This window comes from Candidatus Palauibacter scopulicola (assembly GCF_947581915.1).
Lineage (GTDB): Bacteria > Gemmatimonadota > Gemmatimonadetes > Palauibacterales > Palauibacteraceae > Palauibacter > Palauibacter scopulicola.
The window spans coordinates 1-57,671 of record NZ_CANPWG010000056.1; the positions used below are offsets into that span (position 1 = coordinate 1).

The following is a 57,671-nucleotide window of genomic DNA, read 5'->3' on the forward strand; positions in this document are numbered from 1 at the left end:
CACGTGCGGCTTCGTTCGCTCGAACTTTTCCTTCGCCATCGCCCCTCGTTCTCCTCTCGGACTACGGGTTCGGCGGAGTGACCCCCGCGCCGGGCGCTCCTCCTGTTCGCGCGCGGGCTACGCCCCTTGTTTCGTCAGTGGTCTCGTGAAGGTGGTGGGGGGAGGATTCGAACCTCCGAAGGCATAAGCCAGCAGATTTACAGTCTGCCCCGTTTGGCCGCTTCGGTACCCCACCGCCGGTGCCTGGCGCCCGATCGACGCCCGATCGATGAGTTCCAGGGTTCGCCGCTTCGGGGCGGCTGTTCGTCCGACTCGACCGAGCTGGCGGTGGGGCTCGAACCCACAACCTCCGGATTACAAATCCGACGCTCTACCGGTTGAGCTACGCCAGCGACCCTTCCGCACAATAGTCTTCTAACATAGGGGCATGCACGGCTGACCGTCAAGGTGTTTTTCGGGCGCTCGATTCGACCGCCATCCGCGGGCGCCAGCGCCTCATCCGGCCGTCCGAAGCGGACGCGGCATCTGGATCGTGCGCCCACCCACCCGAAGGCGGGTGAACTCCGCCAGATCCTCCACGATCACCCCACGGGCTTCGAGTTCGGCGCGAATCGCATCGGCGCGCGCGAAGTCCCGGCTCGCCCGGGCACGTTCGCGCTCGCCCACGCGGGCCGTCGCCCACGCGACGAGTTCGTCATCGCCCCCGGATGACTCGCGATCCCGCACGGCCAGCACCCCGAAGACACGATCGAACCCGTCGATCACGGCGAGGGCGGCCTCGGTGCCCGAGGGGGCCCGGGGATGGGTAGCGTCCAGCAGGTGATTCGCTTCCCGCACGAGCCCGAACACCGCCGAAAGCGCTTCGCTCACGTTCAGGTCGTCGTCCATCGCCGCTTCGAACGCAGCGCCCGCTCGCGCCGCGACCTTTCCGATGTCCGTCGACGCATCGATCTCCCCCCCGCCGGCCTCCCGCACGCGGTTCCTGAACTCGTGCAGCCGGGTCACGGCCTTGGCCGCCGCTTCCAAGCCGTCGAAGGTGAAGTTCAGCTGGGTCCGATGGTGTCCGCTGAGCAGCAGGTACCGGATCGCAGAGGGCGCGTGTCCGCGTTCGACCAGATCCGGGATCGTGAAGCAGTTTCCGAGCGACTTCGACATCTTCCGGCCTTCCACCAGAAGGTGCTCGGCATGGAGCCAGAACTGCGAGAACGTCTTCCCCGTCACCCCTTCCGACTGAGCGATCTCGTTGGTGTGGTGCGGGAAGAGGTTGTCGACTCCTCCGGTATGGATGTCCAGCGTCTCGCCCAGGTGGTGCATCGCCATCGCCGAGCACTCGAGATGCCAGCCGGGCCGGCCGGGACCCCACGGAGAATCCCACACGGCTACGGCATCATCCGCGCCGCGGTCGCCACCCTTCCAGAGGACGAAGTCCCTCGGATCATCCTTGTCGTACTCCTCGTCCCCCGCGGCCCTGCCGGTCGCCGTGAGGCTTCCGCAGTCGATCCCGGCCAGCCGCCCGTACCCGGGGGAACGCCCGATCGCGAAGTACACCGAACCCTCGCTTTCGTAGGTGAGTCCGCGCTCGGAGAGGGACTCGATCATCCGGATCATCCCCGCGACGAAGCGGGTCGCCCTCGGCCGATGCTCGGGTTCCTCGAGCCCCAGCGTGTCCCAGTCCTCGAGGAACATCTCGATCACGGGGTCGGTGACCTCGGCCAGCGGCACGCCCCGGGCGGAGGCCGCCGCGATCGTCCGGTCATCGACATCCGTCAGGTTCATGACCTGGCAGACTTCATATCCCTTGAACCGGAGGTAGCGACGAAGCAGGTCTTCCCATGCAAAGGCGCGGAAGTTCCCGATATGCGCGCGGTCGTACACGGTGGGCCCACAGGTGTACATGCGCACCCGGCCCGGCTCGAGGGGCTCGAACAGGCGCAGCCGGCGCGTAAGGGAGTCGTAGAGCCGGAGACTCATCGCCCGCCCGGGGGCAGATAGCGTTCCGTTCGCCAGACGCGGTACGCGGCGATGTCCTCCGCGCCACGTTCGCGCGACATCTGCAGACACCCGCCCAGCTGACGATCCGACCGGTCGAGGATGAGTCCCGGGAGGACACCGGCCTCGCGCGCCAACGCGAGTTCGTCGAGCGGCTCGTAGGCGGGCCCGCCGAAGAGGAGTCGCGCCGCGATCCACCCGTCAACGAATCCGTCGACCGCCTCGACCTCCCGTGAGACGAGCACCTCGCAGGCCACGTCGGGATCCTGACGCACGGCATGCATTCGCAGGACCGCGTAGCTCTCGTACGCCCGGCCGGCCTCCCTCAGGTTCCCCGGCATCACCAGCGCGGCGCTCGAATCCGTCACCACCTCGACCGCGTTCCATGGCCACGCGTCCCGCGCCTCGGACTCGTCAAGATCCCGCCCGAACGAAGGGAAGTAGAGAACGTGGGGATCCTCCACGAGATCGGTCATGAGAGAGTCGGAACGGTCCCGGAAGCGGAGGAGAACATCGGCCTCGAACTCGACGAAGCTGCCGGAAGGGGCCGTCAGACGATACTGGGCGTCCACCGGCTCCGCGCCGACGAGCCCGGCGAGCACGACCAGGGCCGCGACGATCCGCGATCCGCCGCTCCGGCTAGCCGGCCGCCGGGAGGACGAGTTGGGGGCGTTCCGCTTCGGAGTCCGACCGCCGGTCGAGGAGCCCCGCGAATTCGAGAACGTCATCACCCGCCCCGCCGAGCAGTTCCCGCTCGCGGGCGAGCAGATGGTTCGAGACCTCGAGCGCCGAGCGCTCGCCGGTCCAGTGCTCCTCCACCACATCCCAGCCAAGCTCCTCTCCGATCCGGTGCGTCACATACGCACAGCAGAAAACATCATCCAGAAAACCGTACGGCCCGACCTCATCCTCCGGAATCACGTCATCCGGACTCACGAGGTAGGCGATGGCCGCATCCACCAGAATCCGCTGCTGCCGGGTCAGGCGCGGATCCTTCATGAGGGTGAACATCAACAAACCGTAGACGGGCGCGAGGATGACGACGTCACGGAGCGTGCCCGCGTATCTCGCGACCTGATCCTTCATCCACTGGAGGTAGGCGCTTGGCATCCCCTTCCAATCCCGATCCCGCCGGACCACGCGACCGGGCGGCCAGCCCGATGGGTACGGCCCGGCGGCGGACGCGACGCCCAAAACATACAACCGGCCCTTTCCGCCTGTAACCCCTTCACTCTCCCCGGTGGCGGGGTCGCCAGCGTCCGTGGGGCTACTCGACCGTCACGGTCTTCGCGAGGTTCCGCGGACGATCCACGTCGCAGCCTCGCAGGACGGCGATATGGTAGGCGAGAAGCTGCAGCGGAACGACGTTGACGATCGGTTGCAGGAGCGGCCGCGTCGCGGGCACCTGGATCAGGTGATCCACCTTCCGGGCGAGATCGGTCTCCCGGCGGTTCACGAGCGCGATCACGCGGCCGCCGCGCGCTTTCACCTCCTCGATGTTCACGAGCACCTTCGAGTAGACGGCGCCGCGCGGAGCCATGAAGACGACAGGCATGTCTTCGTCGATGAGCGCGATCGGCCCGTGCTTCATCTCGGCCGCCGGGTATCCCTCGGCATGGATGTAGGAGATCTCCTTCAGCTTGAGCGCCCCCTCGAGGGCGATCGGAAAGTTCGGGCCCCGCCCCAGATAGAGGAAGTTGCGCGCGGGGGCGAACTCTTCCGCCACCCGCCGGATGTGGTCTTCCGTTGCCAGGACCTCCTCGATGAGGGCGGGAAGGCCTTCGAGGGCGCGCACGAAAACGCGGCCCTCCGGGCGGCTCATCCCGCGCCGCCTTGCGATCATGAGGCCGAGGAGTGCGAGAGAAACGACCTGCGCCAGGAAGGCCTTCGTGGAAGCGACGCCGATCTCCGGGCCGGCGTGCGTGTAGATTCCGGCGCGCGTCTCCCGTGCGATCGTCGAGCCCACCACGTTGACGACCCCGAATGTGGGGGCCCCGAGCCGGCCGGCTTCGCGCACGGCCGCGAGCGTGTCCGCGGTCTCCCCCGACTGGGAGATGCCGCCCACCAAGGTCCCCGGAGCGAGGATCGGGTTCCGGTATCGGAACTCGGAGGCGTACTCCACCTCGACCGGAAGGCGCGCGAGCGCCTCGATGAGGTATTCTCCGACGAGCGCCGCATGCCAACTCGTCCCGCACCCCGTGAGGACGATGCGCTCGGCCGCGTCGATCTCCCGGCGGAATTCGTCGAGCCCGCCGAGCCGGGCCGTGCCTTCCTCCGCCAGCAACCGGCCCCGCATCGCATCGCGTACGGTATTGGGTTGTTCGTGAATCTCGCGGAGCATGAAGTGGGGGTATCCCGCCTTCTCGATCTTCTTCAGATCCCAATCGACGCGGCGGATTTCCTTCGGGACGGGCTCCCATCCGATGCGGCCGTGGCCTCTCCCGAGATCGACGATCCGGTGCCCCGAGGCGGTGAGGACGGCCATCTCGTCGTCTTCCAGGTACACGATGTCGCGGGTGTGCTCGAGGACCGCCGCCACATCGGAAGCGACCCAGGTCGCTTTTTCGTCGGCCCCTCCGATCCCGAGCAGCAGGGGCGCGCCGCGGCGCGCCACGACGATCCGCGCCGGGTCGTGCACGCTCATGACGGCAAGCCCCAGCGTGCCCTCCACCTGGGTCAGCGAGGCGGCAACGGCGCGCTCGAGGTTCCCATCGAACGCTTCCTCGATCAGGTGGGCGACGACCTCGGTATCGGTCTCCGACGCGAAGCGGTGGCCGAGCTCCAGGAGCTTTGTTCGCAGGGCGTCGCAGTTCTCGATCACGCCGTTGTGCACCAGCGCCACCTCGCCCCGGTCTCCCGTCAGCGGGTGGGCATTGGCGCGGGTGGGCGCGCCGTGCGTCGCCCAGCGGGTGTGAGCGATCCCGGCCGTTCCCGGAAGCGGGGCCTCGGCGAGGCGGTTCGCCAGATCGTCGACACGGCCCGCGCACTTGCGGAGACCGAGCCCCGAACCGGTGTGCACGGCGAGGCCCGCCGAGTCGTATCCGCGGTACTCGAGGCGGCGTAGCCCGTTCAGCAGGAGGGGGGCCGCCTCCTCCGCCCCGACGTAGCCGACGATCCCGCACATCCGCCGCTCAGACCGCGCCCCGGACCAGCGCGTCGACCCAGTCCGCGCGCTCGTCCGCCAGTGCCTGGCCGGTCGCCTCCGCCATGATACGGAAGATCGGCTCGGTCCCCGATGGTCTGGCGTGGATCCACGATCCATCCGGCCAGTCGATCCGGATCCCGTCCTGCGGATCCACCACCGCCCCGGACGGGGCCGCGGCCGCGACCGCGGCGAGCGCCTCCTCGATGCCCAGACCTTCCCGGGAGATCGTCCGCTTCACGATCCGGTACGAAGGTCGCTCGTCGACCGCGGCACCGAGGGAGGAACCGCTCTCCGCGAGAAACTGCAGGATCAAGGCGGCAGCCAGCGGCGCGTCCCGCGTGAGGTGCAGTCCCCCGTAGATCACGCCGCCGTTCCCTTCTCCGCCGATCGAACTACCCGCCTCGATCATGCGGGCGACGACGTTCGCCTCCGCCACCGGCGTGCGGAGCAGCGGTACGCCGGCGCGATCCGCCGCGTCCTGAATCAGGCGGCTCGCGGAGAGGTTCGTCACGACGGGAGCGGGCTCGCGGGCCGCGACGAGTTCGACGGCGAGCGCGAGGGTCCAGTCCTCGCCCACGGGACGGCCGTTCTCGTCCACAAGAGCCAGGCGGTCGACATCGGGGTCCACGGCGAAACCGATGTCGGCGCGCACCTCCGTGACGCATTCGGAGAGCTTCCCGAGGTTCTCGACCAAGGGCTCGGGAGGACGGGGGAAACGGCCGTCGGGTTCGAGGTCGAGCCCGCTGACCCGACACCCGAGACACTCGAGCAGCGGGCGCATGATCGGCCCTCCGGCACCGCGCACGCAGTCGAGCGCGACGTGGAACGCGTTCGACGCGATGAGTTCGCGGTCGATGATCGGCAGCGACAGAATCCGCTCGATGTGGGCGCGGTCGGCGCCTTCCCGCGCGCCTCTGCGTCCGATGCGCGCGGAATCCACGTACTCGATCTCTCCTTCGAACGTTCGCTGGACATCCCGTCCGGCAGCCGGCGAGAGAAACCGCCCCTCGCGCGCCACCAGCTTGAGCCCGTTCCACGGCGCCGGGTTGTGCGAGGCGGTGACGAGGAGTCCGCCGATCGCGACCTCGTCCTCCTCCACGGCGAGGAGACCCGTGGGCGTCGCCACGATTCCAAGGTCGCACACGTCCAGCCCGGCCGCCCGTACCCCCGCCGACACGGCGTCGAGCAGCACCGGCCCGGAGACACGGCTGTCGCGGCCGATGAGGACATGCCCCCGGCCCGGAGCCGCGGCGGCGATGTGGGCGGCGAACGCGGCTCCGTAGCGCGCCGCGATGTCGGGCGTGAGCCCGCGCCCGACGATGCCGCGAATCCCCGAAGCAGAAACGATGAGTGACCTTGACACGCTGTTCTCCACCGACCGTGAGATGGACGCGGCATCTTAAGGGTTGGACGTCCGCGGGGCTTGCGGCGGCCTCTCCTGTCGCCCTCCCCGCACGGTGGGAATACCTTGCGCGCTCGACCCGCGATGCGTCGTGCCACGCGTCGTCTGCCTCCACCCGAGCCGGAGATGAAGACGTGGACCCAGCAGCCCAACGGTTCGGAACCCGGGCCATCCACGCCGGGCAGCGCCCCGATCCCGTGACCGGGGCGATCATGATGCCGATCTTCCAGACATCGACCTACGTGCAGGACGCCGTCGGCGCGCCACGCGAGGGTTACGACTACGCGCGGGTCAGGAACCCCACGCGCGAAGCCCTTCAGGCGAATCTGGCCGCTCTCGAGAACGGGCGGTACGGCGCGGCGTTCTCCTCGGGTCTCGCCGCGACGGAAGCGATCGTCAAGACGGTGCTCAACGCGGGCGACCACCTCATCTGCGGCGCGGACGTATACGGGGGCGTCGACCGCATGCTGCGCCACGTGTGGGAGCGGTTCGGCGTCGACTTCGATTTCGTGAACACGGGAGACCTCGATCAGGTGCGCGCCGCGATCCGACCGGAGACGCGCCTCATCCATGTCGAAACGCCGAGCAACCCGACGATGACGATCACGGACATCGCGGCCTGCGCCGCGATCGCCCGCGATGCGGGGGCCGTCCTGTCCGTCGACAACACGTTCGCGACGCCGTTTCTCCAGCGTCCGCTCGACGATGGCGCGGATGTCGTGATGCACTCGACGACGAAGTTCCTCAACGGTCACAGCGACATGATCGGTGGCGCCCTGCTCACGAACTCCGGTGAACTCGCCGAGGGGTTTCACTTCCAGCAGAAGACGAGCGGGGCCGTGCCGGGCCCCTTCGACTGCTGGCTCGTCCTCCGCGGCACGAAGACGCTGCACCTCCGGATGCCGGCCCACTGCCGGAACGCGCGGCGGGTCGTCGACGTCCTGCGGAGGCACGATGAAGTCGAATCCGTTCGCTATCCCGGCCTCGAGAACCATCCGCAACACGCACTGGCCGGACGGCAGATGCGCGACTTCGGCTCGATGGTGAGCTTCGACCTGGGCACCGAAGACCGGGCCAACCGCTTCGCCGGATCGACGCGGGTGTTCCAGCTGGCCGAGAGTCTCGGCGGGGTCGAGAGTCTCGTGTGCGTTCCCTTTACGATGACCCACGCCTCGGTGCCCGACGAAAAGAAGCGGGAGATCGGGCTGGGGCCGGGACTCGTCCGACTGTCGGTGGGCGTGGAGGACGGTGACGACCTCGCGGAGGACATCGAGCAGGCCCTGGCCCGTCTCTGAGCGGCGGGGCTGGGCCGGTCCCGACGGTTGAAACAGGTAATCCGGGCCGGACGTAAAGGCGGGAGCGCGGAATCCGGCCCCGCGAATCGGCCGGCTCATACGAGCGCGACTTGACGCGCAGGGGGTGATGGATGGCGGCAGGCGACGAACACCAGAGGCGGATCCTCACGCAGATCGCCGCGGTCTCATGGGAACACCCGGCGGACCGGGCGGCGCTGAATACGCTGCGCAAGATCCCCGGATTCGATCTCCTCCTGCGCAAACTTTTCGCGCTGTTCGGCGAGCGCGCGATCCGGCTCGCCTTCAAGGCCAACGCGGTGCGTACGTCCGAGCGGCAGTACCCGTGGGTTCACGCTCGCCTGGCGCGCGTGTGCGAGGTACTCGACGTGGAGAACCCGCCGGAGTGCTACATCTCGCAGACGCACCTGGTGAACGCGGGAGCGGTGGGCTTCGGCGAGCCCTTCATCGTCCTCAATTCCTCGATGCTCGAGATCCTGTCCGAGGATGAGGTCGAGGCCGTCCTCGGCCACGAAGTCGGACACATCATATCCGGGCATGTGCTCTACCGGACCATGCTGATCCTGGTGCTCAACCTGGTCGTTCTCCGCTATTCGTTCGCCGGCCTTGCGCTTCTGCCCATCTACATGGGCCTCATGGAGTGGTACCGGAAGAGCGAACTCTCATCGGACCGCGCCGGGCTCCTCGCCGTGCAGAATCCGGAGGTCGCGATGTCCGCGCTGATGCAGCTTGCGGGCGGCGGGCGCGGCGTCTCTCTGGACCTCGACGAGTTCATCGCGCAGTCCGACGAGTACCGGGCCGGCGGCGATCTCCTCGACGCCGTCTACAAGGTGCTCAACGTGCTCGGCCAGACGCATCCGTTCGCCGTCATCCGCGTGGCCGAACTGCGCGACTGGATCGAGAGCGGCGCGTACGACCGCATCCTGGCGGGGGAATACCAGCACCGGGACGAGCAGGACGACCGCCCGTATCGCGAGGATCTGCGGGAGGCGGCGAAGGGCTATCAGGACGGCGCGCGCGAACTCTTTGACGAGGTCGACGCCGCGGTGGATCGGTTGCGAGACCGGCTGACGGGCGCCTTCCGGGGACGCACGGAAGGCTAGTCGTGAACCTCCTCATCGTCGGAAGCGGCGGCCGGGAGCACGCCTTCGCGGACTGCGTGCGCCGCGACGCGCCGGACGCCACGATCTACGCGGCCCCCGGCAACCCGGGCATGCTCGGCACGGCGGAACTCGTCAACATCGGCGCCGCGGATATCGGAGGCCTGCTCGACTTCGCGGCGGCGCGGCGCATCGACCTCACGGTCGTCGGCCCCGAAGCGCCTCTCGCGGCGGGCGTCGCCGACCGTTTCGCCGAGGCCGGCCTGCCCGTTTTCGGGCCCGACCGGGCCGGAGCCCGCCTGGAGGCTTCCAAGGCGTTCGCGAAACGACTGATGCGCGACTGCGGCGTTCCGACGGCGGACCACGAGACGTTCGACGATGCCGCGGCGGCGCTGGACTACGTCGCGGGCCACGAGGAACCCCTCGTCGTCAAGGCCTCGGGCCTGGCGGCCGGCAAGGGCGCCATCGTCTGCGAGACGCGCGGCGAGGCCCGGAGAGCCATCGAGGAGATGATGGTCGACCGCAAGTTCGGGGACGCGGGCGGGCAGGTCGTCATCGAGGAGTTCATGCGCGGCGTGGAGCTGTCCGTGTTCTTCCTGGCGGACGGGGAACGCGCCGTCCCGCTGCTCACATCCCGGGACTACAAGCGGGTCGGGGAGGGAGACCGCGGCCTGAACACCGGCGGCATGGGGGCGTACTCGCCCGCGGCGCCGGCGGATCCGGACTTCATCGACGAAGTGCGGCGCGAGATCGCTCAACCCGTCCTCGACGCGATGGCCGAGTCCGGCGCCCCCTATCGCGGCTTCCTGTACGCGGGGCTCATGCTGACCGCCGCGGGGCCGCGCGTCGTCGAGTTCAACTGTCGGATGGGAGATCCGGAGACGCAGGTCGTACTCCCGCTCACGAGTTCGAACCTGCTCGAGCCGATGCTGCGGGTCGCGCACCGCGAATCGCTCGCCGGCTGGCACCCGGAGGCCGCTCCCGGGCACGCGCTCGTCACCGTCATGGCGAGCGCCGGATATCCCGAAAGCTCGGATGCCGGGCGGCCGATCGAGATCCCGGACTTCGACCCCGCCGAGGTGAGGGTGTTTCACGCCGGGACCGCGATGAAGGAGGGTCGACTGGTCACTGCCGGAGGACGGGTACTCGGCATCACCGGGTTCGGCGGGACGCTTGAAGAGGCCGCACGGCGCAGCCGCGAAGCCGCGGCCCGGGTCCGATTCGATGGCGCTCATTCCCGATCCGACATCGGCTGGCACGAACTGAATCCCGACCGCCTCGGGCCGGACGAATCCGCGCGAATCCATCCCTCCGGAAAGACGTCGGACGGCTAGTGTCGTGCCGGAACTTCCCGAGGTGGAGACGATGCGACGGGACCTCGCCCCGCTCCTCCGAGGCCGACGGATCCGCCGCACCCGGGTCCATCACGACGACCTGATCCTCGGAGGGCTCTCGGCGCGGTCGTTTTCCCGCGCCGTGTTCGGGCGCACCTTCGGGGACGCGGATCGCCGGGCCAAGTACCTGCTCTTCCCGCTCCACGCGGCGGACGGCCCCGACGGTCCCGTGGAGCGGTTGATGCGCGTGCAAGTCCGCATGACCGGCCGCTTCGCGCTCGCCCCGCAACGTCCGGACTCGGCGGAGTTCCGGCATCCGGGCCTCGACTTCGAACTCGACGACGGCCGAACGCTCTTCTATGACGATGTCCGTCGCCTCGGCGGCTTCGACCTGCTGACGCCCGAGGCGTGGAGAGCCCGGGAGGCCGCGCTCGGACCGGAGCCCCTCGGCCGAACGTTCACCGCCGCCCGCCTGACCCGCATCGTTGCGCCGCTGCGCGCGCCGATCAAGAACGCCCTGCTGGACCAGCGGCGCGTCGCGGGCATAGGGAACATCTACGCCAGCGAGGCGTTGTACCGCGCGAGGATCGACCCGCGCCGGCCGGCCGGCTCGCTCGACGCGGAGGAGGTGCGCCGACTGCATCGGGCGGTGCGGGCGGTCCTGCGCGAGGCGCTTGAGAGCGCGGGAACGACGCTGCGCGACTATCGCGCCGTCAACGGCCGCTCCGGCTCCTTTCAGACCCGGCTGGACGTCTACCAGCGCGAAGGCGTCGCCTGCCCGGCCTGCGCCCGACCGATCCGCCGGATCGTGCAGGCCGGACGGAGTTCGTTCTTCTGCGCCAGCTGCCAGAGCTAGTGCGGCGACACGACACCGGCTTCGTTCGCCCCGCGATGGGATCGGCGCATGCCGGCGACGGCCTCTGGCGCGCATATTGGTCGCGGAGCCGTGTAGGGTGGGCCGGAACCCGGCGTGTCGCGTCGTTCGCGGCGACCCGTCCGCCGCCGGCCCGTCGCCGCCACCCGGAGGGGCAGGATCGAGTGAACTACTCGGATCACAGCGAGCAGACGCTGGTGGAGATGTGCCTCCGCGGCGATGAACGAGCCGCACGCGAGATCGTGCTCCGGTTCGAACGTCCGGTCTTCTCTCTCATCTTCCGGATGGTGCGGGACCGTGAACTGGCGGAGGACCTGGCGCAGGAAACGTTCGTCCGCACGCTGAACAACCTCCGCCGGTACGACCCCTCCTACAAATTCTCCTCCTGGCTCTTCAAGATCGGCTACAACCTGACGATAGATCATCTGCGCAAGAAGGAACTCGACGTCGCTTCCATGCACGGGGCGCCGGACGCCGTGACCCCGGACCGGCAGGCCGCGACGGAAATCACGCTGGTCTCGGGTGACGAACGACCCGACGAACTCCTCGAGGCCCGCGAACTCGGATCCGAGATCGAAGCGGCCATCGGACGGCTGCGACCCGAATACCGAACCGCGATCCTCCTGCGGCACATCGAGGGGTACGCGTACGACGAGATCGCGCAGGTGATGGAGATCCCGCTCGGGACGGTGAAGACCTACATCCACCGGGCGAGAAACGAATTGAAGGCCGCTCTCGTACATCTGACGGAGCCTTAGAACAGGAGTGAACTTGCCGCATCTTACACCTGAGGAAATCGAGCGATTCGCCAGCCGGAGGTCGGCGTCGCCCGCGCACGGGACGACGGCCGACCACTTGGCCGCGTGCGCCCTGTGCCGGAAGGAAGTGGAGGCGCTGCGGGACATCATCTCGTTCCTCGAGGGGCTCGACCCGCATCGGCCGTCCGACGGATTTGCGGAGGGCGTCGCAGGGCGGATCGACCTCGCGGGCGTCGCGCTCGATCACCGGTTGGCGGAGTTGCCCGGGTGGCCCCCCGCGCCTTCCTTCGCGAGCGACGTCCTGGCGCACGTCGACCTGCCCCACCCGGCGCTCGACCGCGCGCTCTCGAGGCTCCGCACCTAGTCTCCCGCCCCGGCGTTCGCTTCGGCGGTGATGGCCCGCGTGCGGCTGCCGGTCCCATGGCCCGAACGCCTCCTGCGCTTCGCGCGGCGGCGGCGGGCGGCGCTGGCCACGGCGGGAGCGGCCATGCTGGCCGTGTCGGGCGGCGGGGCGGCCTGGCTGTTCGGCGCTCAGGGTCTGGCGCCCGGTCAGCTTCTCGCCGTGGTAGTCGGCGGTGCGCGAACCGTTCTTGTCGACGCCATGCTCGCGGCGGGCCGCTTGGCGTACCGTCTCGGACTCGTGGACGCGGGCGGGTCGATCGTCGACCGGATCAGCCCCACCGCCGCGCTCGGCAGCCTGGCGCTGGCGAGTCTTGTCGGATTCGCCTCGCTCTGGTTCATGGCCAGACTTTTCCGGCAGCCGCTCCCCCAACGCGTTCGCATCGAGAGGGCCGCATGACCCGGGCGCTGGCGTTCCTCGCCTGTCTCGCCGTCGCGCTTCCGGTTCACGCGCAGGAGGTCGGCATCGCCGACGCCGCGATCACGCTCTCCGCCGGCGGCCGGGCCGAGTTGTGGTTCGAACTGGAGGGCGGGACCGAGCATCGACTTCGCTTCGAGGGAGAAGCTGTCGAGGTGGACGGCATCGGCATCGGATCCTATGCGGAGCGCGGAGGCCTGGAGAGCGCCTGGCGTGAGTTCCTCCGCGAATACGCGGGAGACGATGCCACCTCGGTGCGCGGCGGTCTGGTGGAATTCCGACGGTTCCTGGAGGAGATGACACCGTCGGAGGAGGCCGCCGACGCGGATGCGGCCCGGGCCCTCGCCGGTCGGATCGACGCGATTCTCGGACTCGACGCGCCGTCGCCGGTCGGCGCGGAGCCCGCCCTTCCGGCGGGCGAGCCGGCACCGGAGACCTCCGGTCGGCCCGGACCCATGCAGATCGTCCCCGGCGGACTCGGCTTCGACGTCACCGGCGAACTGGAGCGCCTGCGCGACGCGCTCGGCCGGCTCGGCGACTCGGGCGAATTCACCGAGGATCGGCTGGCCATGATCGTCCACGGCGACTACGAGGTCCTCGCCGAGGCCACGATCCCGGGAGATGTCGCCATTCTCGACGGCACGCTGAGGCTCGCCGGGGGGGTCGAGGGCGACGTTCTCGTGCTGGACGGTGCGCTCGTGCTCGACGGCGCCGCGCGCGTACGAGGCGATGTGCTTCAGGTGGGGGGCGAGGTCGACTTCGGTGAAGGTGCGTCGGGCGTCGAAGGGGAGATCCTCTCCGACATCCGGCTGGCGCCTCCGGCATCCCCCGCGCGGGCGGCGACGGAAACTCCCGCCTTTCGGCGGGTCGAGTCGTTCGAAGCCCCGATGCGGATGCAGCCCGCACAGCCGGGCCTCGGGTCGCGTCTCGTGCGCAACTTCGGACGGGCCGCCGAAGGCGTGATCGCCGCCGGTTGCGCGTTCATGGTCCTCGCCGCCTTCGGCCTGCTGCTCGTGTATGTCGGGCGCCGCCGGCTGGAGACCGTCTCGGACACGGTCCGGCTGGAGTTCGCCCGCTCGTTCGCGATGGGCCTCGCCGGGGAGGTGCTGTTCCTTCCCGTGCTTCTCGTCCTCGCCGTGCTGGTCATCACGTGGCTGGTCATCCCCTTCTTCCTGCTCGCCGCAGGGCTCGCCGGGCTCTTCGGATATCTCGCGGCGGCGCACGCCGGCGGCGAGATCTTCGCCCGACGCCGCTTCCGCTCCGAATGGCTGGAGAGACTCCGCCGTTCGAACTCCTACTACTACGTCGTCAGCGGACTCGCGCTTCTGATGCTCCCCTTCGCGGCCGGCGCCGCCCTGTGGGTGTTCGGCGGCGCGGCGGATTTCGTGCGCGGACTGATCCTCTTCGTGGCCGGCGTCGGCACGTGGGTCGTCGTCACGGCCGGCTTCGGCGGTGTGCTGCTCACGCGGGCCGGCGGACGGAGCGTCGTCATCGACTGGTCCGCGGACACCGCCACCGGAGAGGGCGCGTCCCCGGGAGCCGGAACCGATCCGCCCTCCGCCCCCGTAGACGATGCCTGATGCCCGCATGGCCCAGGCCCCCCGAGCCGGGGGGCCTGCCGCGTGGACGCTGCCGGGCCTGCTCGTTTCGCTGGCGCTCAGCGGTGGGCTGACGCCGGCCCGGGCGCAGGAGTGGCGGGATTTTCGCGCGGCGCGACCGCTCGGCGACCTGGAAGCGCTGGAAGTCGAACTGATGTACGCGGGCGGACGGCTCGACGTATCCGCCTCGGAGACACAACTGCTCTACGACGTGCGGCTCCGTTACGACGCCGAACGTTCCCTGCCCCGGCGCGAATGGCGGCGTGCGGGGCGAACGGGGCACCTTCGGCTGACAACGTCTTCGACTCCGGAGGATGGGCGCGATTCCGACGATGCCACGCGGTTCGGCGACCTGGAGCTCGAACTCGAGGATCTTCCTCGCAATGCGGACGCGGCCGGGAGGCTGGATCTTTCCCTGAACTCCTCGGTGCCCACGGATCTGCGGCTGGGGATTGGCGCCGGGCGAGCGCGTCTCAACCTCGGCGGCGCCCACCTTACGGGACTTGAACTCATCACCGGTGCCGGCGACGTGGAGATCGGGTTCGCGCGCGAGAACCGCGCGGCGCTGGAGGTGCTGTCCATCAAGTCGGGCGCCGCAGCCTTCACGGCCGGGAATCTCGGCAACGCCCGTTTCCGGCGCCTGGAGTTCTACGGTTTCGTAGGCGATGTCGTTCTGGACTTTTCGGGATCGTGGCGATCGAGCGCCGAGGCCGAGATCAGGATGGGGCTGGGCGAACTCGTGATGCGGGTTCCGGCGCATATCGGCGTCCGCGTTCGGCGCAGCGGACTCGCCTCGTTGAGCGCGGCGAACTTCGAGAAGGTGGGGGACTACTGGTTGAGTCCCAACTGGGAGACGGCACGCGTGCGGTTGGAGGTCACGCTGGTCGCCGGACTCGGCTCCGTCACCGTGGAGCACGGCTAGCCGTCAGGCTCCTCGCGTGAGGCTTCCACCGCCTCGAGCCGGGTGACGGTTGCGGATGCGATGCGCGCGAAGGCCCGGGCTTCGGGTGCGGCCGGTCTTCCGATCGACGTCGGGACCCCTCGATCGCTCTCCTCGCGAACGGCCACGCCGAGCGGCACGGCACCCAGGAAGGGCAGGTCGATCGAGCCGGCGAGCCGCTCGCCGCCCCCGGCGCCGAAAATGTCGTGCGTCTCGCCGCACCCGGGACATGCGAAGCCACGCATGTTCTCGACGATGCCGAGGACCGGTACCTGGAGCTTCTCGAACATCCGGATCCCGCGCAGCACGCCCCCGACCGCCACATCCTGCGGCGTGGTCACCATGACCGCTCCGTCCACGCGCACGAGTTGGCACAGCGACAACTGCGCGTCGCCCGTCCCCGGCGGCAGATCGATCACCAGGTAGTCGAGTTCCCCCCATGCGACCTGCTGGAGAAACTGGCGGATGACCCCCATGATGATGGGCCCGCGCCAGATCGCCGGAGCGTCCTCCTCGATGAGGAAGCCGATGCTCATGAGCTTTACCCCGTGCGCCACCAGGGGCACGACCTCTTCGCGATCGATCCGGGGCTTCTCCTGGATGCCGAACATCGTCGGGATGTCCGGGCCGTAGATGTCGGCGTCGAGCAGTCCGACGCGATGACCCTCTCGGGTCCAGGTCGCGGCAAGATTCGTCGAGATGGTGGACTTTCCGACGCCGCCCTTACCCGAACTCACCGCGACGACGCGACCCACGCCCGGCATGGGCGGCGCCTGCGAGGGGTGGCGTCTCGCCGCTTCCCGGTCGTCCCCCCTGGGCGGCGGCCCGGGACGTTTGGGCGCGGGGTCCATGATCGGAAGCGGCCGGGGGCCGGGGGTCGGTGTGTCGGACACGGGTTGGCGCTCGACTACGCGACGGCCTCGACGGAATGGACCGCTGGGAGAGCGTGGCAGAGGTGCTGCTCGATCCCGGCGCGAAGCGTGGCGGTCGACATGGGACAGTCGTAGCAGGCGCCGACGAGCCGGACAGCGACGCGTCCGTTCTCCGGGTCGAACGAAACGAGCTGAATGTCCCCTCCATCCGAGCGCACCGCGGGACGGATGTCGTCGAGGACTCTCTCGATCTCGTCGAGTGTGCTCTCAACGGTGGCGGTGCTCAAATCGTCTGGATCCTGGCGCGGGTCGGGGAGCGCTTCCGTGCCCCGCGGACGCGTCAAAGTCGACATCCGTAGGGCTTGAGAAAGGTAGGATTCCACCGTCCGGCGGTCAACGAGCGCCGGGCACGAAATGGAGCTCGCTTTCCACCCTTGCGGGCGGACGGCCCGGGCGGAGTTCGATGAGCGGACTCCCGGTCCACACGGCACCCATGTCTCGATAGTGCGGATCAAGCGGGTTCCCGGCCTGACCCGTGGGGAGCAGGAAGTAGCCCGCCATGTCCGAGGGCGCGGCGCGAGCGACGAATCTCGAGCTGGGGCCCGCCTCGCTCACGACCGGCCACCTCCACGCGGTGGAGTCGAGACGCGATCTCAGCGATGGAGCGTCGGGGCGAACCGTATGGGGCCCGCCGCGCGACGGATAGGGTCCGACGTGGAAACCGAACAGGCGGTCGAGCCACGGCACCGTCCCGAGCGGGTGCGCCGACCGCTCGCGATGGACCTCTCCCCACGCGCTCCCGGATACGGCCACCGCGGTGCGGGCCGCCTCTTCCTCCAGCGTCTCGAGACGCTCGACCCCGGGCGTGCGCGCATCGTCGATCCAGGCGCTGTCCCGGGTATCGACGATCTCCATGAACGCGAGATCGGGGAACCACCCCTCGCCCCCGTCGTACTCGTCGGCGACGATGAGTTCGCGAAGGCGGTAGAGCCAGGTGAAGAAGGGTGCCGCGCCCCGGGACTCCGTTTCGGTTCGCAGATCCCAGCGCTCCAGCAGGTGCGCGAGTGAATCGAGGCCCGCGCGGCGCGCGGCTCGCACGGCGCGCGGCCGGTAGCGCTCGGCCCAGAGGCTGTGGCTGTCCAGTTGCGTCTCGCGCATATCCTCCACCGTCCAGCCGGACGCGCGAGACACGAGGTCATCGATGCGCCGGGCACGGAACGGCGGCGGATAGTAGACGCCCACGCGTCCGAACAGGGCTCTCGCCTGGAGATTGTTCGCGCTGACGAGGTATCCGCGTTCCGGATCTCGCAGCGCCGGCATCGCTTCCGGCGGCCAGAAGCCCGGCCAGCCCCCGGGCAGGCGCTCGAAGGAGATCGGAGAGGCGCCCTCTCCAGCCCCGCGCAGGGGCACGGACCCCGCCATGCGGTAGCCGATCTCTCCGCTCGACGCCGCATGGATCACGTTCTGGTGAGGCGAACGAAAGCGCGCCACCGCCTCCACGAACGCGTCCGCGTCGGCGGCCCGGTTCATCTCGAGAAGGGCCGCGAACGGGCCCCCGGGTTCGAGTCCCGTCCACAGCAGCGACAGCGTGAGTCCCCCGGCCGGTACGACGTCCGTGATCACCGGGCCGCGCACGGTCGATCGTACGACCCAGGTCTCCGGCTCGGCACGCCCCCGCACGAAGATCTCCTCCGTCCGGGCCTCGAAGGGCCGCCAGTCATCGGAGTCGCGATACATCGACCCGTCGAGGTTGATGCCCTCGACGACAAAGTCCGCGTCATCCACCTCCGCGTTCGTGAACGACCATGCGACATTCCGGTTGAGTCCGACGATGACGCCGGGGGTTCCCGGGATCGAGAGCCCCGCGACGGCGAGGTCCGAATCCTCGGCCGCGATGGAGTTCAGGTACCAGGTGGAGGGTGCCCTGAGGGCGAGGTGCATGTCGTTCGCGAGCAGTGGAGCGCCATCCGCGGTGCGCGATCCCGCCAGCGCCCACGAGTTCGAGGCGTGGAAGCCGAAACGGGAGAGATACGTCAGAGGGTCGGGGGACGAAGTCGCGGGTTTCGGACCCGCAGGAATCGGCGTCTCCGCGAATGCCATGCGAGGCGGTGGAGTATCGGACGGGAGCGTGTCCTGAAGGATGGTGGGCCCCCAGGCGGGGTATCCGGCCCCCAGCGCCCGCCGGTGATCCGCGTCGAGCGTGGCGAGCGCGGTCATCCGGTCCAGTTCCTCCCGCCAGTCGGAGAGGTCCAGCGACATGATGCGACCGATCGAGACGGACGCGCGCGGACTCCACGGCTGCGGCTCGATGCCGAGGATGAGGAATTCCGGGGGCCAGGGTCCCCGCCAGCTCGCGATGCGGGCGTTGACGCCCTCCGCGTATGCCTCGAGGAGAGCCCGCTCCGTCTCCGACACGTCGTCGAGCTCGCGGCCCGCCGCCGACCAGAGGTCCAGCGTACGCATGAGGCGGTCTGCGTCGAGGACGGCCGGGCCGAAGAGTTCGGCCAGGCGCCCCCGCGCGACGCGCTGGAAGAGCTCCATCTGCCACAACCGTTCGGAGGCGTGGATGAACCCCTGAACGCGCACAGCGTCGAGTTCGGTCCCGGCCGCGATGGAGGGGATCGCCCACTCATCGAACGTCACCGCTACGGGCGCCGTCAGGCCTGGGAGGACATGCCGGCCGGATCTCGGCTGCATGGATCGTTGCAGGTGGAACCAGGCAAGCGTCGTGAGCACGCCGACGATCGCAAGGCCCGCCGCCAGCACGACGCCCGCGCGGCGCCGAAGGCTCATGGGTCCGGACGGTCCGTGTGAGCGGGAGACAGAGGTCCCGCGTCGAGCAGGGCGTGGCGAAGCGAGACGTAGCGTTCGCCGTCTCGAATCACGAGGGCCCTGGCGACGAGATCGTCGAGCAGCCCGCATACCCGGTCGAGGGGAAGTTCGAGCCGGTCGGCGAGCGGAGACGCGCCCGTGCGGCCGAGACTCCAGACCTCGCGCCACACCGCGGTGGCGCCGGGATCCAGCGCGCCCATCAGCAACGGTTCCCCGTCGGCACTCTCGGCGGCGGCGGCAAGCCCACGGTGGCGGAGGACCGAGTCGATGGGTCCGAGGTGGTGCTCCGCGATCCCGCGAAAGAGGATGAAGGACCGGCGCGTGGAGGCGTCGGACGCGAGCAGGACGAGCTTCGCGACGATCTCGTCCGCGCACGAGAAATCGATCACGGGGACGTGGCGCAGGTCGAGGACCGCGAGGACCGTGCGGTCCGCGTCGGCGATCTGCCGTTCGACCGTCGCCCTCACCGTCCGCCCGGTGGGGCGCGTCACGAGGTAGCTGAACAGCGTCGTGTGAGCGACGGCCGGCCTCACGCGATCACGATCCTTCCCCCTCGACCCGCTCGGGCAGGACGATCAGCACCTGGGCGCCGGGAAAACGGGGCAGATCCGTGCTGAGGGGCTCGCCTTCGTCCCAGTCCGGCACCCGGGCGATGCTCGCATCGCCGCTTCGGATGCGGATGGCGCCGTTCCACCTGATGATCTGGCTTCGGATCGCCTGCAGGCCCTGGCCGCGACCGGGATCGGGGAAGCGCGATTCGCCGTGCAGGAAGGCCGCCTCCAGCGCCGCGGCCGCCGACCATCGCTCTCCGTACCGGCGCGCGTGCTCGGCGCCCAGGGAGCCCTCGAAGCCGACACCCACATCCATCACGGCGAGCACGACGACGTCGCGGCCGAGACGCCGCCGCCACCGATACCGCTGCGCACACACCCAGCCGATCGAATCGGCGTGTTCGAGGATGTTCTGGCACACCTCCGACAACATGACGGAGAAGTGGATCACGGCCGGCCGCGGGTAGCCGAGCCGGTCGTGCAGGATGCGCTGGGCGCGGTCCCGCACACCCTCCACGACCGAATGGACGTCCTCGTGGGAGCGGATCGTCGTGACTTCGATGAGTGCGTCGGAGATCTCGAGAGACGGCCTCGGCAGCCGCTTCAGGTCGAACACCTGGGCCGCGGCGGGCCAGAAGCGCATGCGGTTGATGTACGAGCGGACCTCGGTATCGCGGGGAGGCTCGATCAGCGGAGGCAGTCCCGTGCGCAGGCGGGCCTCCTGACCGACCGCCAGCAGGCCGATGAGCCCGTACGGGGAGACCCAGCCGACGGAGCGGGCATCGAGCAGGAGACGCGCCTTCGGATTGCCCTCCGAGCGGACGCGCCGGACCAGCGTCTCGAATGAGGACTCATCCAGACGTTCGGGGACGCGAACGACCCGGCTCACGCAGCACCCCGCGGCCGGCTTCCCGCCCCGCCGGTCAGGACGCCGGTCGCGGAGCGCAGGTATTCGCCGAGCCCGGATGCGCCGCGGAATCCGGCGTTCCGTTGCGCCGCCCGCGTCGCAGCCTTGACGGACGACTCAAGATTCTCGCCGGTCAGCATCGTCACGAAGCAGGTCGCCCCCCACACGTCGCCGCAGCCCGTCGGGTCGCCCCCCGATACCGGAGCCTCGGGCTCCACCTTTCCGCTCACGAGCGCTTCCGCGGGCGCTACGGCGCCGGGCGCCGGGCGCGGCTCCGTCGGCGCCTTCCAGAAGCTGCGGGTCGCGACCCAGGCAGCGCCGCGCTCGCCGAGCGTGACGAGGAGGCCGCGCGTGACCGGACCTACGACGTCGGCGGCAAGCGCCCAGGGATCTTCCCAGCCTGCCGCCAGCGTGCGGAGTTCCTCCTCGTTGAGTTGCACGACATCGAAACAGGAAAGCCAGGCGCGCCAGTCTTCAAGCGGACGCGGAGAGCGCACGCCGTCCAGCCCCACGCCGAGCATCAACGAGTGCAGGTCCGCGTAGACGGGCCCCCCCGCCGCCGTCCGGAGGGCCGCGGCGGCCGGGAGATCAACTTCCCAGCCCGCGATGAAGTTCACGTAGATCGCGTCGCACGAGCGTGCGAGAGGCAGGAGTTCCTCGCGGGTCCAGCCCGGCACCCCGCCGGTAAGCCTCTCGGAGCGCCGTGCATCGTCCAGGTAAACGAGTTCGACGCGGTTGTTCGGCTCCGTGACGGTCCACACGCCGTCGAAGGAATCGACGCGCTCGAGCCCCCCGAGGAAGAGATCCGCCGCCTCGCGCATGTCCTTCCCGACCTTGAGAATCGGAAACAGGGTCCAGCCTTCCCCGGCCGCCGCCACGGCGGCATCGGCCGCGGCCAGCGCGTAGGCGATCCCTCCCCATTCCTCGACCGGTCCGTCCCGACCGACGTCCCGTGCGCGGATCGTATCCCATACCATCGTCCCCACGACGCCGAGCCGCGGCATCGCGGCTCAGAGGGGTCCGAGCCGCGCAACGCGGAACACCGCAGCCGCGCCGATGACTCCCGCCAGGCCACCGAGTTCGGTGCGCACGATCCGGCACGCCTCGGCCGCCGGCTGCAGCGCCCGCTTCCGGACCTCGCGGCGCAGGGGATCGAAGAGGTGCTTGCCCGCGCGCGTCACACCCCCGGAAACCACGATCATCTCCGGGTTGAGAATATTGATGAGGTTCGCGAGGCCGGTCCCGAGATACCCGGCCGTCTCCCGCATCACGTCGGCGGCGTACTGGTCGCCCGCCACGATGGCATCCGATACGACTTCGGCCGTCACGGCCCGCAGGTCGCCGTCCACGAGATCCAGGAGCATGCTCTCGGCGCCCGCCTCCAATCCCTCCACGGCGCGGGCCGCGATCGCGGGCCCGGAGGCGTAGGCTTCGAGGCAACCGTAGCTGCCGCACGCACACTTCCGCCCCGTGGAGTCGATCGTCATGTGTCCGATCTCCGCAGCCGCATCCGAGGCCCCGTGGTAGAGTTCGCCGCCGAGTACGATGCCGCCGCCGATCCCCGTTCCAAGCGTGATGCCCACGAGGTTGTCGACCCCGCGTCCGGCGCCCCGCCACCACTCCCCGAGCGTGGCGGCGTTCGCGTCGTTGTCGAGTTCGGCCTCGAGTCCCGTCCCCTTCACGATCAGGTCGCGGAGCGGGAAGTTCCGCCACCCGAGATTCGGCGTCTCGATCACGGTCCCCGTCTCGCGGTCCAGCGGCCCGGGCGCCCCCATCCCGACCCCGACGATCGCGTCCTCCCCGAATCCGCCCTCGCGCGCGGCGTCGCGCATCACGTCGCGGATCATCGATACGATCCGGTCCACGACGAATTTGGCGCCGATGTGGGCGTCCGTCGGCAGCGTACGCATACCAAGCACGGTACCGCCGTCCACCGGGACGGCGCCGACGTTGATGGTGGTCCCCCCCAGATCGACACCGATGACGTGCTTTCTTCCGCTCACACCCTGCCCGCGTCTCGCTGGTGGGACTACCCGCCGCCGACCGCACTTCCGGGAATCATAACACTAGTCGCTTTCGACCTGCAGGACGGCGAGAAAGGCCTCCTGGGGGATCTCGACGCTGCCGACCTGCTTCATGCGCCGCTTCCCCTCCCTCTGCTTCTCGAGGAGCTTCCGCTTCCGCGTGATGTCGCCTCCGTAGCACTTGGCGGTCACGTTCTTGCGCAGCGCCTTCACCGTCGTCCTGGCGATCACGTCCCGTCCGATCGCGGCCTGGATCGCCACATCGAAGAGTTGCCGCGGGATGAGTTCCTTCAGCTTGCGGGCCATTTTCTGCCCGAAGTCGTAGGCCCGGCTCCGGTGCACGATGACGCTCAGCGCGTCCACAGGCGCCCCGTTGAGCAGGATATCCAGCTTCACCAGGTCCGAGCGCTCGTGGCCCGTCACTTCGTAGTCGAGCGAAGCGTAGCCGCGAGAGACGGACTTCAGCTTGTCGTAGAAGTCGAGCACGATCTCGCCGAGGGGCATCGAATACGAGATTTCGACCCGGGTGGGATCCAGGTACTGAAGGTCGACATACTTCCCGCGCCGGTCGTGGCAGATCTTCTGGATCGCGCCGATGTAGTCGGCCGGCGACACGACGCGAACCCGGACGAAGGGCTCCCGCACTTCGCTGATGTGGACGCGGTCCGGCATCTTCGACGGGTTTTCGAGCTGGATCTCGTCGTCGTTCGTGAGCGTCACCTGGTACTCCACGCTGGGCAGCGTCGTGATGAGGTCGACGCCGAACTCGCGGTCGAGTCTCTCCTGCACGATCTCCAGGTGGAGGAGGCCCAGAAAGCCGCAGCGGAACCCGAAGCCGAGCGCGCCCGAGGTCTCCGGCTCGTAGTGGAGGCTGGCGTCGTTCAACTGGAGCTTTTCGAGGGCCTCGCGGAGTTCCTCGAACTGGTCGGAGTCCGTCGGATAGAGGCCGGCGAAGACCATCGGCTTCGCTTCCCGGTAGCCGGGGAGAACCTCCGCGGCGCGGTCTCGGGCGTCCAGCACCGTGTCGCCGACGCGCGTATGGCCCACGTTCTTTATCTGGGCCGTAAGGTACCCGACCTCGCCGCAACGCAGGACGCCGGTACGCTCGAACCCGAGACGCATGAAGCCGACCTCGTCGACCTCATAGACCGCGTCGTGGCGTCCGAACCCGATGCGCATGCCCTCGCGCAGTTCGCCGTCCACGACGCGCAGCATGGGCATCGCACCGCGATAGCGGTCGTACTGCGAGTCGAAGATCAGCGCCCGCAGCGGAGCCTCGGGGTCCCCGCGCGGAGCCGGGACGCGCTCGACGATGGCGTCGAGAACCGCGTCGACCCCCGCCCCTTCCTTCGCGGAGGTATGGATCGTCGAGGCGGGATCCACGCCGAGCAGCTCCGATATCTCCGCCGCCACGCGTTCCGGGTCGGCGGCGGGGAGATCGATCTTGTTGATGACGGGGACGACCTCGAGGTCCGCCTCCAGCGCGAGGAAGAGGTTCGCGAGCGTCTGCGCCTCGATGCCCTGCGTGGCGTCGACGACGAGGAGGGCACCCTCGCACGCGGCGAGACTCCGGCTCACTTCGTAGGCGAAGTCGACGTGCCCCGGGGTGTCGATGAGGTTGAGCTGATACTCGACCCCGTCCCGGTAGCCGTAGGCCATGCGAATCGCGTTGAGCTTGATCGTGATCCCGCGTTCCCGCTCGAGTTCCATCGAGTCGAGGACCTGCTTCCGCATGCGGCGCGCATCCACGGCGCCGGTACGCTCGAGCAGCCGGTCGGCCAGCGTCGACTTCCCGTGGTCGATGTGCGCGATGATGGAGAAGTTCCGGATGCGTCCGGTGCCCGGGGGCGGGGTCACAGCTCCACCACCAATCCGTCGTACGCGGGCGCCACGCCGGCCGGGAGGCGCCGCTCGATCTCCTCGTGTGTCGTCCTGTGCGCGATGTGCGTGATGTAGGTGCGGGCCGCCCCGAGTCGACGTGCCGTCGCCACAGCCTCCTCCATCGAGAAGTGTCCGGGGTGCGGGTCGCCGAACCAGAGCGCGTTCGTGACGAGGACGTCCACGCCGGCGAACACCTCCATCGCGTCCTCGGGCACGGACTTCGCGTCGATCAGGACGCCGAGACCGCCGAGGCGGAACCCGTAGCTGCGGTACGCTCCGTGCGGGAGCGCAACGACCTGCAGCGCGAGTCCGCCGGGCTCGATGATGTCGCGGTCGTCGAAGAGCGTCAGATCGAGTCGGGGCACCGCGGATCCGGGCTGGGGACGGGCGTCGCCCCAGATGTAGGAGAAGCGCCTCCGGATCCCGGCATCGAACTCGCGCGCCACGTACAACGGGATGGGCCGGCGCTGCCGCAGCGAAAAGACCCGCAGATCGTCGATTCCGTGCGTATGGTCCGCGTGCTCATGCGACAGAAAGACGGCGTCCAGCCGCGCGATGCCTGCCTTCAGCAGCTGAAGCCGGAGTTCAGGTGGCGTGTCCACCAGGAGACGGGTCCCGCCCGTCTCGATGAGGAGTCCGTGGCGCGTGCGCCGGTCCCTGGGGTCCGGCGAGCGGCACGTCGCGCAGTCGCAGCCGATCACCGGAACCCCGAAGGAAGTGCCGGTGCCGAGAAAACGGACTCTCACGGGACGGGCGTCAGTGGCGGATCAGTGGCGGAAGCGCCGGATCACAACTCTTCGACGCGCATCATGTTGGTCGTGCCGGGGACGTGGAACGGGACTCCGGCCGTCACCACGAAACGCTGCCCCGCCTCGCCCATGCCCAGTTCGAGAGCCACATCCCGGGCCTTGTCGAGCATGCTCGAATAGCTGATGCCGCCGTGGAAGAGGATCGGCTGCACGCCCCACACGAGGGCCAGCTGGTTATACGTCCTCCACTGGTCCGTGATCGCCAGGATCGGGACCGAGGGACGCTGCGCCGACACGATGCGGGCCGTATAGCCGCTCTGCGTGAACGTCACGATGAACGGCGCGCCCACGCGCTCGACCGCGATGAGCGACGACGCCGCGATCGCTCCCGACGTGGTCTGCTGGATCTTCGAGAAGCCCTCCACCTGCTTGCCGGCCCGCCCGGTCCGTCCCAGCCGCTCGTGCTCGATACGACGGATGATCCGGTCCATCGTGAGGACGGCCTGCACCGGATACCCACCCGCGGCGGTCTCCGCCGAGAGCATCACCGCGTCGGTGCCGTCGAGCAATGCGTTCGCGACGTCCGACACCTCCGCCCGCGTCGGCTGCGGGCTCTCGATCATGGACTCCAGCATCTGGGTCGCCGTGATCACCGGCCGCGCCCGTTCCTGCGCCAGGCCAATGATCCGCTTCTGGATCATCGGCACTTCCTCGTACGGCAACTCCACGCCGAGGTCGCCCCGCGCGACCATGACGGCGTCGCTCAGCGGCAGGATCTCCCCCAGGTTCTCCAGCGCCTGTGACTTCTCGATCTTCGCGATGAGCAGGCACCCCCGGTCCATCTTCTGGCGGGTCGTTTCGAGGTCGGACGGCTGCCGTACGAAGCTCAGCGCCAGGTAGTCGATGACCTGTTCGACGGAAAACTCGATGTCCGCGATGTCCTTTTCGGTCAGGGCCGGCGCCCCGACGCGCACGCCCGGGAGGTTGATCCCCTTCTGCGACTTGAGGACACCGGCGCTGAACGCCACGGCCGAGACCCATGGCGGGTCGTCGGAGACTTCGCGGACCGCGAACTCGAAGTGGCCATCGTCGAGCAGGATCCGGTTGCCGGGCGCGACCTCCTCGGCCAGCTCCGGATAGGTGGTCGGAATCCGTCGGCCGGGGGAGCTGTCGGCGGGAGCGTCATCGCCTTCGGGAAAGAACCAGTATGTGCCTTCGGGCTCGATGTCGAGCTGGTCGCCGGGCAGGTCCCCCACCCGGATCTTCGGTCCCCCGAGATCTCCGATGATCGCCACCGGCCGGCCGACATCGCGGGCTACGTCGGAGATTCTGCGGACGAGGCTGGCGGCGCGATCCGTCGGCGTGTGAGTGAAGTTGATGCGGACTGCGTCGGTCCCGACTTCAATGAGGTCGTGGAGCACATCCGGATCCCAGGAGGCGGGTCCGATCGTGCTGACGATCTTCGCTCTGCGGAAACCTGCGCTCATCCGTGGCCCAAGCGGCGTGGGAGGCCACGGTTCCTATCCAGGCAGCCGGCCGGCCTCCGAGAGATCGGGTCGGTGGGCTACGATCCACTCGTGCATGTGCTGCAGCTGGCCGAGCGGGAGCCCCTCGAGGGATTTCACCTGCAAGCCCGGGATGATACAGGCGGCGGCACGGCGGAGAAAGTAAGCGCGCTGGCGGCGGCGCTGTTCCGGGTTGAGACTCGTTCCGCCCGGGATATCCGGTATCGGTTCCATGAGGCGGCGGTAACTGTAAACTTCGCGGGCGGAGAACTCGGCGGGAATCAGATATGCGTGGCCTTCGACTTCGAGGGTGCCGTCGGATGAGATGGCGACGGGACCTGCCATGTTCAGCCTCCTTACGTCTTACGTAGCAGCCAGAGACGCAAAAGACCGTGCCGCCGGAAGGTCGGACAATCTCCACGATTCCCCTTCATCCCAGCCGCACGGTCCTCGGGCTTCCAAGACCTACTATAGGCTGCAACGTGCCCTCGATGCAAACCTCCCGCCCCATCTCCGCGTCGGATGCGACCGCCGCGACACCGCCTGGGAGAGGATCGGGCCCCGACGGGGCGCGGGCGAGACAGGCGGAGTATTTGACGCGCCGCCACGACGGCGGCTAAACTTCGGCCCCGTTGTGTCTACGGGCCGTCAGAGGTGCCCTGTCAGGAGGCTTACACTTGCAGTACACGCTACGCGACAACGAAGAACTCGACCGCGCGCTGCGGAAGTTCCGCCGCAAGGTTCAGCGAGCCGGGATCTTCCGGGATATCAAGAAGCACCGGTTCTACGAGAAGCCGAGCGAGGCGCGTCGTCGCAAGATGAAGGCGGCGGAGCGCCGTCGGCGTCGGCGTCGGCGTCGCCAGAAGGCCCGCCGTTAGCCGGACGCCCGCCGCCAGCCGGCAGTTCTCCCCCAGTCAGGAAAAGCGGCGTTCGACGTATCCGTCGAGAATCCGCAGGAACTCCTCCACGATCCCATCGCCGCGCAGCGTCGAGTGGTGCTTGCCATCGACGTAGACGGGCGCGGTCGGCGCTTCGGCCACCCCCGGCAGCGAAATACCGAGGTCCGCATGCTTCGACTCGCCGGGCCCGTTCACCACGCACCCCATCACGGCCACGGAGAGATCCTCGACGCCGGGATAGCGCTCCCGCCAGGCCGCAAGACGGTCCGCAATATGGCTCTCGACATCGAGCGCCAACTGCTGGAAGAAGGTGCTCGTCGTCCTTCCGCAGCCCGGGCAGGCCGTCACCTGAGGCTTGAAACTCCTCAACTCGAGCGACTGCAGCAGCTGCTGCGCGATTCGAACCTCCTCGGTCCGGTCGGCGCCGGGTTCGGGCGTCAACGACACGCGGATCGTATCGCCGATCCCCTCGGAGAGCAGGATGGCGAGGGCGGCCGAAGACGCGACCGTGCCCTTCCGTCCCATCCCCGCTTCCGTGAGCCCGAGGTGCAGCGGGTAGTCGCAGCGGGACGCGAGTTCGCGGTACACGGTCACGAGATCCGGCACGCGCGACACCTTCGCGCTGAGTACGATCCGGTCGGACCCGAGACCGATGCTTTCCGCGGTTTCGGCCGAGGCCAGCGCACTTTCCACGATCGCGTCGAGCGTCACGCGGTGCGCATCCAGCGGTTCCGGGCGGCGCGCGTTCTCATCCATGAGCCGGGTCAGGAGCATCTGGTCCAGCGAGCCCCAGTTGACCCCGATGCGGACCGGCTTGTCGTGCTCGATCGCACAGCGGACGATCGTCGCGAACTGCTCATCGCGCCGCTTGCGGCCGACGTTGCCCGGGTTGATGCGAAACTTGGAGAGCGCGGCGGCGCAATCGGGATGGCCGGGCAGGAGAATGTGCCCGTTGAAGTGGAAGTCGCCGACAAGCGGGACGTCGATCCCCTGGCCGGAAAGATGCTCCGCGATCCGCGGCACCGCCCGGGCGGCACGTGGCGTATTCACCGTGATGCGGACGATTTCCGAGCCCGCCTCGTGGAGTGCCCGGACCTGGTCCGCCGTGGCCGCCACATCCGCCGTATCGGTGTTCGTCATCGACTGGACGACGATGGGATGGGCGCTGCCCACGCGGACGCCTCCGATATCGACGGATATCGTCGAGCGACGCGAAGAAGACGGAGCGTTCAAGGGCTTCCCCCGGCGGTTCGGTGAGCGGGCGGCCAAGCGCCGGTCCGCCCCCGAATCTACTGCCGCGGGCGAACCTGTGGCGTCAGCCGCACTCGCTGTAGCCGCAAGCGTAGCACTTCGCGCAGCCTTCCTCAAAAGCGAGACTGCTGCCGCACTCCGAGCACGCTCCGAGGAAGAGCCGGGCCGCCGACTCCTGGTAACGTTCGATCACGGGGCGTTGCGCCGACCGGGCGCCCCCATTCGTGTTCTTCCTCCGGGCGGTCTCGACATCCTCGATGGGAAGCGTCTGCTGAATCCCTTCCTTCTCCTCGAGATAGCGTTCGATGACCTGAGCGATCGCGTCGGGGCCCGAGAGCACCTTGCTGGCCCCGAGTCCGACGGCCCGGTCGGAAGAGATCCCGCGCAACTGCTTGTGCACATCTCGCAGCGAGACCCCCGAGCGCAGGGCGAGCGAACAGAGCCGTCCGATGGCTTCCGCATCGGCCATCGCCGCCCCGCCCGTCTTGCCGAGGGCGACGAAGACCTCGAACGGGCGCCCCTGGTCGTCCTCGTTGATCGTCACGTACATCGTACCCAGCGGCGATTCGATCTGCCGGGTGTGACCCCGCAGCACGGCAGGCCGCTGCCGCCTCTCGACGCGGCGCATTCTGGAACCTTCGAGTTCGGTGATCCGCCGCTCCTTCTGCTCGACGGCATTCTCGAGCTTCCGGTTATGCTCCTGCAGTTCGTCGTTCTGCGCCTCCGCGGCGGCGAGCCGGGTCAGCGTGTCCGCGAGATCTCCGGCGAACCCGGGCTCCACATCGACGGCTTCGAGCTGGACTCCGTCCGCCGCGATGGCCGAACCGCTCTCACTCGTCTGACGCTGGACATCCTTCGCCGTGCTGCCCGTCGACAGCACCTGCTCGTCACGCGACCCATCGCGGTAGACGGTGACCCCCTTGCACCGCAACTCGTACGCCATCTCGTAGATCTTGCGCACGTCCTCCTCCGTGGCGGTCGTCGCAAAGTTGCACGTCTTCGAGATGGCGGAGTCGCAGTGCGCCTGAAACGCCGCCTGCATGCGAATGTGCTGCTCGGGCGGAACATCGTGCGCCGTGACGAAGATCCCCTGGACATCCCCCGGCACTTCATCGAAGTGGATGTGGCCCTCGTCGGCGATGCGCTGCATCAGCTCCTCGGAATACCAACCCCCTTCCTTCGCACGGCGCACGAAGTCCGGATTCACATCCGGCATCAGCACGCCTGCCTGATTCCTCATGAACGCGACCGCGAACAGCGGTTCGATCCCGCTTGAACACCCCGCAATGATCGAAATGGTCCCCGTCGGTGCGACCGTTGTCAGGTTGCAGTTGCGGAGCCGGCGTTCGGGGCGGATCCGATTGCCGTCGGCGTCCCGGGCGCAGGTCTCGTCCGGACCCCAGATCGATCGCTCCCACTCGGGAAAGACGCCGCGCTCGGCGGCCAGCCGTTCGGACTCGACCTTGGATTCCTCGTCAACGAACGCCATCAACTCGCACGCGAGTTCGACCGCGCGCTCGGAACCGTAGGGTTCGCCGATTCTTACGAGCATGTCGGCCCATCCCATGATCCCGAGGCCGACACGGCGGATCCGCTGCGACAGATCTTCGATCTTCGGGAGCGGGTAGCGGTTGGCATCGATCACGTTGTCGAGGAAACGGGTCGATGCGTGGACGGCCTGGCCGAGCCCGTCCCAGTCGATCCGACCCCGATCGTCGACGAAATAGCCCACGTTGATCGAGCCGAGATTGCATACGTCGTAGGCGAGCAGCGGCTGTTCGCCGCAGGGGTTCGTGGCTTCGTAGTCGCCGAGGTGCGGGACCGGGTTGTAGCGGTTCGCCTCGTCGATGAAGAAGACTCCGGGCTCGCCGTTCCGCCACGCGCTGGAGATGATGCTCGAGAACACCTCGCCGGCGTTCAGCTGGTCCACGACATCGCCGGTCCGCGGGCTGATGAGATCGTAGTCCGAACCCGCCCGGACCGCCGCCATGAAGGCGTCGGTCACGCCGACCGAGATGTTGAAATTCGTGATCCGGGTCTTGTCCGCCTTGCACCCGATGAAATGGCGGATGTCCGGGTGATCGACGCGCAGGATGCCCATGTTCGCGCCCCGCCGCGTGCCGCCCTGCTTCACGGCCTCGGTCGAGGCATCGTAGACCTCCATGAAACTGACCGGGCCGCTCGCCACGCCCATCGTCGACTTGACGACATCACCGGACGGACGAAGGCGACTGAAACCGAACCCGGTGCCGCCACCGCTCTGATGGATGAGGGCCATGTCCCGCAGCGTCTCGTAGATGCCGTCGAGACTGTCCGGAACGGGAAGCACGAAGCACGCGGAGAGTTGCCCGAGAGGACGCCCGGCGTTCATGAGCGTAGGGCTGTTCGGCTCGAAGATGCCGTCGGCCATCAGGTGATAGAAGCGCTCCGTGCGTTCGAGGATCGCTTCGTCCGTCGCCCCGTAGCGGCCATCCTGCGACGCGACGACATCGGCCACGCGCCAGAAGAGGTCGCGCGGCCCCTCGATGGGCTCCCCACGGTCGTTCTTCTTCAGATACCGGCGCGCCAGCACGGTCCGCGCGTTCTCGGCAAGTCCGGGCTCGGCGAGGTCGGCCGGCCTGGCATTGGATCCCATCCGCATCTCACCCCGTACCGGGGCGCTCGTCGACGCGCCCTCCCGCACCGCCACATCCGGTGGATTCATTGCCGCCCCCCGCCTTCCTGTTCTCGACCGTCCACAAACCAGGTCAATCCGCGGAAAAAACCGGCTTCGGCCGGGACCCGACGACCGCGCGAGTCGAATGCCGGCCTAGGCCGGGAAGCCTGACGAGCGCGGAGATCGTCATTGGCCCCGCGCCCATCGTTCTGGTTCCTTCGTATGCGACCGCTGTGGATCGTCGGGCGGTTTTCCACGACTCCACAGCTTTTCCACACAAAATCCGTGTTTTTTCCACACGCACCGCTACATGTGGTGGCCTTCAAATGATAACTACACCATATGTTGTGGTCAAGCCGGAGAGCCGCGCCGGACGGGGGCCGGCACCCCATGGCAAAACCCGCGTCAGCGCCGGGCGCGCAGGATCCAGAGCCCGGCGCCGCCCAGAGCGGCCACACCGGCGGAAAGGGCGGCGGTTCGCGGTTCGAGCAGCAGCATGGCTCCGAGGGCGAACATCGCGCCGAACAGGAGCAGCGTGGCTCCCGCCGTCCGCAGGAGCCCTTCGTGGAGGGGGAAGTCGGGAGCGACACCCGCGCGCTCGCGGATCGACCGCCAGCCCGGCCCGGAGGGCCGCACCCGCCGATAGAACTTCAGCAGGGTCGCCTCGTCCTCCGGGCGGGTGAACCACATCACGGGAAGCCAGACCGCCGCCGAGCCGAAGGCGGTCAGCGCGAGCCGCGTCCCGAACTCCATCGCACCGAACGCGGGAAGATAGGAGCAGAGCGCGATGGCGAAGCCGGCGAGCATGGAGGCGAGTTCGGCCCACGCGTTCACCCGCCACCAGAACCAGCGCAGGATGAGCACCGCCCCGGGCCCCGTGCCGATGGCGATCATGAAGCGAAACAGGGCCCCGATGTCATCGGCGAAGAACGCCGCCGCCGTCGCGGCCGCAACGATGCAGGCCGAAGCGAGCCGGCCCAGCAGGACGAGTCGCGCGGACGGAGCGTCCGGGTCCACGAAGCGGGCGTAGAGGTCGTTCACGAGATAGCTCGCGCCCCAGTTGATCTGCGTGGAGACGGTCGACATGAAGGCGGCGAAGAACGACGCGACGACGAGTCCCAGGAGACCCGCGGGAAGGTAGCGCAGCATGAGCATCGGATACCCCAGATCGGGATCGGCCAGATCCGGGAAGACCACGACGGCCACGAGTCCGACGAGCACCCAGGGCCACGCACGGACCACGTAGTGAAGCCACACGAACCACCATGCGGCGCGCTCGGCGTCCGCTTCGGTGCGGCAGGCGAGGAGGCGCTGCACGAACTCGCCCCCGCCGTCGGAGCGGCGGAAGGCCCACCACTGGATGCCGAGGTAGGCGAGGAAGGTCCCGAACGGGAGGGCCTCGGACCCCGGCCGGGGGACCATCCCCAGTACATCGCTCCGCCCCGCCGCGGCCAGTTGAGCCTTGAGTTCCGCGATCCCCCCGATTTCCGCCAGGGCGAAGGCGGCCACGAGAATGGCCCCGAAGAGCGCGAGGAAGAACTGGAAGAAGTCCGTCGCGACGACACCCCACAGCCCGGCGATGCTCGCGTAGGCGAGCACGAAGATGGAGAGGGCCACGACCGCCCACAGGCGCTCGTCTCCCGGCATCCAGCCGGACAGGTCCGGGAGGAGCCCGAGAGCCTCGACGACCTTGCGCATGGCCAGCATCACGAAGCCGATCGAGATGCAGTTGATCGGCACCGCGAACAGGAAGGCGCGTGTGGCGCGCAGGACGGCGGCGGGGCGACCGCCATAGCGAAGTTCCGTCAGTTCCACATCGGTGACGATCCCGGCGCGGCGCCACAGACGCGCGAAGAGGTAGATGAGAAGGAGGTGGGAGAGGCCGAAGGACCACCATTCCCAGTTGCCGGCGATGCCCCGGCGCGCGATGAGGGCCGAGACATAGAGCGGCGTATCCACCGAGAAGGTGGTCGCGGCCATCGACGTGCCCGCGAGCCACCACGGCAGCGCGCGTCCCCCGACGAAGAAGTCGACGATGCTCCCGCGCGCCCGGCGCGAGAGCCACAGTCCGACGCCGAACGTGAGCGCGAGGTAGATCGCGACGATCCACCAGTCGGCCGGACTCAACGGTCCCCTCGGCCGGGCGGCGCCCCCGCCGCCGCGCCGGCCGCCAGGCGCAGCCAGTCCGCGGCGGCTCGTTCCATCACCGTTTCGGTGGACCACGCGCAGATGCCGGGGACGCCCAGCACATCGAGCCAGCGGCGGTGGCCGAGCAGGACGACGAGGCCGCGGCGGGCGGAGCGGACGAGGGCGCGCGTCCGCTCAACGACGTCGGCCGCGGGTGCGCCCCGGCCCTTCCAGCCGCGCGGCGTCGCGGCGAGCACGACGATGCACTGTCCGGCATCGGAACTGTCCGTGACCCGCCAGCCGGCCGCGCGCAGGTCTTCGGCGACGATCGTGCCCAACGCTCCGGCGCGGCCGGCCGGCGGGCCGACATCCGGGTCGTCCGACACCCCGACGACCCTCGTCGGCGCCCGCGGCCTCCAACTGCGCAGGACCTCCACATCCCCCGTGATCGTATCGCGGGCGAACGCGACCGGTTCGAACTCCGGCCGCGACGCGGGGGCGGAGGGCGGACAGTTGCGGGCCGAACGGGCCGAGGCCTCCTCCAGCCTGGCGGCGAAGAGCGGGTCGTCGCCGGCCCGCGCCAGCGACGTGACCGTCGCCTCGGCGTCGGTCGGATAGCAGATGAGATCGCACCCCGCGGCGACCGCCTCGACGGCGGCGCTCGCATCGTCGGAGCCGGCGCCGCCCATGATCATGGCATCCGTGCTCACGACGCCTTCGAAACCCAGCCGTCCGCGAAGGAGTCCCGAGACGATCTTCGGCTCCACCGTCGCCGCCCGTTCGCCGCCGAGCGCCGGATAGGCGACGTGCGCCACCATCACGCTGGCGACCCGGTCCGCTGCGGCCGCGAAGGGCGCCAGATCTTCATCGAGCAGTTCGGCGGAGACATCGATGGAGGGGAGTCCGATATGCGAGTCCTCGGTCGTCCTGCCGTGACCGGGAAAGTGCTTCGCGCAGGCTGCGGCGCCGGTGGATTGGCAGGCGTCGATCCAGCGGACACCCAGCTCTCCGACGCGCCGCGGGTCCGCACCGAAACTGCGCGTGGCAATGATCGGATTGTCAGGTTCGGCATCCAGATCGAGCACCGGCGCGATCACCCAGTTGATCCCGACGGACAGCGCTTCACAAGCCGTGACGCGCCCCGCCGCCGCGACGGCCGCGTCGGGACGCGGCCGGGACGCGAGTGCCGCGGGCGGCGGCAACTCGATCAGGCCCCGGATCTGCTGGCCCGCGCCCCGCTCCAGGTCCGCCCCGATCCAGAGCGGCCGCGCCGCGTCGTCGCGGATTCGCTCGACCAGGCGACCGACGCGATCCGCGTCGCCGCCGAACAGGATGAACCCGCCCACCCCAAGGGCAAGCGCCCGGTCCGCACGCCGCTCCACTTCATCCGGAGACCAGCGATCGAGCCGGAGCGCTTCGATGACGACCCGGGCCGGGTCCACGTCGGATCGGGTCACGCGGCGGTCCGCACTCCGAGCAGGCGGGGGCCGCGCGCACCCGTGGCCCACGGCGCGTTGGCCGGATACCCGAGCACGTGCTGCCTCGCCAGGAGCGCGAAGGCGACGGCCTCGCGGGCGTCCGGGTCGAGGCCGAGGGCGGACAGATCGTGGACGGGCACCGGATCCAGCAGCTCCTCCAGCCGCGATGCAAGCACCGGGTTCCGGGCTCCGCCGCCACTGAGATAGCACGCCGCAAACGGCTCCTCGATCCAGCGGTAGGCGTCCGCGACCGTGCGCGCCGTGAGTTCCGTCAGGGTGGCGATCGTGTCTTCGGGCGAGAGCGCGGCGTGTCGCCGCAGCCATTCCAGCAGCCGGTCCCGCGAGAAGCGCTCGCGTCCCGTCGACCGCGGCGGGGGCAGACTGAAGAAGGGATCGCTCAGCCAATCGGCGAGCGCGTCCTCCCTCGCGACGCCGCGCCGCGCCATCTCCCCATCGAGATCGAAGCGGGATCGCCCTTCCGTAAGGAACTCGACCGCCCCATCGATGAGCACGACCCCGGGACCGGTGTCGTAGGCCTGCGGCGTCGCCCCGCTGGATTCGGCGGGGAGCGCCGTCACGTTGCCAATACCGCCGATGTTCTGAATCGCGCGTGATTCCCGCGCGCGGAAGAGGAGCCAGTCGGTGTACGCCGTGAGCGGCGCGCCTTCCCCGCCCGCCGCCATGTCCCGCACGCGAAAGTCCGACACTACCGTGCACGAGGTGCGCTCGACGATGACCGCCGGCTGGCCGAGTTGCAGCGTCGACCCTCCCCGGGCGCCTTCGGGCGGCTCATGCCACACGGTCTGGCCGTGGCTGCCGATGGCTTCGATGTCGGCCGGCCGGAGCGAGGCGGAAGCCAACGCCCGGTTCACGGCCGCGCCGATCCGCTCGCCCAGCTCGAAGTCGAGCGCGCAGATCGCCGCGGCGCTCCCCGAAGTGATGGCCCCCGCGATCCGTGCGCGCGCGGCGCTGTCGTAGTGCTCCGTCTCGAAAGCAACGACGCGCCAGTCCGCCGGCCGCTCGCCGTCGCCTGCCGTCTCGACGACGGCAACGTCGATGCCGTCCAGCGAAGTCCCCGACATCACACCGACCCAGAGGGTCACCCGTCCGCCTCGGCCAGCAGCGCCGGGTGCACACGCTCCCGCAGCCTCGTTTCGTGCGCGGCGTCGTGCTGCGCCACGCCCCGCAGAAACTGATACAACGTCAACGTCTCGGAGCCGATGCGGGCGCGACGGGCGAGAGCCGCCCCGGCCGGCTCCGGACCATCGACCACGGCAGCCACCGTGGCGGCCCGCTCGGCGGAGAAGGCGGCGACGCCCGTCTCGAAGCCGCGTTCGGGCGGATCGGGGCTCGCCGTCCAGTCCTCGAATGTCGGGAGGGACCCTCCCGGATCGGCAGCAAGCCACCGTTGGACTCGCGGCCGCACGGCGCTCCGCTCGAAATCCGCCAGGTGCGCGGCGTGCTGGGCCGGCGTCCACGCGGTTCGAGGCGCGGGGATGCGCTGCCCGTTCGCTTCGGCCGCGGCGCCCGCGGCGCGGGCGGCGGCGAGACGGGCCGGCCCGGCGCCCAGTTGCGCGAGCAGCGCCGCGCCGTCTGGCCGGCCCGGCGCCGCCGGGTAGCCACCGTAACCGGGACGCTCCGGGCCGCCGAAGCGCTCGACCGCGACGCCCAGAAAGCCGTCCGCGCAGTCGAGGTATCGCTCGGCCGTGGCGCGGTCGACGCCCAGCGCATGCATCGCGAGCGCCGTCTTCACCGCGCCGCCCGTACGGATCAGCGCGCGGCGCGCTTCCTCGCGCGATGCCCCCGTGAGCGTGACGAAAATGCGGAGCCCGCGGTCGACGAGCTTCGCGGATCGCGCGCGGAGGTCGACCATGAGATTCTCGAACACGCGACCGCTGCGGATCATCGCCCCGGTGGTGATCGTGTTGAGCACGAGCTTCGTCGCCGTCCCCGCCTTCAGGCGGGTCGAACCGGCGATGACTTCCGGCCCGACGAGCGGCAGGATGAGGTGCTCCGCCAGTTCCGCGACCTCCGCGGGCGGAGCGGTGCATCCGAGAAATCCCGTCCCCGCCCCGCGCGACGCCGCCTCCGCCAGCGCCCCGAGGACGTACGGCGTGGTGCCCGACATCGCGATCCCGAGCACGAGATCCGCAGGCGAGACGCCGAATGCCCGGACCGCCTCGGCCCCTCCGCTCCGGGAATCCTCCGCCCCCTCGGCGCTCCGCACGAGCGCCCCGGAGCCTCCGGCAATGATGGCCTGCACGAGGCCCGGATCCACACCGAACGTAGGCGGACACTCCGCCGCGTCGAGCACGCCGAGGCGGCCGCTCGTCCCGGCACCGACGTAGACGAGCCGCCCGCCGCGACGGAAGCGCGCCACGACGTCATCGATGACGCGTGCGAGCGCATCCGCCTGCGAGGCGACGGCCTCCGGCACCGCGCGGTCCTCCGCCTGTATCATGCGGACGATCGTCGCGCTGTCCGCACGATCGATGGCGCGGGTACGCGGATTGCGACCCTCGGTCAGACGGGGATCCAAGCGTCAGGTCCTCACGAGCCCTGCGGCTCGTTGCTGGAGTTCGCGGCGTCCGGGTAAATTCGGCAGGCGCAAACGTAGAAGGTTCGCCCGGGGGGCGGGAGTCGCACCGCCGGAAAGGGAGAGACGCCACACGTGAGTCCCGGGACCGACCTCGTCCTCAAGCGCCTTTCCGGGCGCTTCGCCGTCCCCGACAAGCCTCGCCTCGCCCCTCTGGACGAGCTCGTCCTCACGATCCTCAGCCAGTCGACGACCGACGAGAACCGGGATCGCGCCTGGCGAACGCTCGCGGCGCGGTATCCGGCCGAGGATGTCGGGGAGGCGGCGGGCGAAGACTCTCCCACCGGGCCGATCTCGTGGGAATCCGTACTTCGAGCCGCGCCGGCCGAGCTCGAGGATGCCGTGCGCGTCGCCGGCCTCGCGAACCAGAAAGCGCCGGCCATCCGCGCCGCGCTCGAGCGACTCCGGGCCGAGGTGGGGCGGATCACGCTCGACCACCTCGAGGAGATGGGCGACGATGAGGCGATCGCCTACCTCACGACCTTCCGGGGCGTCGGGGTGAAGACCGCCGCGTGCGTACTCTGCTTCTCGCTCCGCCGGCCCGTACTCCCGGTCGACACGCACGTCCTCCGGATCGCGCGGCGTCTCGCGTGGGTCCCCCCGCGGGCTTCCGCCGACCTGACCTACGCCACCCTCTCGCGGACCGTCCCGCCCTCCGAGCGCTTCCGCATGCACATGCTGCTCATCACGTTCGGCCGCTCGCTTTGCCTCGCCCGGGCCCCGCGTTGCGGGGAATGTCCGCTCGAACCCGAGTGTCCCAGAATCGGTGTCTGACCGGACGCGCACGCCGGCGCCGCCTCCGGTCCTCAGCTGTTCGGAAGCCCGAACACCAGGGGTTCGTCGAGCCGCAACCTGAGGATCGTTCCGGCCGGGAGCGCCGGTCCCGCTCCGTCGGCCGCGAGCAGGACCGCGGAACCCCGTGCGGCTCCCGCCGCGGCGCCCGCGACCGCGCCTTGACGACCGCCGGCGAGGACGCGACCCAGATTCATGCCGGCCGCCCCTCCGGTCGCCGCTTCGCCTCCCGGCCCCGGCATGACCTCCACCACCGACGCCGACAGGGGCCAGGACGCTCCGTTGAAGAAGACATCGACGAAGTGGACCTTCACCATCACGCGTTCGCCCGCCCCACCGGCTTCATCGTCATCCCCGTCTTCGGCGGCGGCCCCGACCGCGGTGATCTCGCCATTGATCAGCGAGTTCAGCGGCACCAGGACGACGTGGTTCTCGATCAACGGCCGCGTCACCCCGAACTTCAGGGCGTCCCCGGGCCGGAGGTCGCCCGTGCGGATCGCATCGATGAGCTCGACCTCCAGTTCCGCGCCGGCCTGTACCGTCACCATCGTGTACGTCATCTCCGGCGCGCCGCCCGGCTCGGCCACCGCCCCCCCGGCCACAGGCGCAGCCGGCGGGCGACGCACGGGTGACGCGGGCGGCGCACTCACCGCGGACGCGTCGTTCGCATCCGCGCTCCCCTCCGCCCCGGGGCCGATCTCCGGCGCACAGCCCGCGACCATCGCGGTCATCGCGCCCAGCGCGGCGAGAACCGCTGACGTTGTCCGTTCCATCCTGTCCCTCTCATCGTGTCGTTGTACGGCCTGCAACCCGCACATACGTTCGAACGGCACCCCGCAGAGTAAACGCCCGGCGGCTCCACGCGGAGACCTCTTGAGATCGCTCACAGCGCTGCTACCCTACTTCCGTCCGTACCGCGTGGGAATCGCGGCCGGGCTTACGCTCGTGATCATGAGCAACCTGTTCACGGTCGCGGGCCCATGGGTGCTCAAGATGGCGGTCGACGCGCTGGAGAGGGAACTCCGCACCGACCTCATCCTGCGCTACGCCCTCGTGCTCACGGCGATTTCCGTCGTCGCCGGCGCGACGAGATTCTGGATGCGCAAGCTTCTCAACGGGCTGAGCCGCCGCATGGAGACAGATATCCGGGGCGCCCTCTTCGCGCACCTCCTCAGGCTCCCGCCGCAGTTCTTCGACGCCTGGCGGACGGGCGATCTCGTGAGTCGTGCGACGAACGACGTGCAGGCGGTCCGCATGGTCGCCGGACCCGCGATCATGTATGCGGTGAACACCGCCACCGTCGCGACGCTGGCGCTCGGGCTCATGATCTGGATCGACCCCATGCTCACGCTCTGGGCGATGATCCCGATGGTCGTCCTCCCCCCCATCGTGTTCGTCTTCGGCCGGCAGATTCACGAGCGCTTCGAGAGAATCCAGGCCCAGTTCTCGGAGATCTCCAACTTCGCCCAGGAGAACCTGGCGGGAACCCGCATCGTGAAGGCGTACGTGCGCGAGGAGGCCCAGGCCCGGCGTTTCGAGACCCTCAACCGGGACTACAAGTCGCGCAATCTCTCCCTCGCCCGCGTATGGGGGCTGTTCCACCCGTCGCTGATGTTCTTCGCCGGCCTCGGCGCCGTCGTCGTCCTGTGGTTCGGAGGCGGACAAGTCATCCGCGGCGCCATCACGCTCGGCGATTTCGTCGCCTTCTCCTTCTACCTCACGATGCTGATGTGGCCCATGATCGCGCTTGGCTGGGTCACGAACCTCTTTCAGCGTGGCGCCGCCTCGATGGGCCGCCTCAACGAACTGTTCGACATCGTTCCCGCGGTCCGCGACCCCGAGTCGCCGGTCTCGCTCGGGTCCGTGCGGGGCGCGATCGAGTTCGACGACGTTTCCTTCCGCTATCCGGGGACGGAGCGCGACGTGCTGCGGAACATCTCCTTCCGTATCGAACCGGGGCAGACCGTCGCCATCGTCGGCGCGACCGCGAGCGGCAAGTCCACGCTGGCCGCGCTCATCCCCCGTCTCTACGACGTGACGGAGGGGACGATTCGCCTGGATGGCGTGGATATCCGGGACCTCGAACTGGGCTCGCTGCGTGACTCGATGGCCTTCGTGCCGCAGGAGCCGTTCCTGTTCAGCATGCGACTGAGGACGAACATCGAACTCCTGCACGGCGAGAAGGGTGCGGGGGAGCCGGTCTCGGACGACCTCCGCAGCGCGCTCGCCGTATCGCAACTGGAGAAGACGCTGGCCATCCTTCCAGACGGGATCGACACGCGGCTGGGCGAACGCGGCATCAACCTCTCCGGCGGACAGAAACAGAGAGCCACGCTGGCCCGGGCGGTCCACCGGGACGCGCCGGTGCTCGTCCTGGACGATGCGCTGTCGGCCGTGGATTCGGAGACGGAAACCGCGATCCTGGAGGCTCTGCGGGAGTACATGTCCGGGCGCACCTCGATCATCGTGTCCCACCGCGTATCGGCGGTGCGCACGGCCGACATGATCCTGGTCCTCGGGGACGGACGCCTCGTGGAGCGCGGCAGGCACGAGGATCTGATCGCCGCCGACGGCGCCTACGCGCGCCTGCTGCGCCGGCAGCTCGTGGCCGAGGAACTCGAGCGCATCGAGCAGCGGCGCGTCGCAACCGCCTGACCGCCACGGCGGCCTGCAGGATTACCGGTACTCCGACCAGAACCCGATCATCTTGTAGGCAAGCTTCGCCGCCGTGAAGGCCGACGCCTCCTCGCCGCGCCGAGGGGCGAGTTCCACGATGTCCGCGCCCACGACGTTGCGCTCGCCGAAGACCCGGGAGAGCAGATCCAGCGCGTCCCACCAGCTTCCGCCCCCGGGCTCCGGCGTACCGGTGGCCGGCATCAGCGACGGATCGAAGAAGTCCACGTCGAACGTGATGTAGACGTTCTCCCCAAGCGCCTCCACCGCCCTCTCGATCCAGCCCTCCCGGCGCATCTCGTGCGCGAACACGACCTCGATGCGGTGTTCGCGAATGACGTCCCGTTCCTCCCGCGTGAGCGCGCGGATCCCGACCGCCACGATGTCCGCCGCCTTCCCCCGGTTCCCGCCGTCCGGCAGGTGCTCGAGTACGCGGCGCATGACGCAGGCGTGATTCCACGGAGAGTCGTGGTGACGATCCCTGAGGTCCGTGTGCGCGTCGAACTGGAGAATCGTGACGTCGCCGCCGAGCCGGTCCGCCCACGCGCCGGCGGGAGCGCTGGAAACCGAATGTTCTCCGCCCAATCCGATGATGAACCGGTCCCCGGCGGCTTCCAGCAGATCGTCGTAGAGGGCCCGCAGCCTCGCGATCGCGGGCTCCGGGCCGACCGTGCCGAGGTCGATGGACGGGAGCGTGCACACGCCGACTTCGTACGGCTCGCGATCCAGTTCCTCGTCATACCACTCGATGTAGCGGGACGCCTCGATGATCGCCGCCGGACCCTCGCGCGTGCCCGTCCCCCAGCTCGTCGTCGCTTCGTAGGGGATCGGGAGGATGACGGCGTCCGCCGCCGCCCAGCGGCACAGTTCAGGCGGGAGGTCGAGGAAGTTGTGGCGGTCCGTCCAGGCGTGCTCCGCGAGGCTGCGGGGCAGATCGGCCTCGTTCAGTGCAGGCAGTCGGGGCAGTAGCCCTCCAGCTCGAGCCGATAGCCGACGACGTTGAACGGCGTCATTTCGGCCAAACTCTCCATCCAGTCGCGCGGCCGCAGGCCCTCGACGTCCTGAACGCGGCCGCAGGAGAGGCAGCGGATATGCTCGTGATCGTCGGTTCGGCCATCGTAGCGCGCCGGACCCACGCCGAAAGAGAGCTTGCGCGCGACCCCGCAGGTCACGAACGCCTCGAGCGCCTTGTAGACCGTGGCGAGGCTGATGTCGGGAATCCGCTCGCGCACCGAGGTGAAGACGTCGTCCGCCGTCGGGTGAGAGGACGTGCCGGACAGCACGCGGTACACCGCCGCGCGCTGGATCGTAAACCGGTGCCCGCCGGCTTCCAGGGCGCGACGCAACTCTTCTCGGGACACGCCTCGGCGTGGAGTTTCGGGAGGGCTCACTTAAGCATTACACCGTCGGAAACGGGCCATCGCTCGGCCTTCGCGGCCGATCCTCGCGTCTGCCGAAGCTAACGACCCTGTCCGGCGCGATCAACGGAAGCATCCGCCTCCCGCGACTGCTCCAGGAGAGCCTCCCAGCGCGCGCCGTCACCTTCGATGGGTATGTGACGGACGGCCGCGGGCTGTCCAAGTCGCCGCTGCAGCCCGGCCACCAGACCGGGCACGCGGTTCGCCGGCGCCCGACCGTGCTCCACAACCACCTGGTGGGAGGGCGTGCCGTTGGCCGGCACCATGCGCGCGCTGTACAGCGCGCGCCCACCGTCCTCGAGGATGCTCGTGAAGAGGAAAAACTCGGAAGATTCCTCGACTTGGGGGAGCGGCGGAAAGAGCCACACGTCCGCGATGCGGGGGGGAGGGATGCGCCGACCGAGGTCGCCGAGCCGGGCCGCGCGAGAACCCGGATCGTCCATGATCCCGTTCCCTGCGTACGGCATGTCCTTCGTGACTTTCGCGTCCATCGCACCCTCCCCGCCGAATCCCCACCCCGAGCCCCGTTTCAGGCGGCCCCGAACGCACGGCACCCCCGGAACATACGCCGAACTCCCGCACGGGGCCAATCGGAAAGAGCCCGACCACGCGGCCGGTCGGTCCGCGCTACCGGTCCCGCTTCGAGGCGACGGCCGCTTCCACGAGCGGGCGCAACGCATCCAGCACGACTCGCACCGCCTCGTCCAGATCAAGTTCAACGAGGACGCCGGAAGCCTTCGCGTGTCCGCCGCCGCCGAGGAGTTGTGCGACGCCGGACACGTCCACCTCCCCGTTCGAACGCAGCGAGACCTTCGTCCGGTCGCGCGCGAGGCCGCGGAAGAGGAGTCCGACCTCCATTCCCGCGAGTCGGCGCGGGAACTCGACCAGACCTTCCATGTCCTCGCTGCGCGCACCCGTCCTGGAAAGGGCCCGACGGTCCAGCGCGATCCAGGCGATGGGGACGCGAGGATCGACCTCCAGGCGCTCGAGGGCCAACCGCATGAGGGCCAGCCGCCCCCGGCTGTACACGCCGTACAGCTCGCGGAACAGCGCGCCCGAATCCACCCCCGTCTCCAGCAGTTCGCTCGCGATCGCGTGCGCGCGGGGGGAGGTGTTCGAGAAGCGGAATGAGCCCGTATCCGTCGAAATCGCCGCGTAGAGGGCTTCCGCTTCCGCGCGCGTGAGCCCCTCGTCGTCAAGGGAGAGCAGGTCGTAGACCAGTTCGCCCGTCGCGCAGGCGGAGGGATCGCGGATCGCCGGTTGCACGAGCGGAGACCCCACGGGCGGGTGATGGTCGATCAGGACGCCCCCCGTCCGCTCCGCATGCTCGGGCAGGCTCCCCAGACGCTTCGGCTCGGCGGTGTCGAGGATGGCGATCGTGTCGGCCCCGTTCAGCGGGTCCGCGGCTGCCGGGTCCTCCTCGACGAGCGCCGGGATGTCCCTGAGGAGGAATCGCAGCGAGGGCGGCGGCCGGCTCGGAGTGACGATCGTGGCCTCGGCTCCGTGCCGCAGCAGCCGGGAGGCCAGTGCAACCATGCTGCCGATCCCGTCGCCATCGGGGTTCACATGGGTCGTGAGCACGACGGACGAGGCGCCGCGCAGACGGCTGCGGATCGCCTCGAGCGCCTCCGCGCGAACCGGTGACATCGGGGACGCGGTCAAGACCCGTCCCCGCCCGCCGCGTCGAGGATCTCCCGCCAGAGTCCGCGCGCGGCAACGTCCAGTTCTCCCGGATCGCCGCGGTTGTCGAGCACGCGGTCGGCCCGACGCCGCTTCTCCGCACCCGCAAGCTGTGCTGCATCGATGGCGGCGAATTCCTCCGCGGTCCAGCCACGGGACCCCCGCGCCCGCGCCTCGCGCACCTCTCGCGGCGCATCCACGACGACGATCATGTCGTAGTCGTCTTCCAGGCCGACCTCGAACAGGAGGGGGATTTCCTCGACGATCACGCGCACGCCCGCCGCCGCCGCTTCGGCGACTCGGCGGGCCCGGAGTTCACGGATTCCGGCGTGAGAGATCTCTTCGAGGCGTTCGCGGGCCTGTTCTTCGGCGAAGGCCGCGTCCCGGAGCGCGGATCTGTCGATGGCCCCGTCCGGGCCGATGACCCCGCTCCCGAACGTCTCGCGGATGCGGGCGTACGCGGGGGATCCCGGACGCACGACTTCGCGCGCGAGTTCGTCGGAGTCGATGACGGTGGCGCCATGTTCCGCCAGATCGCGGGCCACCGTGCTCTTGCCGGCGGCCACCGTCCCGGTCAGTCCGACGCGAAACGGCATCGTGCCGTTCACCCGCGCACCCCGGGCTTCCGCGCCGGGCCTCGGGGGCCGCGTTCTGCTAGACGGCGAAGGAGGTCCCGCAGCCGCAACTCCCGGTCGCGTTCGGGTTCTCGAACGTGAACCCCGTGCCCTGAAAGGAACTGTGGTATCCGATGGAAAGGCCGGCTAGGTACTGCGCGCTGAACGGATCGATGACGACCGGCACTCCCTCTGACTCGAAGGTGAAATCGTCCTCGCGCACCGACGTGTCCATGTCCAGCCCGTATTCGAAACCGGAGCACCCGCCCGGAATCACGCTCACCCTCAGAACCGTCTCGGCATCCGTTCCAGCTTGAAACTCCCGGACCTTGACGGCCGCCTCGGGTGTCAGCGTGACGATGGGTTCGGCCGACTGCGTGGCCTCTGCTATTTCGCTCATACCGCCCTTGCCTGCTTCGCTCACGTACTCAGCGCGCCGGGTCTCGGCGCTGTCCATCTCTTTCAAGATAACCGACTTCGTCGTTTCGCCCCAGCGCCGGCGGGCGGCAGCCGCTCAGGCAGGCTGCCGGTCGGCCTTCCGACTCGACCGGCGACCGATCTCTTCCAGCCACCGCAGGGGCACATGTGCCCACCCGGGTACGCCCCGCCGGCCCGCGTCGGGCCCGTGCCAGTCCGAACCTCCGCAGCGGAGCAGGCCGAGTTCGCCAGCCAGGGCGTTCATGCGGCTCTGCACGGCCGGGGGGTTCGCGGGGTGGACGACTTCGACGCCATCCAGGCCCTGGCTCGCCCAGCGTCGGACATCATCCTCGCCATGCGCCCTGCCCGGGTGGGCGAGACAGACGACGCCGCCCGCCGCGTGCACGCAATCGAATACGATCTTCGGCGGCGTCGGTTCCTTGCCGACGAAGGCGGGACGTCCACGCGACAGGTAACGCCGGAACGCCTCGTTGATATCCGCGACCGCGCCACAGGCCACGACCGCCCGGCCGACGTGGGCCCGCGTCGGGGCAGCGGCGCCCGCCTGGAGTTCGACGTCCTCCCAGGTCACGCGTGCGCCCGCGGCCTGCAGCCGCTCGACGATCTCGCGCGCCCGCCGCTGCCGGTCTTCGCGGTAACGGGAGAGGAAGGCCTGCAGACCGGGATCGGCCGCATCGAACCCGTAGGCCAGGAGGTGCACGGACCGGCCGGGTTCGTTGGCGGACAACTCCGCCCCCGGCAGGAAGCGGAGACCGAGTGCCCGCGCCGCGGCCTCGGCCTCGGCGAGTCCCTGGGTCGTGTCATGGTCCGTGAGCGAGAACCCGACGAGGCCGGCCTCCGCCACGGCCCGGGCCACGTCGGCCGGCGCGACCGTGCCATCGCTGGCGGTCGAGTGCATGTGCAGGTCGACGCACGGGCCTGTCCCGGACCCCGGGACCGTCCGGCCGGCGATGGCGACGTTCACCGACTGTAGGTCGGATAGTCGCGGGGGATTCCCATCGAACGCGAGGCCTCGAACAGGTCCCGGAGTTCCTCCTCCTGCACCTCCTCCGGAGGGTCGCTCGCGCTGTACCGGTCCGGGTCCAGGCGAACCACGCGATAGGGGCGCTGGTCCGTGCTCTGGCAGAAGAACACGACGACGCGCTCTCCATTCTCCTCGGCGAGTTCCGCCCGCCACACGTCTCCCTCGGCCTTGATTCTCATGCTCACGCGTTCATCGTCCGTTATCCGGTTCGTCGTCCTTCGGGGCGGCGCTGCGGGCTCGGGCGCGGCATGCGGGCCCAAGTCGAGGTCGGGGTCACAAGATCGGGAGACGATGGAACAGGGTCAATGGGGACAGGCCCGCCGACTGGTGCGGGAAGCCCGGCACGTGGTCGCGCTGACGGGGGCGGGGATTTCGGCCGAATCGGGAGTGCCGACGTTCCGTGACGCCCGCGGGCTGTGGAAGAGCTACCGCCCCGAGGAACTCGCCACGCCCGAAGCGCTCGCGCGCGACCCGCGGACGGTGCTCGAATGGTACGCGTGGCGGCGCTCGGCGCTCGCCGGCTGCCGGCCCAACGAGGGGCACCGGGCGCTGGCGCGCTTCTTCCTGCGGCGCGGGGAGGCCGGCCTCGTGACCCAGAACGTCGATGGTCTCCACACGCGGGCCGCGCTGGAAGAGGCGGGCGAGGATCCGGCGGAGGCGGCGCTGCCGCTCGAGCTTCACGGCGCCGTGGGGCGTGACCGCTGCGAGTCGTGCGAGGCGCGCTGGCCCGCCGAGCCGCTCGGCGAGACGCTTCCCCGGTGTTCCGGCTGCGGGGGGCTCCGGCGACCCAATGTCGTCCTCTTCGGCGAGACGCTCGACCCGCAGCTGCTGGACCGCGCGCGGCGGCTGGCGGAGGGGGCCGATCTCTGTCTCGTCATCGGGACGAGCGCCGTCGTCTACCCCGCCGCCGCCCTGCCGCTCGCGACGCGCGAGGCCGGCGGACTCATCGTGGAGATCAATGTGCGGCGGACCGCGCTCACGGAGGTCGCGGCGGCGGCGCTGCGCGGCGAGGCCGGCACGGTCCTCCCCGCCCTGCTGGACTAGTGTCGGAAATCTGCTAGGACTCGCGTTCGACGAATACGGCGCGGGCGAGGACGGGCTCGACATCGAAGGAACGGTCGTCCACTTCGAGGCGGGCTGCGCCGCCCGCCCGCTCGCCCAGGTACCTTATGCGCGTACCCGGAAAGAGCCCAAGCGCGGCGAGTTCCCGCAGCGTCCGCGGACTCCGGTCGGAGACCTCGCGCACGACGCCGCGCCCCCCCTTCAACTCCGCGAGGGGGATCCACTCCGTGCGAGCGAGTTCGCCGTCACGCGTCGGGATCGGGCTGCCGTGCGGGTCGATCGACGGCTCCCCGAGTGCCTGCGCCATCCGGTCGATGAGGGCTTCCGAGGCGGCGTGCTCGAGGCGCTCGGCCTCCGCGTGCACATCCTCCCAGGAGAAGCCGAGCCTCTCGATCAGATACAGTTCGATCACCCGGTGCCTGCGGATGATCCGCAGCGCCGCCGCCTTGCCCGCGGCCGTGAGGAGCACGCCCCGGTAGGGGGTATGCCGGAGGAGCCCCTGAGCCGCCAGGCTCTTGACCATGTTCGTAACGGACGCGGCGGAGCGGTCCAGTTCCTCGGCCAGCGCCGTCGTGGACACCGGCTCGTCCGCCTGCTGGAGCCTGTAGACGGCCTTCAGGTAGTCTTCGACCGCCCGGCTCGGGTCCGCGGGACCCGATTTCACGAACCCGGCCGGCGGAAGATGGAATCCGACAGCACCGGGTTCAGTTCGACGTCATCATGGCGGAGTTCGCGGGTCGGGTTCATCTGCGTGTCCCGATAGAGCCGCGAGATGACGTACGTGAAGTCGCCGACCGTCCGGTAGCCGTCCCAGTACATGCGCGCGCGGCTCTCTTCTCCCCTCCCCTGCGAGATGTAATGGACCTGTTCGGGCCAGGGATCGTCGTCGAGGAAGTAGTAGAAGTAGCGGTCGCCGGACTGAAGGCCGACGCCGTCGCCGAAGGTGATGCGCACCTCGTATCCTCCTTCGTCCCGGGGTCCGGCCCGCCGGTTCACGCCGGGGTCGTAGAGCTTGTACGGGAGCCCGAACCAGTAGACCACATCCCGGCCCACGTACTCGGACTCGTCCCAGGCCCGGATTCCCGGCTCCAGAAGCCGCTCGTTGAGCGTCGCCCACATTTCGGAGCCCGTGAAGGTCTGGACGTAGAGGCCCTCGGCCTCGGGGCGCTCGATCCGCGTCTGCTCGACGCCGTCCACCTTGCGGTATTCCACGCGGCGAGGGCGCATGCGGCGGATTTCGCCGACGGAATCGTACCACACGGTGGTGATCGTGTAGCGGGCCGACTCGATGCCGTGCCAGGCGTCCATGCCACCTGCGGCCTCGACCCAGGCGCCGATGAGCGAATCGGCGAGAACCTGGTCGGGTTCGAGCGCGGCGGTCGAGGCCGCGGGGGATGAACCGTCCCGCGCGCAGCCCGCGGCCGCGGCGAGGGCAAGGGCCAGGAGGGGGCCGAGGCGTCGCGGGAGTTGGGGGCGGTGGTTCATGGGGGCCTCCGGTGTCGGCTGCGAGTCGATTCGGTCGTCGCGCGGTAGCGGAATATGCACGTTGGGGGCAGGCCCGTCACGGCGTGTCCGGCGCGCCGCCAACGCCCTTCAACTGCACGACGATGACCTCGACGGGTTCGGACCCCTCGTTCACATCTCCGTGGAGTTCTCCCGGAGGATCGGCCTCCAGCCAATAGGCCCGGCCCGTCTCCCACGTCATGTCGTGCCGTTCGCCGGCGTCGCTGACGACGGTGAGCGTCCCCCCCTTGAGCGCGATGATGGCGCGGGGGTTGTCGTGGCGGTGCATCTCGAGCGGCTGGTTCGGGGCGATCACGCTCTTCCAGACCTGCACGTACTCGTTCTCGAACTGGGGCGTGCGCCCGGTGGTGGCGGCTCCGGCATTCGGTTCCGCCGGTTCACGGGCCTCGCCGCACCCCGAGACCGGCACGGTGGCCGCGAGGATGGCGACGACGGCCGGAACGAAGCCACGGGGGGCGGACGGAAAGATCCTGGCGTGCATCACGGGTCTACTCCTTGATTTCGATTTCGGCGCTGGACTCGACCGCCGCACCTGTCGGGGAAACGACCTGGAGCGTGAGGCGATACCGGCCCTCGTCGAGCATGGGGAGGCGGAGTTCGACGGTGCGGCCCTCGGCGGCGGGATTCGTCGCCGTCTCGAGCCAGCGGATGCCCGCCTGTTCCGTGCCGTCGCCGGCGAGGCCGCTCCATTCGAGTGCCCTGCGCCAGAACCCCTTCCCCTCCCGCGCCAGCGACAGCGTCACCTGGAGCGCGCCGGCGGTGGTCGGGGAGCCGTACCACTCCCAATAGACGGCCAGGGTCTCGCCCGCCCGGGCGGTGCGGTGGCCTCGCGCGCGGGCAAGCGCCTCCGAGAGCGTCGCGGGGGAAGCGCCGGCGGCGTCGAGCAACAGGATGTCGGACAGCTGCGGATGGCTGGCGGCGAGGGGCATCCGCGCGCGTGCGGCGCCGGGTCCCTTCGCGCAGCGCGCCTCGACGCCGACGAGGGTGGCCGGGACGAACCCGCGGGGCTCCGCGACCGCCAGCGGCCCGTCGCCGCGGCCGGTACGCGAGGCCGTCACGCCGTGGGCGTCGGCGAGGAAGAGACCCGTCTCGAGATCGCAGGGGGGCACGGAGTCCGGCCACCTGAACGCGGCCACCAAGCGTCGGCGCCCTTCGCGTCGAAAGCTGGCCACCTGGTGAGGAAGGTCGGCGATTTCGCCGAAAGCCGGTGCCCAGCTCGTGCGCCCCTCCGGCTCATCCAGGTCCCAGAGCGGCCCGTCGTCCGCGGACCCGAGCTGCAACACGGTGAACCTCTGCGCCCCCGGCAGGCGGTGCGACCAGATGATCTCGTCGGTGCGCGAGCCGACGAACCGGCGGCGCGCCCGCTCCCAGCCGGCGGGCCAGCCGAAGCGCAGCGTGATCTCGGTGAGGTCGTCGCCCCACCGCATCCCCCAGGGGCTCGCCGCGTCGGCCTGGAGCGCGGCGCGGACGCGGCGGGCGAGGTGTTCGGAGCGCCGCTCCATCCCCGGAACGAGCCACAGCGGGTCCGAGAGGTGCCAGAACGAGCGCTCCACGGCGCGCCGCGGCGGGCTGCCGCAGGCGAGGCGCTCGTAGCGGCCGCGCGTCCGGCGGTCGAGCACGGGCCCGAGTTCGGTCCAGCCGCAGCGTTCTTCCTCGGTCATCCGGCCGAGCGCGCGGTCGAAGGCCGCCTCCGCCTCCGCATAGCGGCCGCTCTCCTGGAGCACGAAACCGGTGAGCCCGGCGCACCACGCACTCTCCGCGCGGCAGGCGTCCAGCAGCGTGAGCGCCTCCTGCTCGCGACCGGCCTCCAGTCGGTAGGCGACGCGCTGCCCCGCGAGCCACTCGTCGCCGGGGACGATACGGGCGGCGCTGTCGAGAACCGCGATCAGGACGTGCCGCTCCTCCACGACCTCGGGCTCCTCCGGGACCGGCTTCCAATCGTCGTCGTCCCACCCCTCGACGAGGCAGAAACGCCCGATCCCCTCGCCGCATCTCGGGTTGACCAGCGGGCCGCGCGGGAAGTTGCGGCGCCGGACGTGCTCGAATGCGCGCTGAGCGTCGCGCGCCATCTTCAGCGCCGAGGCGGCATTGGGAGATGCGGGAGGCTCGCGGGATTGGGCCGGGGCCGTGGCGACCGCCGACGCCGAGAGCGCGATGAGCGCGAGCGCCGAGGCAGGCGCCGCGCGGGAGGCGTGGGTCCGGATGTTCCAGCCCGCACACATCTCAGTTCAGTACACGTCCAGGTCCCGGCCGTATGCGAGCGGTCCGTCGTAGCCGGCGGCGCGAATCTCCGCGACCATCTCCTCGGGTGTCGCTCCCCAAGCCAACTGGTGATGCAGGACGAGGATTCCCGGGCGCGCCCGCACGGCGAGTTCCGCCAGTTCGACGGTCGAGGTGTGGGCCTGGGCGTGATACACCTGCCATTCCGGCGGACGGTCACGGAATGTCGTGGCCGAGTATACCTCGTGCACGAGCACGTCGCAGCCCGCGCACATCTCGACGATCGCCTCGGTCGGAGCGGTGTCGCCGGAAAGGACCACCGAGCGCCCCGCAGCGTCGAACCGAAAGCCGTAGGCCTCCGGCCAGCCCGTATGCACCACCGCGAAGGCGGTCACGCGGACGCGGTCGTCCTCGTAGATGACCCCCGGGTCGATCTCGACCGTCTCCACGCGCCACCCGTCCGGCGTCGACGGCTGATGGCCGCCGAGCCGGTTCTCGATGTCCGCTTCCCATGCGGCCGTCAGGTGCTCGGCCATCGCCACCGTCCCGCCGGGGCCGAACAGTTTCAGCGGCGCCTCCCGCTCGGCCACCCAGGGCGTGTGGATCAGGTCCGGCAGCCCCAGGGTGTGGTCGCTGTGCAGGTGAGTGAGGAAAGCGATATCCAGCCGCGCCGCCGTGAGGCCCTCGGCGCCGTAGCGGTCGGCCGCCTCCGCCGCGCGGCGTACGAGGCCCACGCCGGCGTCCACGATGTAGGCCCGCCCATCCACCAGTATTGCGGTGGCGGGGCCCGATGCTTCCGGTTCGGGGTTGGGCGTCCCCGTCCCCAGCAGCACGACGTGCATCCCGGTCGAGAGATCGACGCCTCCAGCCGGGGCGGACGGCGCCGTCTCGCCGTCGCCGGCGGCTTCGGCGGCACCGGATCCGGCCTCTCCCGAGCCGCACGCCGAAAACGCCAGCGCGTGGCAGACGGCGAGCAGGCCGGAGGCGGCGTCGGGGCGCTTACGGCTTCGCTTCATGCGGAACATGCGGCAAGATCGTTCGATCGAGCCCGGCGTTCAACCGCTCGACCAGTCTTGACCGGATCCGGCGCAGCCGGCCTTTTGCGGCGATGGACGAACCACGCCGCGCCACGCCTTCCGACCGCCACCCCGTCGCCATCGCCGTCGCGGTCTTCTACGTGCTGCTCTTCGCGGCGCTCGTGTGGCCCGTCTATCCGCGGTTCGCCACCATCGAGCCTCGCGTGCTCGCGATGCCGTTCTCGCTCTTCTACGTCGTCGTCGGACTCCTCTTCTCCTTCTTCGTTCTCTTCGGGTACTACCTGTGGGAACGGAAGCGCGAGACCGCTGACGACGATCCGAACGGCACGGACGGCTGATGCCGGCCTGGCTGATCGTCTTCCTCGTCACGATCGGGTACCTGCTCGCCTCGCTCGCGATCGGGCTCGCCTCCGGCCGCCACGCCTCGGACAGCACGGAGGGCTACGTCGCGGGCGACCGCTCGCTGAACTTCCTCGTCCTCTACTTCATCATGGGGGCCTCGGTGTTCAGCGCGTTCGCCTTCCTGGGCGGGCCCGGCTGGGCCTATTCGCGCGGGGCGGCGGCCTTCTACATCCTCGCCTACGCCTCCGTCGGGCTCGTCCCGTGGTACTTCTTCGGCCCGCGCGTCGCCGCTCTCGGCCGGCGTTTCGGCTACGTCACACAGGCCGAACTCTTCGCGCACCGCTTCGACAGCCGCGCGATCCCGGCCATCCTCGCGGTCCTCTCCATCTTCGCCTTCGTCCCCTACCTGGTGATCCAGATGAAGGGGGCGGGATACGTCTTCAACGTGGTGACGGAGGGACGCGTCCCGCAGTGGGCCGGGTCCGCAATCGCGTACGGGGTCGTCCTCGTCTACGTCTTCCGGAGCGGCGTGCTGGGAGTCGGCTGGACGAACACGTTCCAGGGGATGTTCATGATGGTGCTCGCGTGGGGGCTCGGCCTCTACCTGCCGGCGAAGCTGCACGGCGGCGTGGGTCCCATGTTCGACGCGATCGCCGCCGGGCTCCCGGACATGCTGCGGGGGCCGGGACTCGGGGCGGACGGACAGCCGTGGAGCTGGGGCGCCTACTCGAGTTCGGTCGCCATCTCCGCCTTCGGGTTCAGCGTGTGGCCGCACTACTTCATGAAGATCTACACGGCCCGCGACGTCGACACCCTCAAGCGGACGGTCGTCTATTATCCGACCTTCGCGCTCTTCCTCGTCCCGATCCTCTTCATCGGGTTCTCGGGCGTGCTCGCCTTCCCCGGCGTCGAGCCCGCGGACGCCATCCTGCCCACGATCGTGACGTCGGCGCTGATCGGCTTGCCGCCGGTCATCGTGGGACTCTTCTGCGCGGGGGCGCTCGCGGCCTCGATGTCCACGGGCGACGCGCTCCTGCACGCGGCGGGATCCGTGGCCGTCCGCGACTTCTGGGGAAACCTGCGGCCCGGTGCGCTGGACGACGCGGCGCAGCGGCGCTGGATCCGCCTCATGGTGATCCTCGTGGGCGCCGCCAGCTACGGGCTCGCGCTGATCCCCGGACTCAGCCTCGTGGAGTTGCTGCTCCTCAGCTACGGGTTCATCGCACAGCTCTTCCCGCTGACGGTCGTGACCTTCCTGTGGCGGGGCGTCACGCGCGCGGGGGCGCTGTGGGGCCTCGTGACGGGCGGCGCCATCGCGTTCTTCCTCGATCTGGCGCTGCGGCTGGATCTCGTCTCAGCGGCCGCGACCGCCGGCGTTCACCCGGGGATCTACGGCATGGTCGGGAACGTCCTCGTCATGATCGCCGTCTCCCGCCATACCGGGCGCCTCGCCCCCGCGCACGTCGCCGAGTTCATCGACAACTAGCTCGCTCGGGCGTAGCGGGCCGGCCACAGGAACGCGAGGGCGGCGTTGCCGCGGATTCCCCTCGCCAGTTCGTCGATCACGATGTGCTCGTTCACGGTGTGGGCCAGGCGGTCGTCCCCGGGCCCGAAGCCGACCACGGTCATGCCCGCGAGCCCGAAGTGTCCGCCATCGGTCGCGAAGTCCCAGATGTCGACCGGCGGCTCGGCCCCGAGCGGACCGGCCAGGACCTCGACCGCCGTCCGGACCGCGTCGTGGTCGGCGGGCAGCGAGAGCGCCGGGTTGTCGGCCGGGTACGTCATCTCGTACCCCGCGTAGCTGGAGCGCTCATGCTGCGGGATCAGGATGTCGCTGCTTGACCCCTCGATCTCGCACGCCCGCAGCACCGGAAGGAGTTGCTCCCTGAGCGAGGCCGCGTCCTGCCCGGTCACGGTGCGGCAGTCGAGCGTGACTTCCGCCAGGCCCGGGATGACGTTGCCGCTGGTCTGGTCCGTCCCGATGAGCGTCGGGGCGATCGAGCAGGTGCCCAGGTCGGGATCGTGCGCGAGGTCGACGTCCTCCAGCGCGGCGAGGAACCGTCCGAGCACAGTCAGCGGATTGCGGCCGATGTCGGTCATCGAGGCGTGGGCCATCTTCCCCCGCACCTGGACGCGGAGTTCGATCCGGCCCCGGTGTCCGCGACGGACCTCGTTGCGGCTGGGCTCGCCGATCAGGACCAGGTCGGGCCGTAGCGTTTCGGCCATGTAGCGGGCACCGAGTCCCCCGACTTCCTCCTGTACCGTTCCGGTTACGTAGACGTCGCCGGGGGGCCGCCGTCCGGCGGCGATGAGCCGGGCGACGCCGTGCATCTGCGCCGCGAGCGGTCCCTTGATGTCGATCGCACCGCGCCCCCACAGCAGGCCGTCATGTATTTCGCCGCCGTAGGGGTCGTGGGGCCAGTCGGCCGGATCCCCGGCGTCCACATGGTCGAGGTGGGTGTTGAACATCACAGAGGGAGCGTCGCCGAGCCCCCGGAGGAGACCGATGACGTTGCCCGCCGCGTCGTACTCGACTTCGTCGTAGCCGAGCTCGCGCATCTCGTCGACGACGAGCATGGCGAGTTCGCCTTCTTCGCCGGGCATCGACTGCGTGCGGATGAGCCGCTGGAGGAACCGGACGCAGGCGTCGAGTCCCTCGCCGGACAACTCCGAAACGGTGCGGTCGTTTGACATGGTCATGATCGGCTCTCAGGGGGTTCGGGGTTTGGTCGGCGGCAGCCGCGAGCGTGGAATCTAGCGCGGAAGGTTCCTGCGGGAACGTCTCGCCGCCCGCTTCAGTCGTCAGTAACGGAGGGCGGGAGGCCGATGGGCCGAGCCGCCCCGATGGCCGCCGCCGCCGCGAGCGTCTGTCCCTCCCCGCGCGGGGGCCCGACGACCTGCAGCCCGACCGGCAGCCCCGCGGCATCCAGCCCCGCCGGGACGCAGGCCACGGGCAGGCCGGGCATCGAGAGGAGGAAGGTGGGGGCGATCCAGTCCACGTACGTATTCATCGGCCGCCCCCCGACCGTCTCCGGATAGTTCTGCTCCGCCGGGAAGGGCGGGATCGCCATGCACGGCGTCAGGAGCGCGTCGTAGCCTTCGAGGAGGACGAGAAGCGCCTCCCTCACCCGGCGGCGCGCGTTCTCCGCCGCGCCGATCTCGGCCGGGGTCAGCGCCAGGCCGGAGCGGAGGTTCGCCGACACGTTGGGGCCGAAGGCATCGACCCGGTGGAGTTCGGCCTCAAAGTGGGACACGAACCAGTGCCCGCGGAGGACGAGGAACGCGTCCCACGCCCAGGAGAGGTCGAGATCCACCTCGTCGACCTGCGCGCCCGCCGACCGAAGCGACGCCACGGAGTCGCGGCATGCCGCCTCTACGCCGCCGTCGATGCCGATGCGCGCGATGTCGCCGCACCAGGCCCAGCGGCATCCGGCGAGATCCGCGGCGCCGGGTGCCGGCCAGCGCGGCTCGGGGGCGCAGACCGGCGATGCCGGAGCGGGTCCCGAGATCGCGCGGAGCCCGAAGGCGACATCCTCCGGATCCCGCGCCATCAGGCCGGTCGACTGCAGATCGTCCCACAGGTAGGCGGCCGGCACCGTCGGGACGAGTCCCGGCGTGGGGCGAAGCCCGGCGATTCCGCAGAACGAGGCCGGGATCCGCAGCGAGCCGCCCAGGTCGGTGCCCTGCGCGAGCGAGATCATCCCGGTGGCGAGAGCGACGGCGCCGCCCCCCGTCGACCCTCCCGCGCTGAGGGCGGGATTCCACGGGTTCCGCGTCACTCCGAACACTTCGTTCCACGTGTTTCCGCCGGCGGCGAACTCCGGCGTATTCGTCTTCCCGAGGATCACCGCGCCGGCCTCGCGCAGGCGACGCACGACGAGCGCATCCTCCCCGGGCACGTGGTCCGCGAACAGCGGCGAGCCGTACGTCGTGCGGAGGCCCGCCGTCTCGGTCACGTCCTTGACGCCGACGACGAGCCCGGCGAGGGGTCCCGGATCCGCGCCGGCCGCGAGGGAGGCGTCGACCGCGGCCGCCTCCGCCTCCGCGGCGGGGTTGAGGGTGACGACCGCATTGAGCTCCGGGTTGTGCCGTTCGACGCGGACCAGGCAGGCGCGGAGCAGGTCGCCCGCGCTCAGCGCCCCCGCGCGGATGCGCCGGGCCTGCTCGCGCGCCGGGAGCAGCGCCGGATCGCGGGGTTCCGTCACGGCAGGCGAATCTCCCCGGCCCCGGCGCCTACGGCAGGAACATCTGGGCGATGGCCTCGCCGTACCTCGCCGAGTCGAACGGGAGCGCGTTCGTCTGGAGCGCGACGACCACGCCGTAGTCGTCGAAGTTCGCGAGGAAGGACCGCGTCCCCTTCACCGTGCCCGTATGGCTCGGATACCGGCGCCCCTTCGGATCCGTGCGGATGAACCACGCCAGCGCCTGCTCGTGCGCGATCGGATCGCCCAGCCCGTCCGGTGACGACGGATCGATCTGCCGGATCCCGGGCTCGAGCTGCGGCCGGTGCATCTCGGCCACCGTCTCCGGCGCGAGCAGGCGCCCGTCGTTGATCGCGATCGCGAAGCGGACGAGGTCCTCCACGTTCGAGATGATGCCGCCGCCCGCGTACTTGTAGCTCGGATCCTCCGGCGGGGCGTTGATGAAGCGGCCGGACTCGCCCCGGACATAGCCGCGGCCGCGGTTCTGCACGACCCGCGACGGGACATCGAACTGCGTCGCGAACATCCCCGCCGGCTCCCACACGTTGCGCTTGAGGTATTCCTCGTAGTCCATCCCCGACGCCGCCTCGACGATCCCGTGCTGGAGGTTGTGCGCGTGCGAGGAGTACATCCACCCGGAGTCCGTGTCGTAGGCGAGGGGGTCGTCGCGCCACAGCTCCGTCGCCTCCTCGAAGGTGTCGTAGTGCCGCAGCGCCAGCAGGCCGTGGGGTCCGAATTCGACGCCGTTGTAGTGCCGGATCCCCGAGGTGTGCGTGAGGATGTGGCGCACCGTGATCGGGAACTCCCGCTCGGGATACCAGGGCATGTACGTCTGGAGCGTCGCGTCGAGGTCCACCTTCCCCTGCTCGACGAGCTGCATGAGCCCGACCACGGCCAGCACCTTCGACACCGATCCCACGTTGTGGACCGTCCGCCCGCTGGCGGGGGTGCGGTTGTCCAGTTCGGCGACGCCCACCCCCTCGGAGAAAACGATCTCCCCGTCCACCGCTACCGCGACGGACAGCCCGGGAAGGTCGTTGTCATTAC

The 57,671-nt window shown here is 69.7% G+C and carries 54 protein-coding genes and 2 tRNA genes (1 of these 56 running past the window's edge); 16 read left to right on the plus strand and 40 right to left on the minus strand.

Annotated features, from left to right (window positions below; genetic code table 11):
• Positions 1–152: 152 nt before the first annotated feature.
• The 7 genes from RN743_RS10770 to RN743_RS10800 form a co-directional block, all read right to left on the minus strand.
• Positions 153–235: transfer RNA gene (locus RN743_RS10770), tRNA-Tyr, on the minus strand.
• A gap of 84 nt (positions 236–319) precedes the next feature.
• Positions 320–392 (minus strand) — tRNA-Thr (locus RN743_RS10775).
• Positions 393–495: 103 nt separating this feature from the next.
• Positions 496–1,971, minus strand: coding sequence for a cysteine--tRNA ligase (cysS, locus tag RN743_RS10780; protein WP_310779763.1), 1,476 nt, complete (start codon positions 1,969–1,971; stop codon positions 496–498).
• Positions 1,968–2,591 (minus strand): hypothetical protein, encoded by a 624-nt coding sequence (locus RN743_RS10785; RefSeq protein ID WP_310779766.1) that lies wholly within the window; start codon positions 2,589–2,591, stop codon positions 1,968–1,970. Before RN743_RS10785 ends, cysS begins: the two co-directional genes overlap by 4 nt.
• A 37-nt stretch (positions 2,592–2,628) precedes the next feature.
• Positions 2,629–3,099, minus strand: coding sequence for a DUF1232 domain-containing protein (locus RN743_RS10790; RefSeq protein ID WP_310779768.1), 471 nt, complete (start codon positions 3,097–3,099; stop codon positions 2,629–2,631).
• Positions 3,100–3,256: 157 nt separating this feature from the next.
• On the minus strand, positions 3,257–5,113 hold the full coding sequence (gene glmS, locus RN743_RS10795; RefSeq protein ID WP_310779770.1) for a glutamine--fructose-6-phosphate transaminase (isomerizing): 1,857 nt from the start codon (positions 5,111–5,113) through the stop codon (positions 3,257–3,259).
• 7 nt (positions 5,114–5,120) lie between these two features.
• Complete coding sequence (locus RN743_RS10800) at positions 5,121–6,497, minus strand: hypothetical protein (protein WP_310779772.1); 1,377 nt, start codon at positions 6,495–6,497, stop codon at positions 5,121–5,123.
• A 173-nt stretch (positions 6,498–6,670) separates the two neighbouring features.
• On the opposite strand from RN743_RS10800, the gene RN743_RS10805 reads away from it, so the two are divergent.
• The 9 genes from RN743_RS10805 to RN743_RS10845 all read left to right on the plus strand — a co-directional run bounded on the left by RN743_RS10805 (position 6,671) and on the right by RN743_RS10845 (position 15,252).
• Entirely contained in the window at positions 6,671–7,831 is a 1,161-nt protein-coding gene (locus RN743_RS10805; protein WP_310779774.1) for a cystathionine gamma-synthase, read from the plus strand.
• Between the two features lie 131 nt (positions 7,832–7,962).
• A complete protein-coding gene (locus RN743_RS10810; protein ID WP_310779776.1) occupies positions 7,963–8,952 on the plus strand; it encodes a M48 family metallopeptidase in 990 nt (329 codons plus the stop codon).
• 2 nt (positions 8,953–8,954) lie between these two features.
• Positions 8,955–10,283, plus strand: a complete 1,329-nt coding sequence (purD, locus tag RN743_RS10815) for a phosphoribosylamine--glycine ligase (RefSeq protein WP_310779778.1) — start codon at positions 8,955–8,957, stop codon at positions 10,281–10,283.
• Between the two features lie 4 nt (positions 10,284–10,287).
• Positions 10,288–11,139 (plus strand): bifunctional DNA-formamidopyrimidine glycosylase/DNA-(apurinic or apyrimidinic site) lyase, encoded by an 852-nt coding sequence (gene mutM, locus RN743_RS10820; RefSeq protein WP_310779781.1) that lies wholly within the window; start codon positions 10,288–10,290, stop codon positions 11,137–11,139.
• A 182-nt stretch (positions 11,140–11,321) separates the two neighbouring features.
• Positions 11,322–11,915, plus strand: a complete 594-nt coding sequence (locus RN743_RS10825) for a sigma-70 family RNA polymerase sigma factor (protein WP_310779783.1) — start codon at positions 11,322–11,324, stop codon at positions 11,913–11,915.
• 7 nt (positions 11,916–11,922) lie between these two features.
• Positions 11,923–12,279 (plus strand): hypothetical protein, encoded by a 357-nt coding sequence (locus RN743_RS10830; protein ID WP_310779785.1) that lies wholly within the window; start codon positions 11,923–11,925, stop codon positions 12,277–12,279.
• 39 nt (positions 12,280–12,318) lie between these two features.
• A complete protein-coding gene (locus RN743_RS10835) occupies positions 12,319–12,714 on the plus strand; it encodes a hypothetical protein (RefSeq protein WP_310779787.1) in 396 nt (131 codons plus the stop codon).
• Positions 12,711–14,312, plus strand: a complete 1,602-nt coding sequence (locus tag RN743_RS10840; protein WP_310779789.1) for a hypothetical protein — start codon at positions 12,711–12,713, stop codon at positions 14,310–14,312. Before RN743_RS10835 ends, RN743_RS10840 begins: the two co-directional genes overlap by 4 nt.
• A complete protein-coding gene (locus tag RN743_RS10845) occupies positions 14,305–15,252 on the plus strand; it encodes a hypothetical protein (RefSeq protein ID WP_310779791.1) in 948 nt (315 codons plus the stop codon). The genes RN743_RS10840 and RN743_RS10845 overlap by 8 nt, the downstream gene beginning before the upstream one ends.
• On the opposite strand, the gene RN743_RS10850 is transcribed toward RN743_RS10845, so the two are convergent.
• The 10 genes from RN743_RS10850 to pyk all read right to left on the minus strand — a co-directional run bounded on the left by RN743_RS10850 (position 15,249) and on the right by pyk (position 26,573).
• Positions 15,249–16,163, minus strand: a complete 915-nt coding sequence (locus RN743_RS10850) for an Mrp/NBP35 family ATP-binding protein (RefSeq protein WP_310779793.1) — start codon at positions 16,161–16,163, stop codon at positions 15,249–15,251. The genes RN743_RS10845 and RN743_RS10850 overlap by 4 nt on opposite strands.
• Positions 16,164–16,177: 14 nt before the next feature.
• Entirely contained in the window at positions 16,178–16,429 is a 252-nt protein-coding gene (locus tag RN743_RS10855; protein ID WP_310779795.1) for a NifU family protein, read from the minus strand.
• Between the two features lie 106 nt (positions 16,430–16,535).
• Complete coding sequence (locus tag RN743_RS10860; RefSeq protein ID WP_310779797.1) at positions 16,536–18,935, minus strand: penicillin acylase family protein; 2,400 nt, start codon at positions 18,933–18,935, stop codon at positions 16,536–16,538.
• Positions 18,932–19,507 carry a hypothetical protein gene (locus RN743_RS10865; RefSeq protein ID WP_310779798.1) on the minus strand — a complete coding sequence of 192 codons (576 nt, stop codon included), beginning with the start codon at positions 19,505–19,507 and terminating at the stop codon, positions 18,932–18,934. Before RN743_RS10865 ends, RN743_RS10860 begins: the two co-directional genes overlap by 4 nt.
• Before the next feature lie 4 nt (positions 19,508–19,511).
• A complete protein-coding gene (locus RN743_RS10870; RefSeq protein ID WP_310779801.1) occupies positions 19,512–20,414 on the minus strand; it encodes a hypothetical protein in 903 nt (300 codons plus the stop codon).
• Positions 20,411–21,436 (minus strand): carbohydrate kinase family protein, encoded by a 1,026-nt coding sequence (locus RN743_RS10875; RefSeq protein ID WP_310779802.1) that lies wholly within the window; start codon positions 21,434–21,436, stop codon positions 20,411–20,413. Before RN743_RS10875 ends, RN743_RS10870 begins: the two co-directional genes overlap by 4 nt.
• A 6-nt stretch (positions 21,437–21,442) precedes the next feature.
• Entirely contained in the window at positions 21,443–22,435 is a 993-nt protein-coding gene (locus RN743_RS10880) for an ROK family protein (RefSeq protein WP_310779804.1), read from the minus strand.
• 63 nt (positions 22,436–22,498) lie between these two features.
• A complete protein-coding gene (gene lepA, locus RN743_RS10885; RefSeq protein ID WP_310779806.1) occupies positions 22,499–24,313 on the minus strand; it encodes a translation elongation factor 4 in 1,815 nt (604 codons plus the stop codon).
• On the minus strand, positions 24,310–25,083 hold the full coding sequence (locus RN743_RS10890) for an MBL fold metallo-hydrolase (RefSeq protein ID WP_310779808.1): 774 nt from the start codon (positions 25,081–25,083) through the stop codon (positions 24,310–24,312). Before RN743_RS10890 ends, lepA begins: the two co-directional genes overlap by 4 nt.
• 41 nt (positions 25,084–25,124) lie before the next feature.
• The gene (gene pyk / locus RN743_RS10895; protein ID WP_310779810.1) at positions 25,125–26,573 is read right to left on the minus strand and encodes a pyruvate kinase; all 1,449 of its coding nucleotides are present in this window, start codon (positions 26,571–26,573) and stop codon (positions 25,125–25,127) included.
• A 72-nt stretch (positions 26,574–26,645) separates the two neighbouring features.
• Between pyk and RN743_RS10900 the strand changes: the two genes are divergently transcribed.
• Both RN743_RS10900 and rpsU read left to right on the plus strand, forming a co-directional pair.
• Positions 26,646–26,915, plus strand: a complete 270-nt coding sequence (locus RN743_RS10900) for a hypothetical protein (RefSeq protein ID WP_310779812.1) — start codon at positions 26,646–26,648, stop codon at positions 26,913–26,915.
• A 353-nt stretch (positions 26,916–27,268) separates the two neighbouring features.
• Positions 27,269–27,469 carry a 30S ribosomal protein S21 gene (gene rpsU, locus RN743_RS10905; RefSeq protein ID WP_310756486.1) on the plus strand — a complete coding sequence of 67 codons (201 nt, stop codon included), beginning with the start codon at positions 27,269–27,271 and terminating at the stop codon, positions 27,467–27,469.
• A 36-nt stretch (positions 27,470–27,505) separates the two neighbouring features.
• Here the strand turns inward: rpsU and ispG are convergent, their stop codons facing one another.
• From ispG to murQ, 6 genes are all read right to left on the minus strand, one after another.
• Positions 27,506–28,663, minus strand: a complete 1,158-nt coding sequence (ispG, locus tag RN743_RS10910; RefSeq protein WP_343219023.1) for a flavodoxin-dependent (E)-4-hydroxy-3-methylbut-2-enyl-diphosphate synthase — start codon at positions 28,661–28,663, stop codon at positions 27,506–27,508.
• A 142-nt stretch (positions 28,664–28,805) separates the two neighbouring features.
• On the minus strand, positions 28,806–31,445 hold the full coding sequence (locus RN743_RS10915) for a vitamin B12-dependent ribonucleotide reductase (RefSeq protein ID WP_310779816.1): 2,640 nt from the start codon (positions 31,443–31,445) through the stop codon (positions 28,806–28,808).
• Between the two features lie 357 nt (positions 31,446–31,802).
• Positions 31,803–33,524, minus strand: a complete 1,722-nt coding sequence (locus RN743_RS10920; protein WP_310779818.1) for a sodium:solute symporter family protein — start codon at positions 33,522–33,524, stop codon at positions 31,803–31,805.
• Positions 33,521–34,981, minus strand: coding sequence for a glycoside hydrolase family 3 N-terminal domain-containing protein (locus RN743_RS10925; RefSeq protein ID WP_310779820.1), 1,461 nt, complete (start codon positions 34,979–34,981; stop codon positions 33,521–33,523). The genes RN743_RS10920 and RN743_RS10925 overlap by 4 nt, the downstream gene beginning before the upstream one ends.
• A complete protein-coding gene (locus RN743_RS10930) occupies positions 34,978–36,105 on the minus strand; it encodes an anhydro-N-acetylmuramic acid kinase (protein WP_310779822.1) in 1,128 nt (375 codons plus the stop codon). Before RN743_RS10930 ends, RN743_RS10925 begins: the two co-directional genes overlap by 4 nt.
• Positions 36,102–37,541: an N-acetylmuramic acid 6-phosphate etherase gene (gene murQ, locus RN743_RS10935; RefSeq protein WP_310779824.1), complete on the minus strand. Its 1,440-nt coding sequence runs from the start codon at positions 37,539–37,541 to the stop codon at positions 36,102–36,104. The genes RN743_RS10930 and murQ overlap by 4 nt, the downstream gene beginning before the upstream one ends.
• Positions 37,542–37,673: 132 nt before the next feature.
• On the opposite strand from murQ, the gene RN743_RS10940 reads away from it, so the two are divergent.
• On the plus strand, positions 37,674–38,372 hold the full coding sequence (locus RN743_RS10940; protein WP_310779826.1) for a hypothetical protein: 699 nt from the start codon (positions 37,674–37,676) through the stop codon (positions 38,370–38,372).
• Positions 38,373–38,404: 32 nt separating this feature from the next.
• Here RN743_RS10940 and RN743_RS10945 read toward each other — a convergent pair whose 3' ends face one another.
• Positions 38,405–39,163: a hypothetical protein gene (locus RN743_RS10945; RefSeq protein ID WP_310779828.1), complete on the minus strand. Its 759-nt coding sequence runs from the start codon at positions 39,161–39,163 to the stop codon at positions 38,405–38,407.
• Positions 39,164–39,263: 100 nt separating this feature from the next.
• On the opposite strand from RN743_RS10945, the gene RN743_RS10950 reads away from it, so the two are divergent.
• The gene (locus RN743_RS10950) at positions 39,264–41,045 is read left to right on the plus strand and encodes an ABC transporter ATP-binding protein (RefSeq protein ID WP_310779830.1); all 1,782 of its coding nucleotides are present in this window, start codon (positions 39,264–39,266) and stop codon (positions 41,043–41,045) included.
• Between the two features lie 21 nt (positions 41,046–41,066).
• Here RN743_RS10950 and speB read toward each other — a convergent pair whose 3' ends face one another.
• From speB to RN743_RS10990, 8 genes are all read right to left on the minus strand, one after another.
• Positions 41,067–42,098 (minus strand): agmatinase, encoded by a 1,032-nt coding sequence (gene speB / locus RN743_RS10955; protein WP_310779890.1) that lies wholly within the window; start codon positions 42,096–42,098, stop codon positions 41,067–41,069.
• Entirely contained in the window at positions 42,008–42,409 is a 402-nt protein-coding gene (locus tag RN743_RS10960; RefSeq protein ID WP_310779833.1) for a transcriptional repressor, read from the minus strand. The genes speB and RN743_RS10960 overlap by 91 nt, the downstream gene beginning before the upstream one ends.
• Positions 42,410–42,522: 113 nt before the next feature.
• Positions 42,523–42,972: a hypothetical protein gene (locus RN743_RS10965; protein ID WP_310779835.1), complete on the minus strand. Its 450-nt coding sequence runs from the start codon at positions 42,970–42,972 to the stop codon at positions 42,523–42,525.
• 136 nt (positions 42,973–43,108) lie between these two features.
• The gene (locus RN743_RS10970) at positions 43,109–44,128 is read right to left on the minus strand and encodes a bifunctional oligoribonuclease/PAP phosphatase NrnA (RefSeq protein WP_310779837.1); all 1,020 of its coding nucleotides are present in this window, start codon (positions 44,126–44,128) and stop codon (positions 43,109–43,111) included.
• A gap of 11 nt (positions 44,129–44,139) precedes the next feature.
• Positions 44,140–44,757, minus strand: coding sequence for a dephospho-CoA kinase (coaE, locus tag RN743_RS10975; RefSeq protein ID WP_310779839.1), 618 nt, complete (start codon positions 44,755–44,757; stop codon positions 44,140–44,142).
• A 58-nt stretch (positions 44,758–44,815) separates the two neighbouring features.
• Entirely contained in the window at positions 44,816–45,175 is a 360-nt protein-coding gene (locus tag RN743_RS10980) for an iron-sulfur cluster assembly accessory protein (protein WP_310779841.1), read from the minus strand.
• Positions 45,176–45,289: 114 nt separating this feature from the next.
• Positions 45,290–46,177, minus strand: a complete 888-nt coding sequence (locus RN743_RS10985) for a PHP domain-containing protein (protein ID WP_310779843.1) — start codon at positions 46,175–46,177, stop codon at positions 45,290–45,292.
• Complete coding sequence (locus tag RN743_RS10990; protein WP_310779845.1) at positions 46,174–46,422, minus strand: hypothetical protein; 249 nt, start codon at positions 46,420–46,422, stop codon at positions 46,174–46,176. The genes RN743_RS10985 and RN743_RS10990 overlap by 4 nt, the downstream gene beginning before the upstream one ends.
• A 106-nt stretch (positions 46,423–46,528) precedes the next feature.
• Between RN743_RS10990 and RN743_RS10995 the strand changes: the two genes are divergently transcribed.
• Positions 46,529–47,281: an NAD-dependent deacylase gene (locus RN743_RS10995; RefSeq protein ID WP_310779847.1), complete on the plus strand. Its 753-nt coding sequence runs from the start codon at positions 46,529–46,531 to the stop codon at positions 47,279–47,281.
• Positions 47,282–47,294: 13 nt separating this feature from the next.
• On the opposite strand, the gene RN743_RS11000 is transcribed toward RN743_RS10995, so the two are convergent.
• From RN743_RS11000 to RN743_RS11020, 5 genes are all read right to left on the minus strand, one after another.
• Positions 47,295–47,963 carry a metal-dependent transcriptional regulator gene (locus RN743_RS11000; protein ID WP_310779849.1) on the minus strand — a complete coding sequence of 223 codons (669 nt, stop codon included), beginning with the start codon at positions 47,961–47,963 and terminating at the stop codon, positions 47,295–47,297.
• A complete protein-coding gene (locus RN743_RS11005) occupies positions 47,960–48,784 on the minus strand; it encodes a hypothetical protein (RefSeq protein ID WP_310779851.1) in 825 nt (274 codons plus the stop codon). Before RN743_RS11005 ends, RN743_RS11000 begins: the two co-directional genes overlap by 4 nt.
• 76 nt (positions 48,785–48,860) lie before the next feature.
• Positions 48,861–49,307 carry a hypothetical protein gene (locus tag RN743_RS11010; RefSeq protein WP_310779853.1) on the minus strand — a complete coding sequence of 149 codons (447 nt, stop codon included), beginning with the start codon at positions 49,305–49,307 and terminating at the stop codon, positions 48,861–48,863.
• A 4-nt stretch (positions 49,308–49,311) separates the two neighbouring features.
• Positions 49,312–51,045 (minus strand): hypothetical protein, encoded by a 1,734-nt coding sequence (locus tag RN743_RS11015; RefSeq protein ID WP_310779855.1) that lies wholly within the window; start codon positions 51,043–51,045, stop codon positions 49,312–49,314.
• 6 nt (positions 51,046–51,051) lie between these two features.
• Positions 51,052–52,059 carry an MBL fold metallo-hydrolase gene (locus tag RN743_RS11020; RefSeq protein WP_310779856.1) on the minus strand — a complete coding sequence of 336 codons (1,008 nt, stop codon included), beginning with the start codon at positions 52,057–52,059 and terminating at the stop codon, positions 51,052–51,054.
• Between the two features lie 92 nt (positions 52,060–52,151).
• Here RN743_RS11020 and RN743_RS11025 point away from each other — a divergent pair, with 92 nt between their 5' ends.
• Both RN743_RS11025 and RN743_RS11030 read left to right on the plus strand, forming a co-directional pair.
• Positions 52,152–52,418, plus strand: a complete 267-nt coding sequence (locus RN743_RS11025) for a hypothetical protein (protein ID WP_310779857.1) — start codon at positions 52,152–52,154, stop codon at positions 52,416–52,418.
• Positions 52,418–53,908: a sodium:solute symporter family protein gene (locus RN743_RS11030; RefSeq protein WP_310779859.1), complete on the plus strand. Its 1,491-nt coding sequence runs from the start codon at positions 52,418–52,420 to the stop codon at positions 53,906–53,908. Before RN743_RS11025 ends, RN743_RS11030 begins: the two co-directional genes overlap by 1 nt.
• Here RN743_RS11030 and RN743_RS11035 read toward each other — a convergent pair.
• The 3 genes from RN743_RS11035 to RN743_RS11045 all read right to left on the minus strand — a co-directional run.
• Positions 53,905–55,122, minus strand: a complete 1,218-nt coding sequence (locus RN743_RS11035) for a M20/M25/M40 family metallo-hydrolase (RefSeq protein ID WP_310779861.1) — start codon at positions 55,120–55,122, stop codon at positions 53,905–53,907. The two genes, RN743_RS11030 and RN743_RS11035, sit on opposite strands and share 4 nt — an antisense overlap.
• 95 nt (positions 55,123–55,217) lie before the next feature.
• On the minus strand, positions 55,218–56,627 hold the full coding sequence (locus RN743_RS11040; RefSeq protein ID WP_310779863.1) for an amidase family protein: 1,410 nt from the start codon (positions 56,625–56,627) through the stop codon (positions 55,218–55,220).
• 28 nt (positions 56,628–56,655) lie between these two features.
• Positions 56,656–57,671 carry the 3' portion of a serine hydrolase domain-containing protein gene (locus tag RN743_RS11045; RefSeq protein WP_310779865.1) on the minus strand. It continues 145 nt past the right edge of the window, so the window shows 1,016 of its 1,161 coding nt (coding positions 146–1,161); its start codon lies off the right edge, out of view; it ends in the stop codon at positions 56,656–56,658.

Bases quoted from the DNA above. Each gene is read 5' to 3' on its own strand.
- RN743_RS10945 (WP_310779828.1), bottom strand. From the start codon at position 39,163: ATGGAACGGACAACGTCAGCGGTTCTCGCCGCGCTGGGCGCGATGACC.
- RN743_RS10995 (WP_310779847.1), top strand. From the start codon at position 46,529: ATGGAACAGGGTCAATGGGGACAGGCCCGCCGACTGGTGCGGGAAGCC.
- RN743_RS10970 (WP_310779837.1), bottom strand. From the start codon at position 44,128: ATGTCACCGGTTCGCGCGGAGGCGCTCGAGGCGATCCGCAGCCGTCTG.
- RN743_RS11035 (WP_310779861.1), bottom strand. From the start codon at position 55,122: ATGACCATGTCAAACGACCGCACCGTTTCGGAGTTGTCCGGCGAGGGA.
- RN743_RS11005 (WP_310779851.1), bottom strand. From the start codon at position 48,784: ATGAACCACCGCCCCCAACTCCCGCGACGCCTCGGCCCCCTCCTGGCC.
- pyk (WP_310779810.1), bottom strand. From the start codon at position 26,573: ATGAGCGCAGGTTTCCGCAGAGCGAAGATCGTCAGCACGATCGGACCC.
- RN743_RS10860 (WP_310779797.1), bottom strand. From the start codon at position 18,935: ATGAGCCTTCGGCGCCGCGCGGGCGTCGTGCTGGCGGCGGGCCTTGCG.
- glmS (WP_310779770.1), bottom strand. From the start codon at position 5,113: ATGTGCGGGATCGTCGGCTACGTCGGGGCGGAGGAGGCGGCCCCCCTC.
- RN743_RS10810 (WP_310779776.1), top strand. From the start codon at position 7,963: ATGGCGGCAGGCGACGAACACCAGAGGCGGATCCTCACGCAGATCGCC.
- RN743_RS10875 (WP_310779802.1), bottom strand. From the start codon at position 21,436: ATGCCGCGGCTCGGCGTCGTGGGGACGATGGTATGGGATACGATCCGC.
- cysS (WP_310779763.1), bottom strand. From the start codon at position 1,971: ATGAGTCTCCGGCTCTACGACTCCCTTACGCGCCGGCTGCGCCTGTTC.
- RN743_RS10840 (WP_310779789.1), top strand. From the start codon at position 12,711: ATGACCCGGGCGCTGGCGTTCCTCGCCTGTCTCGCCGTCGCGCTTCCG.
- RN743_RS10790 (WP_310779768.1), bottom strand. From the start codon at position 3,099: ATGCCAAGCGCCTACCTCCAGTGGATGAAGGATCAGGTCGCGAGATAC.
- RN743_RS11025 (WP_310779857.1), top strand. From the start codon at position 52,152: ATGGACGAACCACGCCGCGCCACGCCTTCCGACCGCCACCCCGTCGCC.
- RN743_RS10965 (WP_310779835.1), bottom strand. From the start codon at position 42,972: ATGGACGCGAAAGTCACGAAGGACATGCCGTACGCAGGGAACGGGATC.
- RN743_RS10980 (WP_310779841.1), bottom strand. From the start codon at position 45,175: ATGAGCGAAATAGCAGAGGCCACGCAGTCGGCCGAACCCATCGTCACG.
- RN743_RS11015 (WP_310779855.1), bottom strand. From the start codon at position 51,045: ATGTGTGCGGGCTGGAACATCCGGACCCACGCCTCCCGCGCGGCGCCT.
- RN743_RS10845 (WP_310779791.1), top strand. From the start codon at position 14,305: ATGCCTGATGCCCGCATGGCCCAGGCCCCCCGAGCCGGGGGGCCTGCC.
- RN743_RS11030 (WP_310779859.1), top strand. From the start codon at position 52,418: ATGCCGGCCTGGCTGATCGTCTTCCTCGTCACGATCGGGTACCTGCTC.
- RN743_RS11020 (WP_310779856.1), bottom strand. From the start codon at position 52,059: ATGAAGCGAAGCCGTAAGCGCCCCGACGCCGCCTCCGGCCTGCTCGCC.
- RN743_RS10915 (WP_310779816.1), bottom strand. From the start codon at position 31,445: ATGAATCCACCGGATGTGGCGGTGCGGGAGGGCGCGTCGACGAGCGCC.
- coaE (WP_310779839.1), bottom strand. From the start codon at position 44,757: ATGCCGTTTCGCGTCGGACTGACCGGGACGGTGGCCGCCGGCAAGAGC.